This is a genomic window from Mycobacterium sp. NGS50, from assembly GCF_059812545.1.
In genome coordinates, this window is record NZ_JCALCW010000043.1 from 1 (window position 1) to 43,151 (window position 43,151).

General features: G+C 67.4%; 42 protein-coding genes. 22 read left to right on the forward strand and 20 right to left on the reverse strand.

What is annotated here, in order from left to right; all coding sequences use genetic code 11:
- Positions 1-54: 54 nt before the first annotated feature.
- From katG to AC5Y36_RS22840, 6 genes are read right to left on the reverse strand one after another with little or no spacing between them, the layout of a single operon-like run.
- Positions 55-2,232 carry a catalase/peroxidase HPI gene (katG, locus tag AC5Y36_RS22815; RefSeq protein WP_500043244.1) on the reverse strand — a complete coding sequence of 726 codons (2,178 nt, stop codon included), beginning with the start codon at positions 2,230-2,232 and terminating at the stop codon, positions 55-57.
- A gap of 41 nt (positions 2,233-2,273) precedes the next feature.
- A complete protein-coding gene (locus tag AC5Y36_RS22820) occupies positions 2,274-2,711 on the reverse strand; it encodes a Fur family transcriptional regulator (RefSeq protein WP_500043245.1) in 438 nt (145 codons plus the stop codon).
- Between the two features lie 19 nt (positions 2,712-2,730).
- Complete coding sequence (locus AC5Y36_RS22825) at positions 2,731-3,747, reverse strand: GlxA family transcriptional regulator (protein WP_500043246.1); 1,017 nt, start codon at positions 3,745-3,747, stop codon at positions 2,731-2,733.
- 9 nt (positions 3,748-3,756) lie between these two features.
- The gene (locus AC5Y36_RS22830) at positions 3,757-5,343 is read right to left on the reverse strand and encodes a UbiD family decarboxylase (protein ID WP_500043247.1); all 1,587 of its coding nucleotides are present in this window, start codon (positions 5,341-5,343) and stop codon (positions 3,757-3,759) included.
- Between the two features lie 22 nt (positions 5,344-5,365).
- Positions 5,366-6,031 (reverse strand): UbiX family flavin prenyltransferase, encoded by a 666-nt coding sequence (locus AC5Y36_RS22835; RefSeq protein ID WP_500043248.1) that lies wholly within the window; start codon positions 6,029-6,031, stop codon positions 5,366-5,368.
- A 30-nt stretch (positions 6,032-6,061) separates the two neighbouring features.
- Positions 6,062-6,562 carry a Dps family protein gene (locus AC5Y36_RS22840; RefSeq protein WP_500043249.1) on the reverse strand — a complete coding sequence of 167 codons (501 nt, stop codon included), beginning with the start codon at positions 6,560-6,562 and terminating at the stop codon, positions 6,062-6,064.
- Positions 6,563-6,845: 283 nt separating this feature from the next.
- On the opposite strand from AC5Y36_RS22840, the gene AC5Y36_RS22845 reads away from it, so the two are divergent.
- Positions 6,846-7,496, forward strand: a complete 651-nt coding sequence (locus AC5Y36_RS22845) for an HD domain-containing protein (protein ID WP_500043250.1) — start codon at positions 6,846-6,848, stop codon at positions 7,494-7,496.
- A gap of 13 nt (positions 7,497-7,509) precedes the next feature.
- On the opposite strand, the gene aceA is transcribed toward AC5Y36_RS22845, so the two are convergent.
- Positions 7,510-9,780, reverse strand: a complete 2,271-nt coding sequence (aceA, locus tag AC5Y36_RS22850) for an isocitrate lyase ICL2 (protein WP_500043251.1) — start codon at positions 9,778-9,780, stop codon at positions 7,510-7,512.
- 155 nt (positions 9,781-9,935) lie between these two features.
- Between aceA and AC5Y36_RS22855 the strand changes: the two genes are divergently transcribed.
- The gene (locus AC5Y36_RS22855; protein ID WP_500043252.1) at positions 9,936-11,105 is read left to right on the forward strand and encodes an LLM class flavin-dependent oxidoreductase; all 1,170 of its coding nucleotides are present in this window, start codon (positions 9,936-9,938) and stop codon (positions 11,103-11,105) included.
- Between the two features lie 56 nt (positions 11,106-11,161).
- Positions 11,162-11,527 (forward strand): hypothetical protein, encoded by a 366-nt coding sequence (locus AC5Y36_RS22860; RefSeq protein ID WP_500043253.1) that lies wholly within the window; start codon positions 11,162-11,164, stop codon positions 11,525-11,527.
- A gap of 118 nt (positions 11,528-11,645) precedes the next feature.
- Here AC5Y36_RS22860 and AC5Y36_RS22865 read toward each other — a convergent pair whose 3' ends face one another.
- Positions 11,646-12,482 (reverse strand): glycoside hydrolase family 16 protein, encoded by an 837-nt coding sequence (locus AC5Y36_RS22865; RefSeq protein WP_500043254.1) that lies wholly within the window; start codon positions 12,480-12,482, stop codon positions 11,646-11,648.
- Between the two features lie 99 nt (positions 12,483-12,581).
- On the opposite strand from AC5Y36_RS22865, the gene AC5Y36_RS22870 reads away from it, so the two are divergent.
- The 3 genes from AC5Y36_RS22870 to tpx are packed head-to-tail and all read left to right on the forward strand — an operon-like array spanning position 12,582 to position 16,000.
- Positions 12,582-13,595 carry an NADP-dependent oxidoreductase gene (locus tag AC5Y36_RS22870; protein WP_500043255.1) on the forward strand — a complete coding sequence of 338 codons (1,014 nt, stop codon included), beginning with the start codon at positions 12,582-12,584 and terminating at the stop codon, positions 13,593-13,595.
- A 23-nt stretch (positions 13,596-13,618) separates the two neighbouring features.
- Entirely contained in the window at positions 13,619-15,448 is a 1,830-nt protein-coding gene (locus AC5Y36_RS22875; protein ID WP_500043256.1) for a fatty acyl-AMP ligase, read from the forward strand.
- 57 nt (positions 15,449-15,505) lie between these two features.
- A complete protein-coding gene (tpx, locus tag AC5Y36_RS22880; RefSeq protein WP_500043257.1) occupies positions 15,506-16,000 on the forward strand; it encodes a thiol peroxidase in 495 nt (164 codons plus the stop codon).
- Positions 16,001-16,152: 152 nt separating this feature from the next.
- On the opposite strand, the gene AC5Y36_RS22885 is transcribed toward tpx, so the two are convergent.
- On the reverse strand, positions 16,153-16,926 hold the full coding sequence (locus AC5Y36_RS22885) for an enoyl-CoA hydratase/isomerase family protein (protein WP_500043258.1): 774 nt from the start codon (positions 16,924-16,926) through the stop codon (positions 16,153-16,155).
- Positions 16,927-16,949: 23 nt separating this feature from the next.
- Between AC5Y36_RS22885 and AC5Y36_RS22890 the strand changes: the two genes are divergently transcribed.
- The 5 genes from AC5Y36_RS22890 (at position 16,950) to AC5Y36_RS22910 (ending at position 22,392) form a co-directional block, all read left to right on the forward strand.
- Positions 16,950-17,333, forward strand: coding sequence for an NYN domain-containing protein (locus AC5Y36_RS22890; RefSeq protein WP_500043259.1), 384 nt, complete (start codon positions 16,950-16,952; stop codon positions 17,331-17,333).
- Between the two features lie 2 nt (positions 17,334-17,335).
- Positions 17,336-18,154, forward strand: coding sequence for a helix-turn-helix domain-containing protein (locus AC5Y36_RS22895; protein WP_500043284.1), 819 nt, complete (start codon positions 17,336-17,338; stop codon positions 18,152-18,154).
- 64 nt (positions 18,155-18,218) lie between these two features.
- Entirely contained in the window at positions 18,219-19,034 is an 816-nt protein-coding gene (locus tag AC5Y36_RS22900) for a class I SAM-dependent methyltransferase (protein WP_500043260.1), read from the forward strand.
- Positions 19,035-19,163: 129 nt separating this feature from the next.
- A complete protein-coding gene (locus tag AC5Y36_RS22905; protein ID WP_500043261.1) occupies positions 19,164-21,401 on the forward strand; it encodes an NADP-dependent isocitrate dehydrogenase in 2,238 nt (745 codons plus the stop codon).
- Between the two features lie 19 nt (positions 21,402-21,420).
- Positions 21,421-22,392: an NAD(P)-dependent alcohol dehydrogenase gene (locus AC5Y36_RS22910; protein WP_500043262.1), complete on the forward strand. Its 972-nt coding sequence runs from the start codon at positions 21,421-21,423 to the stop codon at positions 22,390-22,392.
- Between the two features lie 82 nt (positions 22,393-22,474).
- On the opposite strand, the gene AC5Y36_RS22915 is transcribed toward AC5Y36_RS22910, so the two are convergent.
- Genes AC5Y36_RS22915 through AC5Y36_RS22925 form a run of 3 tightly spaced genes read right to left on the reverse strand, consistent with a single transcriptional unit; the run spans position 22,475 to position 25,458 of the window.
- Positions 22,475-23,488, reverse strand: coding sequence for an NADP-dependent oxidoreductase (locus AC5Y36_RS22915; RefSeq protein ID WP_500043263.1), 1,014 nt, complete (start codon positions 23,486-23,488; stop codon positions 22,475-22,477).
- A gap of 43 nt (positions 23,489-23,531) precedes the next feature.
- A complete protein-coding gene (locus tag AC5Y36_RS22920) occupies positions 23,532-24,221 on the reverse strand; it encodes a phosphorylase family protein (protein WP_500043264.1) in 690 nt (229 codons plus the stop codon).
- A gap of 58 nt (positions 24,222-24,279) precedes the next feature.
- Positions 24,280-25,458 carry a PucR family transcriptional regulator gene (locus AC5Y36_RS22925; protein WP_500043265.1) on the reverse strand — a complete coding sequence of 393 codons (1,179 nt, stop codon included), beginning with the start codon at positions 25,456-25,458 and terminating at the stop codon, positions 24,280-24,282.
- Positions 25,459-25,639: 181 nt separating this feature from the next.
- Here AC5Y36_RS22925 and AC5Y36_RS22930 point away from each other — a divergent pair, with 181 nt between their 5' ends.
- The gene (locus AC5Y36_RS22930; RefSeq protein ID WP_500043266.1) at positions 25,640-26,851 is read left to right on the forward strand and encodes an acyl-CoA dehydrogenase family protein; all 1,212 of its coding nucleotides are present in this window, start codon (positions 25,640-25,642) and stop codon (positions 26,849-26,851) included.
- A gap of 7 nt (positions 26,852-26,858) precedes the next feature.
- Here AC5Y36_RS22930 and AC5Y36_RS22935 read toward each other — a convergent pair whose 3' ends face one another.
- Complete coding sequence (locus AC5Y36_RS22935) at positions 26,859-27,086, reverse strand: hypothetical protein (protein WP_500043267.1); 228 nt, start codon at positions 27,084-27,086, stop codon at positions 26,859-26,861.
- Positions 27,087-27,169: 83 nt separating this feature from the next.
- Here AC5Y36_RS22935 and AC5Y36_RS22940 point away from each other — a divergent pair, with 83 nt between their 5' ends.
- Positions 27,170-27,766: a class I SAM-dependent methyltransferase gene (locus AC5Y36_RS22940; protein ID WP_500043268.1), complete on the forward strand. Its 597-nt coding sequence runs from the start codon at positions 27,170-27,172 to the stop codon at positions 27,764-27,766.
- 2 nt (positions 27,767-27,768) lie between these two features.
- On the opposite strand, the gene AC5Y36_RS22945 is transcribed toward AC5Y36_RS22940, so the two are convergent.
- Positions 27,769-28,419, reverse strand: a complete 651-nt coding sequence (locus AC5Y36_RS22945) for a maleylpyruvate isomerase family mycothiol-dependent enzyme (RefSeq protein WP_500043269.1) — start codon at positions 28,417-28,419, stop codon at positions 27,769-27,771.
- Between the two features lie 75 nt (positions 28,420-28,494).
- Here AC5Y36_RS22945 and AC5Y36_RS22950 point away from each other — a divergent pair, with 75 nt between their 5' ends.
- A complete protein-coding gene (locus AC5Y36_RS22950; protein WP_500043270.1) occupies positions 28,495-28,884 on the forward strand; it encodes a TA system antitoxin ParD family protein in 390 nt (129 codons plus the stop codon).
- Positions 28,885-28,899: 15 nt separating this feature from the next.
- Positions 28,900-29,478, forward strand: coding sequence for an ATPase (locus tag AC5Y36_RS22955; RefSeq protein ID WP_500043271.1), 579 nt, complete (start codon positions 28,900-28,902; stop codon positions 29,476-29,478).
- 3 nt (positions 29,479-29,481) lie between these two features.
- Here AC5Y36_RS22955 and AC5Y36_RS22960 read toward each other — a convergent pair whose 3' ends face one another.
- The 3 genes from AC5Y36_RS22960 to AC5Y36_RS22970 form a co-directional block, all read right to left on the reverse strand.
- Entirely contained in the window at positions 29,482-30,174 is a 693-nt protein-coding gene (locus AC5Y36_RS22960; RefSeq protein WP_500043272.1) for a cutinase family protein, read from the reverse strand.
- A gap of 85 nt (positions 30,175-30,259) precedes the next feature.
- Positions 30,260-32,698: a PGRS repeat-containing protein gene (locus tag AC5Y36_RS22965; RefSeq protein ID WP_500043273.1), complete on the reverse strand. Its 2,439-nt coding sequence runs from the start codon at positions 32,696-32,698 to the stop codon at positions 30,260-30,262.
- A gap of 297 nt (positions 32,699-32,995) precedes the next feature.
- Positions 32,996-33,592, reverse strand: coding sequence for a cadmium resistance transporter (locus AC5Y36_RS22970; protein WP_500043274.1), 597 nt, complete (start codon positions 33,590-33,592; stop codon positions 32,996-32,998).
- A gap of 143 nt (positions 33,593-33,735) precedes the next feature.
- Between AC5Y36_RS22970 and AC5Y36_RS22975 the strand changes: the two genes are divergently transcribed.
- From AC5Y36_RS22975 to AC5Y36_RS22985, 3 genes are all read left to right on the forward strand, one after another.
- On the forward strand, positions 33,736-34,356 hold the full coding sequence (locus AC5Y36_RS22975) for a dihydrofolate reductase family protein (protein ID WP_500043275.1): 621 nt from the start codon (positions 33,736-33,738) through the stop codon (positions 34,354-34,356).
- 213 nt (positions 34,357-34,569) lie between these two features.
- The gene (locus tag AC5Y36_RS22980; RefSeq protein WP_500043276.1) at positions 34,570-35,331 is read left to right on the forward strand and encodes a dienelactone hydrolase family protein; all 762 of its coding nucleotides are present in this window, start codon (positions 34,570-34,572) and stop codon (positions 35,329-35,331) included.
- A 29-nt stretch (positions 35,332-35,360) separates the two neighbouring features.
- Positions 35,361-36,377, forward strand: a complete 1,017-nt coding sequence (locus AC5Y36_RS22985; RefSeq protein ID WP_500043277.1) for a TIGR03617 family F420-dependent LLM class oxidoreductase — start codon at positions 35,361-35,363, stop codon at positions 36,375-36,377.
- A 10-nt stretch (positions 36,378-36,387) separates the two neighbouring features.
- Here AC5Y36_RS22985 and AC5Y36_RS22990 read toward each other — a convergent pair whose 3' ends face one another.
- Positions 36,388-37,233 carry a DUF6498-containing protein gene (locus AC5Y36_RS22990; protein ID WP_500043278.1) on the reverse strand — a complete coding sequence of 282 codons (846 nt, stop codon included), beginning with the start codon at positions 37,231-37,233 and terminating at the stop codon, positions 36,388-36,390.
- 113 nt (positions 37,234-37,346) lie between these two features.
- The gene (locus AC5Y36_RS22995) at positions 37,347-38,270 is read right to left on the reverse strand and encodes an NAD(P)H-dependent flavin oxidoreductase (protein ID WP_500043279.1); all 924 of its coding nucleotides are present in this window, start codon (positions 38,268-38,270) and stop codon (positions 37,347-37,349) included.
- Between the two features lie 123 nt (positions 38,271-38,393).
- Here AC5Y36_RS22995 and AC5Y36_RS23000 point away from each other — a divergent pair, with 123 nt between their 5' ends.
- The 4 genes from AC5Y36_RS23000 to AC5Y36_RS23015 all read left to right on the forward strand — a co-directional run bounded on the left by AC5Y36_RS23000 (position 38,394) and on the right by AC5Y36_RS23015 (position 41,604).
- Positions 38,394-39,155, forward strand: coding sequence for an alpha/beta fold hydrolase (locus tag AC5Y36_RS23000; protein WP_500043280.1), 762 nt, complete (start codon positions 38,394-38,396; stop codon positions 39,153-39,155).
- A gap of 9 nt (positions 39,156-39,164) precedes the next feature.
- Positions 39,165-39,617 (forward strand): MarR family winged helix-turn-helix transcriptional regulator, encoded by a 453-nt coding sequence (locus tag AC5Y36_RS23005; protein ID WP_500043281.1) that lies wholly within the window; start codon positions 39,165-39,167, stop codon positions 39,615-39,617.
- Between the two features lie 112 nt (positions 39,618-39,729).
- The gene (locus tag AC5Y36_RS23010) at positions 39,730-40,164 is read left to right on the forward strand and encodes a cellulose-binding domain-containing protein (protein ID WP_500043282.1); all 435 of its coding nucleotides are present in this window, start codon (positions 39,730-39,732) and stop codon (positions 40,162-40,164) included.
- 198 nt (positions 40,165-40,362) lie between these two features.
- On the forward strand, positions 40,363-41,604 hold the full coding sequence (locus AC5Y36_RS23015) for an IS256 family transposase (RefSeq protein ID WP_500043285.1): 1,242 nt from the start codon (positions 40,363-40,365) through the stop codon (positions 41,602-41,604).
- 60 nt (positions 41,605-41,664) lie between these two features.
- Here the strand turns inward: AC5Y36_RS23015 and AC5Y36_RS23020 are convergent, their stop codons facing one another.
- A complete protein-coding gene (locus AC5Y36_RS23020; protein WP_500043283.1) occupies positions 41,665-42,918 on the reverse strand; it encodes an HNH endonuclease signature motif containing protein in 1,254 nt (417 codons plus the stop codon).
- Between the last annotated feature and the right edge of the window lie 233 nt (positions 42,919-43,151).

Genomic DNA, 43,151 nt, shown 5'->3' on the forward strand with positions numbered 1-43,151 from the left:
CTCGGCCTTTGAGTGCCTGGATGCAATCTCGCGCGCAAGGTAGCAGCCTAGACCTCAGCTCAGGTCGAACCGGTCCAGGTTCATCACCTTGGTCCACGCCGCGACGAAGTCCGTGACGAACTTCTGCTGCGCGTCCGCGCTGCCGTAGACCTCCGCCAGCGCGCGCAGCTGCGAGTTCGAGCCGAACGTCAGGTCGACTGCGGTCGCGGTCCATTTGAGACCGCCATCGGCGCGGTCGCGCACCTCGTAGACGTTCTCATCGGACTGCGATGCCTTCCACTCGTAGGCCATGTCGAGCACGTTGACGAAGAAGTCGTTCGTCAGCGCGCCGGGGCGATCGGTGAACACGCCGTGCTGGGTTCCGCCGAAATTGGTTCCCAGCGCCCGCATTCCACCAACCAGCACCGCCATCTCGGGAGCGGTCAGGTTCAGCATGAACGCCCGGTCGACCAGCAGCATTTCCGGTGACACCTTTTCCCCGGGCGACAGATAGTTGCGGAACCCGTCGGCACGGGGTTCGAGCACCGCGAACGACTCCACATCGGTGTCGTCCTGGGAGGCGTCGGTACGGCCGGCTGCGAACGGCACGGTGACGTCGTGCCCGGCGCTGCGGGCCGCCTCCTCGACGGCCGCGCACCCGCCCAGCACGATCACGTCGGCCAGCGAGACCCGTTTGCCGCCGGACTGCGCGGCGTTGAAGTCCTGCTGGATTTTCTCCAGGACAGGCAGCACCTTGGCCAGCTCAGCGGGATTGTTGACGTCCCAATCCTTCTGCGGGGCGAGGCGAATCCGCGCACCGTTGGCCCCGCCGCGTTTGTCGGTGCCACGGAAGCTGGCCGCCGATGCCCACGCGGTGGACGCCAGCTGCGAAACCGACAGCCCCGAGCCCAGGATGGTGCTCTTGAGCGCAGCGGCGTCACCATCGTCGATCAGCGCGTGGTCGACGTCGGGAACCGGGTCCTGCCACAGCTGCGGCTCGGCGACCCACGGACCCAGGTAACGAGTCAGCGGCCCCATGTCGCGGTGCAGCAGCTTGTACCAGGCCTTGGCGTACTCCAGCGCGAATTCTTCGGGGTGATCGAGCCAGCGGCGGGTGATCGGCCCGTAGATGGGGTCCATCCGCAGCGACAGGTCGGTGGTCAGCATCGTGGGCAGACGCTTGACGGAGCTGTCGAACGGGTCCGGGATGACCGGCTCGGCATCCTTGGCGGTCCACTGGTAGGCGCCGGCGGGGCTCTTGGTCAGCTCCCATTCGTAGCCGTAGAGGATCTCCAGGAAGCTGTTGTCCCACTTGGTCGGTGTCGGCGTCCACACCACTTCGAGACCGCTTCCGATCGCGTCGCGGCCCTTGCCCGAGCCGTAGGCGCTCTTCCATCCCAGGCCTTGCTGTTCGAGCGGAGCAGCCTCGGGTTCGGGTCCGACGAGGTCGGCATCGCCGGCGCCGTGGGTCTTGCCGAAGGTGTGCCCGCCCGCGATCAACGCGGCCGTCTCGACATCGTTCATCGCCATCCGGCCGAACGTCTCTCGGATGTCGATGGCGGCGGCCAGCGGATCCGGATTACCGTTGGGGCCTTCGGGGTTCACGTAGATCAACCCCATCTGGGTGGCGCCGTGCGGGTTGGAGAGTTCGCGTTTGCCGCTGTAGCGCTCGTCTCCGAGCCAGGTGTCCTCGGGGCCCCAGTAGATCTCGTCGGGCTCCCAGATGTCCTCGCGCCCGAAACCGAACCCGAACGTCTTGAAGCCCATCGCGTCCATCGCTTCGTTACCGGCGAAGACGAGCAAATCCGCCCAGGAGATCTTCTGGCCGTACTTCTGCTTGACCGGCCACAACAGCCGGCGCGCCTTGTCCAGGATCACGTTGTCGGGCCAACTGTTGAGCGGGGCGAACCGCTGCGCACCTTCACCACCGCCGCCGCGACCGTCGTGGATGCGGTAGGTGCCGGCGGCGTGCCAGCTCATCCGGATGAACATCGGCCCGTAGTTGCCGTAGTCCGCAGGCCACCAGTCCTGTGACGTCGTCATCACCTCGCGAACATCACGCCGGAGGGCATCCAGGTCGAGAGTTGCGAACTGCGCGGCATAGTCGAAGTCCTTGCCCAGCGGGTTGGTGGTCGCGGAATGTTTGCGCAGCACACCCAAGTCGGGCTGGTTCGGCCACCAGTCCCGGTTTGTCATCGGCCGGTGCGCCTCGGGGGTCGGGGAGGGGATCGCCGGGGCTTCACTCTCGGACATTGTGTGCTTCCTTTCGGGGTCGGGTGAAACAGGGCTGTCGATCAGGGTTGTGCTGCCGAACAGTTGGGGCACGAGCCCCAATAGATGACTTCGGCTTCATCGAGACTGAAGCCATTGTCATCGGATGGAGTCAGGCACGGAGCGGCGCCGACCGCGCAGTCGACGTCGGCGATGGCTCCGCAGGAACGGCAGACGATGTGGTGATGGTTGTCGCCGACCCGCGCCTCATAGCGTGCGACCGAGCCGCGGGGCTGGATCCGTTGCACCAGCCGGGCTTCGGTCAACGCGGACAGCACGTCGTACACCGCCTGACGGGATACCTCGGGCAGCGTGGCGCGCACCGCGGTGAAGATCGTCTCGGTGTCGGCGTGCGGATGGGCGTGGACCGCCTCGAGCACCGCGACCCGAGGGCGGGTCACGCGGAGATCCGCGCTACGCAGTCGCGCGGCGCCGTCGGCCGCAGAGGACACACCGACCATCTGACGCCTTTTTCTGGAATCAGTCAAGACTTGTCGGAGAAGACGGTGACGGAACGCCGGTCGATTCACGCGCTGCGGTCCGGAATCTGTCCCGGTAGCCCTTGGGGGACACGCCCAGCTGATTGACGAAGATCCGCCTCAGTGTCTCGGCACTGCCGAAACCCGCCAGCCGAGCGGTGTCGCCCACACTGCGCCCCGCGTCGAGTGCGGCGCGCGCGACGTCGATTCGTATCGATTCGACGTAGCGCGCGGGGGAGATGCCCAGTTCGGATCGAAACAGCCGTGTCAGTTGTCTGGTACTCACCGATGCCTGCGCGGCAAGCGTTTTCACGCTGTGATCAGCGCTGGGGTCGGCTGCGATCGCATCAAGGACGGTCCGCAGCGCGGATCCGGGTGGGGCATCGGCCTCAACCAGAACCGAGAACTGCGACTGGCCGCCGGCCCGCTTCAGATAGACCACCAGGGCGCGCGCCACTTCGCGGGCCACCGCGCTGCCGTAGTCCTGTTCGACCATGGACAGCGCCAGGTCGATGCCAGAGGAGACCCCTGCCGAGGTGAACACATCGCCGTCGCGGACAAAGATCGCATCCGGTTGGACGTCGATGTCGGGGAACGCGCGCGCCAGGCGGCGGGTGTGCCGCCAGTGGGTGGTCGCGCGTCGACCGCTGAGGAGCCCGGCTTGCGCCAGGATGAACGACCCGGTGCACACCGAGGCGAGGCGTCGGGTTCGGGTCGACACCGATTTCAGGGCGTCCACCAGGGCGGGATCGATGGGCCGTCCGATCAGGTTGTCGCCGCCGGCCACCATCACGGTATCCGCGGACTCAAGCGACGAGATGCGGTCGGTGGCCGCGAACGGGAGTCCGAGCGAGGTGCGCACCGCATTGCCGTCGACCGATGCGACCCGAAGCTGGTAGTGCGCGCCGAACCGATTGGCTTCGGCGAACACCTCGGCCGGGCCGGCGGCATCCAGCAGCTTCACCCCGTCGAACACGACGATGGCCACCACCCGCGGCGCGCCACGCATTTGTCTCATCACACCGCTCTACACCTGGGGAAACCGGGTGCCCAGCTGTTGCATGGTGAGCAGCTCGCGCTGCTGGTCGTCGAGGTAGGGGATGCCGATCCCGTACTCCTTCCACCGGGCGGCGATGCGGGATTCCAGCTCGGGCGCCAGCCGATCGGTGGGCGGAAAGCGGCGTCCGCCCCACTCCGGCCTCGGTGCGACCTCCCAGCTTCGGGTGGCGTCGATGAGCACCCGGGTCCACTGGCCGGCGCCGTAGCTGTTGGTGTCGTTTTGCTCCGGGGGAGTAGACGGGTCCAGGGATGAGCCCAGACCCGGCCCGAAGAAGGCGATGTCGCCGCGGCCGGCGTTGACCCGGTATGACATCGCCCAGTCCAGCGCCACCGGGTCGTGGATATCGATGTCCTCCTCGACGACCATGACGTTCTTGTGGAACCACATCGACCCACCGGTTCCCCACAGCGCCGCGGCGATCTGCTGGGCCTGGCCTCGGTAGCGCTTTTGAATCTGCACCAGGGTGTTCTGGCCGTTGGTGACCTCCGTCATCCACACGTCGGTGATGCCGCCGATGCCGAGATCGTCGAGCACGTTCCAGGTGATCGCCGAGCGGGCGAAGTTGACGATGCTGTCTTCGTTGAATGCTCCCGGCCGAATCCCTTCCAGGGTGCCGCGTAGCACCGGGTCATGACGATGGGTGATGCGAGTGACCCGCAGGACCGGGGCCGGCGCGGCGTCGCCCATGAATCCGGGGTACTCCGCGAACGGGCCCTCCATGGCGAATGTCGCGGGGTCGGGATCGATAAACCCTTCGACGACGATCTCCGCGGTCGCCGGCACGTGCAGCGGCACCGATTCGCAGGCCACCAGGTCGACGGGGCGACCGAGCAGGGCGCCCATCATGTCCCATTCGCAGACGTTCTTCGGGAACGGGCTGCCGGCGCAGAACGGCAGCACATCGTGCCATCCGTAGACGACGGCGACCGGCATCGGCTCCGGCTTGTATTCGGCCATGTGCCCGCCCCAACCTTGGCTGGGCACCAGAAGTTTGGCGATCTTGTCGCGGTCGACGATCATCCCTCGGTAGAGACCGATGTTGTCGCGCCCGGTCACCGCGTCCCGGGTGACGACACCGCAGAAGGTGTCGAGGTAGCGACCGCCGTCGCCGCCATGCCATTTTGGGACGGGCAACTCCCAGAGGTTGATGGCGTCGCCCTCGATGACGTGCTCTTGGACCGGGCCGGTCTCGACGACTTGCGGCGGAACGGGGTTCTTGAAGGCAGTTCGAAGGTGCCGCACCGTGGCCGAGTCGTCGGTGCCCTCGGGCAACCCCAGCATCAGCTGCACCTGCCGTCTGCTCCCGATCGCTGAGGTCAAAAGCTTCCTGCACCAGGTGTTCTCGTGCCCGACGACGTTCTCGAACAGCAGCGCCGGTCCGCCCAGGCACAGGTTTGCGCGGGTGATGGCGCCGATCTCCTCGTCCCAGTCGACGGCCGCGGTGATGCGGCGCAATTGGCCGGCGGCCTCAAGGGTGGCCAGCCAGCTGCGCTGATCCGGGCCGGTGTCCTGAGCGCTGCCTGCAGCCCCGGTCGGGCTTGTCGCCATGGTCATTTCGTTCTCCTCATAGGTCGGGTCATCGCCCGTTCGGCGTCACCGCGAGTCGGGTTGCCCAGTCGTCGGCGTCGGACTGCGCCCGGTCATCGTCGATGGGTCGTTGGGCTTCCTTCCAGCGATCGATGAGCGAGTGCTGGATCCCGAGTTGATCGATGACACGGCCGACGACGTAGTCCGTCACGTCATCGACGGAGTTGGGCCGCGAATAGTAGGCAATCGTCGGAGGAAATATCACCGCACCGGCACGCGCCAGATAGTGCATGTTCTCCAGATGTATCTCGCTCAGCGGGGCCTCCCGCGCGACCAGCACCAGCCTGCGGCGTTCCTTGAGCGTGACGTCGGCCGCGCGGGTGATCAGATTGTCGCTGTAGCCGATCCGAATGGCAGCCAACGTCTTCATGCTGCACGGGCACACGACCATGCCGTCGGTTTGGAACGAGCCACTGGAGATGGCTGCGGCCAGATCACGAGCACTGTAAGCGTGCGTGGCCAGCGCCCTGACGTCCGTGACGCTGACGTCGGTCTCGAGCTTGATCGTGGCACGTGCCCAGTCGCTGAGAACCAGGTGCGTCTCAACTCCCAACCGGCCGAGTACCTGCAGCAGACGCACGCCCAGGGCGGCGCCGGTCGCTCCGGTCATGGCGACCACCACGCGCATCGCGTTCCTCCGTTCGTGCCGATTCACGGTCAATCCGGCCAAGCCGGGTGAAAGTGACTACGCCGTCCCGTTTTCCGACTTGAGCAGCCACGCCGCTTTCTCCAGGTCGTCGATGATGGCGTGCAGCAGATCGGCGGTCGCGGGATCGGCTGCGTCAACGTCATCGTGCACCGTGCGGATGGTGTGGACGACGGCGTAGATCCGGGTGGCTACCGTGTCCACCGCCTCGCCGGCCCCGAGCAGGCCCGGCGGAATCGCGGGAACGCTGGTTGTCGCGGCCACCGTGTCGGAGCGTCCGTCGGGTACCGCGTCCAGGGCGCGCATCCGTTCGGCGATGATGTCGCTGGCGTCCCGCGCGACGTCGACGATGCTGTCTAGCTGCAGGTGCAGGTCACGGAAGTTCGTGCCGACCACATTCCAGTGCGCTTGCTTGGCCTGTAGGTGCAGCTCGATCAGATCGACGAGAACGATCTGCAGGTCGTCGAACAAGCTGGCTGGGGCATGAAACGACCGGATCTCGTCGACAACACGACGGTTGGCGGACAGTGCAGTTGTCATCCTGGACTCCTCTTGGTCAGTGATCGGCGATCGCCGTGGATGTCGGCTAGTGGTCGGCGATCGGTTCAGTGTCTCGTTGGAAGCCGGCCCGAGTGGCGGTGTCGATGCGACACCTTTCCCACAACTTGGGACATCAGCGGCGCGTCCACGGAGGATCGGTGTTGCGTGTCGCATTCTGTGCGGAATGCGGCGCATCAGCCACCCCCCGGGTTATCCGTTGCCCGAGGAAACTGGCTGTCACGGGTTCTCGACGGCGGGAGCCGGTACGAAAGGAGCCAGATCCGTGACCGCAGTGCTCGACACGATTGCCGGGGTCGCCATTCCCGACACCGCGCTGGTGCGCGACGCCACCGAGTTCATCCGTGAGGCCGAAGACGACCTGCTGTTCCATCACTCCCGCCGGGTGTTCCTGTTCGGCGCGCTGCAGGGCCGCCGCCGCGGGTTGGCACCGGACCTGGAGCTCCTCTATGTCGGGGCGATGTTCCACGATCTGGGCTTGACCGAACGCTATCGCAGCTCCTCCAGCCTGCGATTCGAGGTCGACGGCGCGAATGCGGCCCGCGACTTTCTGCTTGCGCGCGGCGTCGAGCAAGCCGACGCCCGCAAGGTCTGGTTGGGGATCGCGCTGCACACCACACCCGGGGTCCCGGAATTCCTGGATCCCGAAGTGGCGTTGGTGACCGCGGGGGTTGAGACCGACGTGCTCGGCATCGGCCGCGACGACCTGCCCGCCGACGTGCTGACCGCCGTCACCGCCGCACACCCGCGCCCTGATTTCAAGCGCCGCATCCTGCACGCATTCGGCGAAGGCGTTAAACACCGTCCGCGCAGCACTTTCGGCACCGTCAACGCCGACGTGCTCGCGCACACCGACCCGGCGTTCACCCGCGAGGATTTCGTCGAGGTCATCCTGGCCAACAGCTGGCCGGAATAGCGGACCGGCCTGGCTAGTCCTCTTTGCGGATCAGCCGGCCCAGGGCGGCACGGTCGGGCTCCAGCAGTTCCTGGATACGCGATGCGTTCACGTCGGCGACGATGACCTCGCCCACCTCCTGGCTGACGTTGCTGAAGATGCCTTGCGACTTCATCTTTTCGGTCTGGTACTTGTTGTCCTCGGTCGGCGAGACGTAATAGACCGCCTCGGCCTTGAAGCGGTGCACCAGCCACAGGTGCAGCAGGGTGATCAGTCGCTTCTGCCGGAACTCCTCGGCGAACGTGTTCTGGTCGCGCACCGTCAGGATGCTGCGGCCGTGCCGGTCTTTGATCGGGTCGACGACGACGTTGGCCAGTTCCTCTTCGCCGCCGGGGCGCTCGCCGAAGATGCCGAGTTCCAACACCTCCCCGCCGGCCCGCCGCGGTCGCAGCTGCACCCGCAGCTTCTCGCCGATCTGGTAGTGGTCGGCCCACATCGCCAGCCATTCTTCGAGCAGCTTCTTGGGAACTTCGGTCTGCACCAGATGCTGGTGTTGGGTGGAGCCGGCCCCCATGGCCTTGGTGGTGGCCGTCCGGCCCGAGGAGGCGGCCAGCGCCGCGTCGCTGCGCGGCCCGCCGACCAGGGTTTGCGGTGTGCGGTAGGGGGATTCGACCAGCCGCATCTTGCGCTGCAGACGAGCCAGCGCCAGCATGCCGTCCTGCTGCAGGGCGGTCGCGAATTCCTCGGAGGCCACGCCGTCGACCTGGTGGCCGCCGTAGGTGATGAAGTTGAAGACGAAGCCCATTTTGCCCAGTTCAGCCGGGAAAGCCCGCATTTCGTCATCCGTCATACCGGTGGTGTCCCAGTTGAACGACGGGGAGAGGTTGTAGGCCAGCATCTGGTCGGGATATACGGCGTGGACGGCTTCGGCGAATTCCCGGGCGTCGGCCAGGTCGGCGGTCTTGGTTTCCATCCACAAGATGTCGGCGAACGGTGCCGCGGCCAGCGACTTGGCGATCGCGTACGGGATGCCGCCACGCACCTGGAAGTAGCCCTCCGAGGTCTTGGCCCGCTCGCAGTCCCAACCCGGGTCGGCGCCCAACGCGGCGGCCTTCTCCCGAGCGGTGAACAGTGGGGCACGCTCGGCGAAGCTGCGCCATTCGGCCGCGGTCATATCGCGCGATTCGCCCTCCCGCTCGGCGAACTCGAGCATTTCGGCAACGGCTTCGCAGTAGGTCATCAGCCCGGCGTCGTCCTGCCAGGCAGTGACGAACTTCGACTCGACCTCGTCGAAGATGGCGTCGATCGACCGTCTTTCGCCGCTTTGCCGGCCTTTGGCGGCGTCGGCAACCAGCGCGGCGATGCCCTGCTGCTCCAGCCAGGTGTCGGCGGCGGCGTACTCGGCGTCGGGCAGGGCGTACAGCAGGTGCCCGTTGAGTTCGCTGAACCCGGCGTTGTAGAAGGTGCGCATCAGCGCCAGGAAACACGACTTGTACGACGGGATTCTCAGGTTGGTGGTGCCGAGGATGAACGGCTGGTCGCGTTCGTCGCTGCGGCTCTCGATCAGGTTGGCCGCCTCGGCGTCGGTGCGTGCCACGATGATGCCGGGCACCCCCATGATGTCGAGCTGGAAGCGGGCGGTGTTGAGCCGCTTGATCTGCTCGTCGGAGGGCACCAGCACCTTGCCGCCCTGATGCCCGCACTTCTTGGTGCCCGGACGCTGATCCTCGATGTGATAGCCGGGAACACCGGCTTCGACGAACCGGCGGATCAGGTTACGTACGTGCGGATCGCCGCCGTGCCCGGTGTCCGCGTCGGCGATGATGAACGGCCGGTAGTCGACTGCCGGTGTGGCCTCGCGCTGCGCCTCGGTCATCTGCAGTCGCAGATACTGCTGGTTGCGGTCGGCGGTGAGCAGCGCGCGCACCAACCCGGAGGCCTCCTCGGGCACCTGGCTCAGCGGGTAGCTGGCGAGGTCGGGGCCGGGGTCCTCGGTGATGGAGCCTTTCGCCGAGGTTGCCCAGCCGCCCAGGTAGATGCCTTCGATGCCGGTCCGCTTCATCGTCACGGCCATTCCCGGCGAGTAGGGGCCGAATGTGGTGATGCTCTTGCCCTGGGAGAACAGTTCACGCAGTCGGGGGTAGAACGCCTTCGCGGCCTCGCGCGCCACAATGTAGTCCGCCGGAATCGTGCCGCGCTGCTCAACGACCTGACGCGCCGTGTACAGCCGGATGATCCCCTCGAAACGCGGGCTGTCGAAGTACTCCTGCGTGGCGGCGACATCCTGCTCGACGTTGCTGGCCATGTTCTGCTCCTGTTCAGCGTAGCTTCCCCCCGGACGGTGCCCAGTGTTCCACCGCGCCGGGCTTCGCGTGGCCGAATCCGGGCGGTGAGCCGACGCTGCCACGCTGATCACCGCGTTCGCCCCCTCGGGCCCGCCGGCCGGTCTAGGGTTCGGGCATGGCCAAACTGCGATTCGGCTACTTCATCGCGCCGTTCCACCGTGCCGGCACCAACCCGACGCTGGCGTTGCAGCGGGATCTGGAGTTCGTCGAACATCTTGACGCGCTCGGCTTCGATGAGGCGTGGATCGGGGAGCACCACTCGGCGGGCAGCGAGATCATCAGCTCCCCGGAGGTTTTCATCGCCGCAGCCGCCCAACGCGCGCACCGAATCCGGTTCGGCACCGGGGTGATCTCACTGTCGTACCACAATCCGCTGTGGGTGGCCGACCGCCTGATGCTGCTCGATCATCTGACCCATGGCCGGATCATCGGCGGCGTCGGCCCGGGTTCGTTGCCCACCGATTCGGCGATGATCGGGCTGACGCCCACCGACACCCGCGAACTGCTCGAGACCAACCTCGACATCGTGGTGCGGCTGCTGGCCGGTGAGACGGTGTCCGCCAAGACCGCCACCCACCAGCTGTTCGACGCCCGGCTGCAGCTGGCGCCCTACGCGGAGCGGATTCCGCTGGCGGTGGCGGCGGTGGCGTCACCGACCGGGGCGAGGCTGGCGGGCAAGCACGGCATCGGTCTGCTCTCGATCGGTGCGACGTTGACGGTTGAGGGCTTCGACGCACTGGCCTATCACTGGGGCATCGTCGAGGAGCGGGCCGCGGCGTTCGGCACGCAGGTCGACCGCAGCAATTGGAGCCTGGTCTGTCCGATGCATATCGCCGAGACCGAGGCGCAGGCCCGCGCCGACGTCAAATTCGGCTTGGAGCCGTGGTTCCGGTACTTCCAGAAGGTCGCGGCGTTCCCCCAGATGACGATGCCGGGGGATCAGCTCGACGAGATGATCGATGTGATCAACAACGCCGGCGCCGGCATCATCGGGACACCGGAGCGAGCCCGTGAGCAGGTGCAGCGCATGTGGGATCAGTCCGGCGGATTCGGCTGCATGCTGCAGATGGGGCACGAGTGGGCCAACCCGGCGGCCACCAAACGCTCCGCGGAGCTGTTCGCCGCCGAGGTGATCCCGCACTTTCAGGGCCAGGCGCAACCGACGCTGGATGCCGCTGCGCGCGCCAGCGACGTGCGCGACGGCCTGGCCCAGACGCAGCTGCAGGCCATCGAGCACATGGCGAAGAAGTACCAGGACGAGGTCGACGAGACCGCGAGCCGCTAGCGCCAAACGTTCAACTCCCACACCCGAGTTGCGGCTGACCTCTAGACTCTTTGGCTATGGCGGCGCCGTCAAACTTGTGGGACGGCGGTTTTGGATCACCCACAGCAGAGCAGGCTCTCGGCAGGCGCCGCGCGCGGCGCCTGAGTCGACGCTTCTCCCGGGTCGGTGTCGACATCTCGCCGGCGCGCCTGCGTGCGATCAGCGCAGGCACCGACGCCACGTCCGACGAGTTGGCCGAGGTGCGGTTCGCGGTGTTCGTCACGGCGACGCGCCTGCAGCAGCGCCGCGCCAAAATCAGCCGGGTCAAGCGTCACGCCGTTCAGGCGTTGGTGGTGGCCGCGCTGGTACTCACCGCGCTGAACCTGCTGGCCTCGTCGGTCTACATCATGTTGAGCCTGCTGCTGCACGAGTCACCCTTTTAGTGCCCGCAGCGAGTCAGGCGGGCAGCGGTTTCCGGACGCGGACACCGGCTCAGGGTGTCGGGATTCATCGACCGCGATACCGAAATCGACGTGCCGCTTGCGGTGCAGCGCGCCGCCGTCAGAAGACGCGTACCCAGTCGATGAGCATCTCGGCCGGGTAGCTGCCCGACGCAGGGTCACCACCGCCGGAACCCCCGACGGCCAGGTTCAACACCGGGAACACCGTGTAGTCCGGGTCGCTGAACGGCCATTTGCGCACCGGCTCTTCGAGGTCCTCGATGCCGACCGCGGGAACGGTGAAATACGGTTCCTTGCCGGTGACGTAGTCCTGCCAGAAGTACATGCCGTTCTGGTCCCAGGTGACCCGCCAGGTGTGCCAGCCTCCGTCGACCGCGATCGGCTGGGTTTCGAAAGCGGTGCCGAACGGGTCGGCGTGCACGGTGGTTCCCGACGGCCACTCGCCGTTGCCGTACCACTCCATCAGGTCGATCTCACCCTCACGGCCCGGGTCGTCGTTGGACAACCACCAGGCCGGCCAGCAACCACCGGTCTGGCAATTCAGCTTGATCCGGGCTTCCCAGGTGGTCCCCAAACCACCGCGCCAGTTGCCGTGCACCAGCCCGCCGAAGTACGCGTCGCCGTCGTGGGTCGCCCGGATCACCAGGTTCGAGTTGCCGTCGACGAAGACGTTCTGACGGCTGTCGCGGTACTGCCCGAAGAACTCCGGCCGGTCAAAACCCACCGGATTCTTGATCGGGGTCCGGTGGTTGGAGATCGACCATCGGGAGGGATCCGGCGCAGAGCCGGCGGGGCCGTCGAACTCGTCGTGGAAGAGAAAGCCGCCGGACCCGGCATTGCCGGACGGCGCCGCCTGCACCCTGGGCAGCGGGGCCGCCGCGGCGGCCGCACCAAGGCCCATCATCAACATGACACTGCGGCGATTCAATTCAGCCATCCCTGCACGATAGCGGCTACCGATGGCTGCGGCTCAACACGGGACGCGATCGGGCCTTAATCACCCACAGCGGCCTGGGCTTTCGGTATTTTCGGCGTCGTGACCCAGACGAATCTGCAGGTCGTGCTGCGACAACGGCCGAATGGACTGGTCAAAGCCGGCGACACCGAACTGGTGACCTCACCCATGCCGGAGCCCGCCGAGGGGGAGGCGCTGCTGCGCACCACCTACGTCGGAATCGATGCCGCCGCCCGGACCTGGCTCGATGACCAGCCCAGTTATCTGCCGCCCGTGCAGCTCGGCGAGGTGATCCGGGCGGCCGGAATAGGCGAGGTGGTGGCCTCGCGGTGTGACGCGTATGCGGTGGGCGACGTGGTCACCACACTGACCGGGTTTCAGGAGTATGTGCTCATCCGCGATGACCTGTTCAGCACGCCGATCCCCGGTGAGACCGATCAACTGGCGATCATGTCGGTGTACGGCCCGACCGGGGCGACCGCGTATTTCGGCATGACCGGCATCGGCCAACCCCAGCCCGGCGAAACGGTGGTGGTGTCGGCGGCCGCGGGTGCCACCGGTTCGGTGGCCGGGCAGATCGCCAAGATCGCCGGCGCGCGGGTGGTGGGGATCGCCGGCGGCCCGGACAAGTGCCGCGCGGTGGTCGAGGACTTCGGATTCGATGCCTGCATCGACTACCGAGCCGGCGACCTGAACGCGGCGCTCAAGCAGCACTGCCCGCGTGGCGTCAACGTCTACTTCGACAACGTGGGTGGACCGATTCTGGACGCGGTGCTGGGCCGGCTGGCGCAGCGGGCCCGCGTGGTGCTGTGCGGGGTGATCTCCAGCTATCTGACCGGGGAGCATCCGGGCCCGCACAACTATGTGAACCTGCTGTCCAAGACGGCGCTCATGCAGGGATTCAACGCGCTCGATCAGTGGGGTCGCTTTGATGAAGCCTTCGCCGCACTTCGCGCGTGGGAGCAGGAGGGCCGGTTGGTTCACCGCGAAACCGTCTGGGAGGGAATCGAATCCTGCGTGGACGCCCTCAACGGGCTGTTCAGCGGCTCCAATATCGGCAAGATGCTGGTCAAGATCAGCGAGCCGAGCACCTGACGTCGGACCTTAGGCTCGCAACCATGAGCAGTCAGGCGCCCGAGGGCTTGTTTCGGATCGAAGACTGCCTGGACGCCCGCGGCGGCATCGTGGTGCCGCCCGGTGTCACGTTGATCTCGCTGATCGACCGCAACATCGCCCACGTCGGCGACATGGTGGCCTACCGCTACCTGGACTACACCGGGTCGGACCAGCCGCAGGTGGACCAACTGACCTGGGCTCAGCTCGGCGTCCAGCTCCGTGCCATCGGCGCGCAACTGCAGCGCTGCACCGACCCGGGCGACCGCGTGGCGATCCTTGCCCCACCCGGCCTGGATTACATCGCCGGATTCTTCGCCGCCGTCAAGGCCGGCACGATCGCGGTGCCACTGTTCGCCCCGGAACTGCCGGGTCACGCCGAGCGGCTGTCCACCGCGCTCGGCGACGCGACACCGGCCGCGGTGCTGACCACCACCGCGGGACGGCAGGCTGTCGAGGCGTTCCTGACCATGCACCCACCGCCGCGGCGGCCGCAGGTCATCATCATCGATGACGTCGCGGACGCGGCGGGGGAGACGTTCGCGCCGGTGGAACTCGACGTCAACGCCGTCTCGCACCTGCAGTACACCTCGGGGTCGACCCGGCCCCCGGTGGGCGTCGAAGTCACCCACCGTGCGGTCGGCACGAACCTGCTGCAGATGATCCTGTCCATCGACCTGCTGGACCGGAATACCCACGGGGTCAGCTGGTTACCGCTGTACCACGACATGGGTCTGTCCATGATCGGATTCCCGGCGGTCTATGGCGGTCATTCCACCCTGATGTCGCCGACCGCGTTCATCCGCCGGCCACAGCGCTGGATTCAGGCGCTGTCGGAGACATCGCGCACAGGGCGCGCGGTCACCGCGGCTCCCAACTTCGCCTACGAATGGACCGCGCAGCGCGGAGTACCGGCTGCAGGCGCCGATGTCGACCTGGCCAACGTGGTGATGATCATCGGCTCCGAACCGGTCAGCATCGAGGCGATCAGAACCTTCACCGACGTGTTCGCGGGCTTCGGGCTGCCACGCACCGCCTTCAAGCCGTCCTACGGCATCGCCGAAGCGACCCTGTTCGTCGCGACCATCGCACCCGACGCCGAACCGGCCGTGGTGTACCTCGATCGTGCGGAGCTGGCCGTCGGCCGGGCGGTCGGTGTCGACGCCGAATCCCCGAGCGCAGTGGCCCACGTGGGCTGCGGTCAGGTGGCGCGCAGCCTATGGGCAGTGATCGTGGACGCCGACGGCGCCGAACTGCCCGACGGCCGGGTCGGTGAAATCTGGTTACAGGGCAACAACGTTGGCCGCGGTTATTGGGGGCGGGCGCAGGACAGCCGTACGGTGTTTCAGGCGCGCCTGCGCGCGACCCTGGAAACGGGCGGTCACGCCGGTGGGTCCTCGCTCGACGGCACCTGGCTGCGGACCGGTGACCTGGGCTGCTATCTCGACGGCGAGCTCTTCGTCACCGGGCGCATCGCGGATCTGATCACCATCGACGGGCGCGCCCACTACCCGCAGGACGTGGAGGCCACCGTTGCCGCGGCCACCTCGACGGTGCGGCGCGGATATGTGGCCGCGTTCACCGTCCCGGCGGCCGATCGACCCGGCGACGGGGAACGGCTTGTGGTTGTCGCCGAACGCGCGGCCGGCACCAGCCGCACCGATCCGGGGCCGGCGCTGGAGGCGATCCGCTCGGCGGTGCAGCGCCGGCACGGCGTGTCTGTCGCTGACGTGCTGCTGCTACCGGCCGGTAGCATCCCGCGCACCACCAGCGGGAAACTCGCCCGGCTGGCCTGCCGCGACGACTACCTCGACGGCACCCTGCGGATGCGGTAGCGCCACAACGGGACACCTGCCTCGGTGGCCGCCGAGCGGGCTTGGCAGACTAGGTGCATGGCACAGATTACGTTGCGTGGAAATGCGATCAATACGGTTGGTGACCTGCCCGCGGTGGGGGCTTCGGCTCCCGCGTTTACGTTGACCGGCACCGACCTCGGCGCTGTCAGCAGCGGGCAGTTCGACGGCAAGGCGATGCTGCTCAACATCTTCCCGTCCATCGACACCCCGGTGTGCGCGACCAGCGTGCGTACCTTCAACGAGCGCGCCGCGGCCAGCGGGGCCACCGTGCTGTGCGTGTCGAACGACCTGCCGTTCGCACAGAGCCGGTTCTGCGGCGCCGAAGGAATCGAGAACGTCAAGGCCGCCTCGGCGTTCCGGGACAGCTTCGGCGGCGACTACGGCGTCACCATCGCCGACGGTCCGATGGCCGGGCTGCTGGCGCGGGCGGTCGTGGTGATCGGGGCTGACGGCAAGGTCGCCTACACCGAGCTGGTGCCCGAAATCGCCCAGGAGCCCAACTACGACGCGGCACTGGCAGCACTGGGCTAGGTCGTTCGCCGCGCGTCTCGCACGCCGGCGAGAATCGCCCGGATCAGCCGGTCGCGACGCCGGCCACCCGCCACGCCGCGAGAATGCATCGTGGGACGAAAAGTCCGAGTGGTGGCGTACCTGGCTGCAATCTCGGCGGGATCAGGCGCGGGTCAGCGACCCCGCCAGTCCGGCCGGCGCTTGTCCTGCCAGGCGCGCAGTCCCTCGCTGACGTCCTCGGTCGCTCCGGCTACCTTGCGCATGGTCTCCCCGAACCGCACCGATTCGGTCCAACCCATATCGGCACTGCGCCACGCGACCTCCTTGGTTGCCCGCTGCGCCAGCGGAGCGGCCTGTGTCAGGGTGTGGGCCCACTGCCGGGCGGTCGACTGCAACTCATCGGGCTCGACAAGCTTCCACACCAGGCCGACCTCCTTGGCCCGTTGCGCACTCATCGGCTGTCCGGTCAACAGCAACTCCATGGCGTTGGCCCACCCCAGCCGCTGCGGCAACCGGATGGCTCCGACGATGGTGGGAACCCCGATCGTCACCTCCGGGTAGCAGAACACCGCGTCGGTGCTGGCAATCACGAAGTCGCAGAACAACACCCCGGTCAGCCCGTAGCCCACACACGGCCCGTGCACCGCGGCGATGGTCGGCTTGAACAGCTCCATGCCGGACTCGAAGGAGTTGACCGTCGGCTTTTCCCAGAACGTGCCGCCGAACGTCCCGACCGAACCCTCGCCGTCCTTGAGGTCGGCGCCCGCGCAGTAGACATCGCCATTGGCGGTCAGGATCCCGACCCAGGCATCGACATCGTCGCGGAACCGGTCCCAGGCGGCGTTGAGGTCGGTGCGCAATGCGCCGTTGATGGCGTTGCGCGCGTCGGGGCGGTTGAGGGTGATGGTCGCGACGTGGTCGTTCAGCTCATAGGTGACCAGGCTCATTTCTGCACCGTACCGTCGGAGGCGTGCGGTGGATCGTTGACGCGATGAACGTGATCGGTGCGCGCCCGGACGGCTGGTGGCGGGACCGTCGCGGGGCGATGGACCGGTTGGTCGCACAGCTCGAACGCTGGGCACTGGCCGAGGGACGGCAGGTCACGGTGGTGTTCGAGCACCCGATGTCCCCGCCGATCCGATCCGCGGTGGTGCAGATCGGTGAGGCGCCCCGCGCCGGGCCCAACTCGGCCGACGACGAGATCGTGCGCCTGATCGGTATCGATGACCGACCGGCCGAGATCACCGTCGTCACCTCGGACAGCACGCTGGCCGGGCGGGTTCGCGCTGCCGGCGCGTCGACCCATCCGGCGACCAGCTTCCGTAACCTGATCGAGCCACCCGGGGACCGATGAGCGTGCCGAGCCCGAGACGGTATCGGCCCTGTGCACCGCTGGCCGACCACATCGACTTCTTCGGGTACTGGGACCGCGGCGGGGGCGGCACCCACCGCAGCCGAGCGCTGCCGCGCGGCGCGGCGACCATCATCATCGATGTCAGCGGCCGGCCGGACGTGGATTTCTTCGATGTGGACGGTCACACCCGGCTGAGCGTGCCGCCCGCGTTCATAGCCGGCGCCGGCACCGCGTCCTACGTGACCGGCATCGACTCCGCGCAGACGGTCATGACGATTCACTTTCGGCCGGGTGGTGCTTTGCCCTTCGTGGGAATGCCGCTGGGAGAGTTGACCGATTCCTGCGTCGGCCTCGCCGAGTTGTGGGGCCGCGAGGCGACGATCCTGCGCGACGGATTGACACACGCCCCGACGGCTGCCGCCCGGGTCCGCCTGCTCGAGGCGTTCCTGCTGAACCGCATGCGGCCTGACGCTTTTCCGCCGCATCCCGATGTGTCCGCGGTGATGGAAGGTGTCGAGCGCACCCCGTCGATGCGCGTCGCTGACGCCGTCGAGCTTACCGGACTGTCGCCCAAGCGGCTGATCGCCCTGTTCCGCGCACAGGTCGGGCTGACCCCCAAGGCCTACGTGCGGGTTCGCCGCCTGCAGGCTGCGTTGAGGCGCCTGGACACCGCCGAGACAGGTGGTGCTGAGATCGCGGCGGAGCTCGGGTACTTCGATCAGGCGCACTTCGTGCGCGAGTTTCGGTCCTTCACGGCGACCACCCCGACCCAATACCTGCGGCGACGCTCGTGGCTGCCCGGCCACGTCGATCTCATGTGAGGGCCCGGGGTGAGCGGCAAAAATATCCAAGCCGACCGCGCACCTCGTCCCACATGATGGCGTCATGTACCGCACCCGCGAAGCGGTGGCCGGCACCGCCATCCTGGTAGCCGCGATCCGCGCCAAGGAATCGGCCCGCGACGACGCCTTGTTCAGCGACCCGTTCGCGGACCGATTGGCGGGGGAGCAGGGCCAGCGGATGCTGGCCGCGGCGGTGGCCGGGGCCGGGGAACAATCCACCTGGCAAATCGTGGTCCGCACCCGCTTCTGGGATGAGGCCCTGCTGCGCGCGGGGATCACGCAGGTCGTCATCCTGGCCGCCGGCATGGATGCCCGGGCCTACCGGCTGTCCTGGCCCCAGCACACCACCGTCTACGAGGTGGACCAACCGGCGGTGATCCAAGCCAAAGCGGATCTGCTGGCCGATCACCAGCCACGCTGTCGGCGGGTGCCGATCGGCATCGACCTCGCCGACGACTGGCCCGGCGCACTGCTGGCGGGGGGCTTCGACGCGAGGACACCGAGCGTCTGGCTTGTCGAAGGCCTGCTGCAATACCTCGACGAAGACGCCGTGCGCACGCTGTTTCGACGCGTCGACGCGCTCTCGGCGCCCGGCTCGGTGCTGCTGTACGACGTCGTCGGCAAGACACTGCTGGACGCGGCCTTTATGGCCCCGCTGCTGCAATCCATGGCCCGCCAGGGCTCACCATGGCTGTTCGGCTCGGACACACCGGGGGCATTGGCAGAAGACCTCGGCTGGTCGGCCGTGGTGACCGACGTGGCCGAACCGGGTACCCGGTGGAACCGGTGGTTTGCGCCGGTGGCGCGGGCAGACGAGCCGGACGCGCCGCGGGGATACTTCGTCGAGGCGACCAGGTAAGCCCGTTCAGCCCGAAAATAGACAACCCCGGCGCGTGTGTCGCAGCGCGTCACGCGATACTGGTAGCCGCCGTGACAACGCGGATCGCCGCAAACATCGTGATCGACAGTGACGCCGGGAGAGCAAAGCATGAGCGCCGAGCAGCCGACCATCATCTACACGCTGACCGACGAGGCGCCGCTGCTGGCGACTTACGCGTTCCTGCCCGTTGTGCGAACGTTCGCCGAACCGGCCGGCATCGACGTCAAGGCCAGTGACATCTCGGTGGCGGCGCGCATCCTGGCCGAGTTCCCCGATCAGCTCACCGAGGACCAGCGGGTGCCGAACAACCTCGCCGAGCTCGGCAAGCTGACCCAGCAGCCGGACACCAACATCATCAAGCTGCCCAACGTGAGCGCTTCGGTACCGCAACTGGTGGCCGCGATCCGCGAGCTGCAGGGCAAGGGCTACCAGGTGCCGGATTTCCCGGAGAATCCCAAAACCGAGGAAGAAGAGGAGATCCGCAAGCGCTACTCGAGCGTGCTCGGTAGTGCGGTGAACCCGGTTCTGCGGGAAGGGAACTCAGACCGCCGGGCGCCCAAGGCGGTCAAGGAGTACGCGCGTAAGCACCCGCACAGCATGAGTGAGTGGTCGATGGCGTCGCGCACCCACGTGGCCACCATGAAGCACGGCGACTTCTACCACGGTGAGCAGTCGATGACCGTGGACCGCGCCCGCGGCGTCAAGATGGAACTGGTCGCCGACAGCGGCAAGACGACCGTGCTCAAGCCGCAGGTCTCACTGCTGGACGGCGACATCATCGACAGCATGTACATGAGCGTGAAGGCGCTGCGCGAGTTCTACGAGGAGCAGATGGAGGACGCGCGCAAGACCGGCGTGATGTTCTCGCTGCACGTCAAGGCCACGATGATGAAGGTCAGCCACCCCATCGTGTTCGGGCACGCGGTGAAGGTCTTCTACAAGGACGCCTTCGCCAAGCACCAGCAGCTCTTCGACGAGTTGGGCGTCAACGTCAACAACGGGCTGGTCGATCTCTACGACAAGATCGAGTCGCTGCCCGCCTCGCAGCGTGAGGAGATCATCGAGGACCTGCACGCCTGCCACGAGCACCGTCCCGAGTTGGCGATGGTCGACTCGGCCAACGGCATCTCGAACTTCCACTCGCCCTCGGACGTGATCGTGGACGCGTCGATGCCGGCGATGATCCGGGCCGGCGGCAAGATGTACGGCGCCGACGGACGGCAGAAGGACACCAAGGCCGTCAACCCGGAGTCCACCTTCGCCCGCATCTACCAGGAGATCATCAACTTCTGCAAGACCAACGGCGCCTTCGACCCGGCGACCATGGGCACCGTTCCCAACGTCGGCCTGATGGCCCAGAAGGCCGAGGAGTACGGCAGCCACGACAAGACGTTCGAGATCCCCGAGGACGGTGTGGCCAACATCGTCGACCTGACCACCGGCGAGGTGTTGCTGAGCCAGCGGGTCGAAGCCGGCGACATCTGGCGGATGCCGATCGTGCGGGACGCGCCGATCCGCGACTGGGTCAAACTCGCCGTCACCCGGGCGCGGCTGTCCGGGATGCCGGTGGTGTTCTGGCTGGACCCGTACCGGCCGCACGAGAACGAGCTGATCAAGAAGGTCCAGACCTACCTCAAGGATCACGACACCGAGGGTCTGGACATCCAGATCATGTCGCAGGTGCGGGCCATGCGCTACACCTGCGAGCGGCTGATCCGCGGCCTGGACACCATCGCCGCCACCGGCAACATCCTGCGCGACTACCTCACCGACCTGTTCCCGATCCTGGAATTGGGCACCAGCGCCAAGATGCTGTCCATCGTGCCGCTGATGGCCGGCGGCGGGCTGTATGAGACCGGGGCCGGCGGTTCGGCGCCCAAGCACGTCAAGCAGCTGGTGGAGGAGAACCACCTGCGCTGGGATTCGCTGGGCGAGTTCCTGGCCTTGGGCGCCAGCCTGGACGACCTGGGCCGCAAGGCCGACAACCCGCAGGCCACGATTCTGGCCAAGACGCTGGACGGGGCGATCGGTAAACTGCTGGACAACAACAAGAGCCCGTCGCGCAAGACCGGTGAGCTCGACAACCGGGGCAGCCAGTTCTACCTCGCCATGTACTGGGCGCAGGAGCTGGCCGCCCAGACCGAGGACGAAGCGCTGGCCAAACACTTTGCCGCGCTGGCGGACTCACTGGCCGCCAACGAGGAGGCCATCATCACCGAGCTGGGCGCGGTGCAGGGTGCGCCGGCCGATATCGGTGGCTACTACAAGCCGGACGCCGAGCTGACCGCCGCGGTGATGCGGCCCAGCAAGACGTTCAACGCCGCACTGGCCGCCGCCGCAGACTGACCGACCTAGGCTGAGCTGCATGAAAGCCATGGCGCAGCGAAGCTGGACGGTAGGGGAGCGGCTGGAACTGCTGGAGTTGCCCACGCCCGTGCCGGGGCGCGGCGAAGTCGTGGTGTCGGTTCAGACCATCGGGGTCAACCCGGTGGACTGGAAGATGCGCAGCTCCGGTCCGCTACGACTGGCGGCGCGCCTGCTGGGGCCCAAACCGCCGGTGGTGGTCGGCGTCGACTTCGCCGGCGTCGTCGACGCCATCGGCCCCGGGGTGACCCGCGTCGGGCCCGGTGACCGCGTGGTGGGCGGCACGAATTTCGCGCGCGGACAGCGGGGTTCGTATGCCGACACCGTGCTGGTGCGCGAAGACCAGCTCTGCCGGCTTCCGGATTCGGTAGACATCGCCGTCGCCGGCGCCCTGCCCATTCCCGGTGTCACCGCGTGGATGTCGGTGGTGGAGCTGGGCCGGATCCGCGCCGCACAGCCCGATGAGCGACGGGTCCTGGTGCTGGGGGCCTCCGGTGGGGTCGGCCAGCTCGCCGTGCAGATCGCCAAGCTGGAGGGCGCCTTCGTGGCCGGGGTCTGCTCGACGGACAACGTCACGATCGTGGAGGATCTGGGGGCCGATGTGGTGCTGGACTACCGCCACGCCGACCCGCTGGAGCAGGCGCGAGAGCACGGCCCGTTTCATGTCATCGTCGACTGTGTGGGCAGCTATTCGGGTTTCGGCTGCCGGGCCCTGCTGTCGCGGCGCGGCCGGCACATCATGGTGGCCGGCGACGAACCCGGCGCCGCCGCGCAGGTTCTGCTGCCCCCGTTCAAGTCCAAGAGTCTGCTGGGCAGACCGACCGGCGCGCGCCTGGAGCCGCTGGTGGACGCGATCGCCGCCGGCACGCTGCGGGTGGCGATCGCGCAGAGGCTGCCGCTGACCAGCGCCGAGGAGGCCCACCAGCTCAGCCAGACCGGCCGGATGACCGGGAAGCTGGTGCTCGAACCCTAAGTGCCGAGATTGCAGCCAGGGACGTTGCCACTCGAACTTTGGCTACCTGTATGCAATTTCGCCGCTGGGTGGCGGCGAAGCGTCAGTCGGACACCTTCACGACGAGCTTGCCGACGTTCTTGCCGTCGAACAGCATGTTGATCGCGGTCGGCAGCTGCTCGAAGCCGTCCACCACCGTCTCCAGCGGCGTCAGCTTGCCCGCGGCGATCAACCCGGCGATCTCGGTGGTCGCCTCGGGGGCCTTGTCGAAGTGGTCGAGGATGATGAAGCCCTGCACCGTCGCCCGCTGCACCAGCAGGTTCGCGAATGCTTTGGGGCCGGGCGGCGGGTCGGCGTCGTTGTAGCCGGAGATCAAGCCGCACAACGCGACCCGGGCACGGATGTTCAGGCGCGCGAAGATGGCGTCCATGATGTCGCCGCCGACGTTCTCGAAATCGACGTCGATGCCGTTGGGTGTCGCCGCGGCCAGCTGATCGGCCCAATCCTCGGCCCGATGGTCCACGGCGGCGTCGAAGCCGAGTTGCTCGGTGAGCAGGGCGCACTTCTCCGGTCCGCCGGCGATACCGACGACGCGCGCACCGGACGCTTTGGCGAGTTGGCCGGCCACCGACCCGACCGCCCCGGCCGCTGCGGAGATGACAACCGTCTCACCGGGCTGCGGTTTGCCGATCTCGCGGATGCCGACCCAGCCGGTGACCCCGGTCATCCCGAGCGCACCGAGGTAGGCGCTGGGGGAGACGCCGTCGGCGATCTCGATCGGCATCAGCATGGTGTTCTCGGAGATGACGACGTATTCCTGCCAGCCGACGAAACCCGAGACCGTCTGGCCGACCGGGAAGGCCGGGTTGTTCGACGCGATCACCACACCGAGGCCACCGGCGCGCATCACCTCGCCGATACCGACCGGTGGCAGGTAACTGGGCATGTCGTTGATCCAGGCCCGGTTGGTGGGATCGAGCGAGATCCACTGGACACGCACCAGCGCCTCGCCGTCGCCGATCTCGGGGATCGCCGCTTCGGTGAGGGAGAAGGTGTCGGGGCCGATGCGCCCGCTGGGGCGCTCGCTCAGCAGGAATTGGCGATTGCGATCTGGCATGACCGCACGCTACCTTGACCGGATTCGTGGCGAGTGGCCAGCGTCACCCACGCTGTTGGTCGACGGCCTTCACGGCCGCCGCGGCGGCCCGGTTGGCCGCCAGCGTGCTTCCGTGTGCCAGCCGGATCAGCCGGGGGAGGGCGCCGGGATGCCGGAGCAGATAGCGGATCGCCGCAGGAATATCGGCCCTGCCGTCGGGCCGGCCGAGCCCGGCGATCTGCGCATCGACACTGCCGTCGCCGGCGCGGTCACTGATCGCACGCACCACCGACCAAGGCACACAGCGGGTTTCGCAGATGCCTGCGATCGCGGCGGTCTCCATGTCGAGCGCGACGACGCCACGGGCCCGCAGGTCGGCATGTGCGGCGGGGTCGAGGACCAACTCGTCGGTGGTCCATATCGTCCCGTGTGCCTCAACGGGATCGAGTGGGCCGGGCCGGTACACCGAGCCGTCAGCGCTGTCCAGAACCAGTTCCGGTATGACCAGTGTGCCGATCGGGGTGGCGTTCTCGATAGCGCCGGCGATGCCCACGACGATCACCCGCTCGATGTCGACCGCGTCAAAGAGCCGGGCCGTGGCCGTCCGCGCGCGTGCCGTGCCGATCCCGGTGACGATGGCGATCACCGCGCGCTCGCCGATACGGCCGGCGTACCCCAGATCGGTCCGACGAAGTCTGAGGTGGCGGCGCAGTGGCCGCAGCTCCATCGCCATGGCGCAGACGAAGGCGATCACGCTGCCCCCGTGTCGATGTCGCGCGATGCCATGACGGCAATCCTAGGCAGAGATTGCATCACGCCAGGGCGATCACCAGATCCAGGACGCGATCGGGATCGTTCAGGTCCTCACCGAGGATCTCGCGGATCCGGTCCATCCGATAGCGCACCGTCTGGGTGTGCAGCAACAGGTGCTGAGCGACGCTCTCGCGGCGGCCCTGGTGCAACAGCCAGGCGCGCAGCGTTTCCTCGTAGCGTTGCCGGGTGCCGCTTCGCAGGTGGTCGAATGGCGCCAGCGCGGCGGCGCGTTGCCGCTCCCGGGTCTGGGCGTCGGCGTGAATCACCAATGCCCCCAGCGATTGCTCGGTGTCGATGGGCCACGACTCCGACGCGCAGTGCTTCCACGCGCGAATAGCCAGCGCCGCGGAGTACTTGACGTCTTGCCACGGCTGTTCGGGGCCTACCGCCGCATGGACACCGGCGAGGCGACGCAGCAGAACGGTCCGCGGTGCCGCGGCCGTGACCGGCGTCAAGAGCGTAGTTAAACCGGAACGTTCGGGGCCGGGCAGCAGGTCGTCGCCCGCACGCAACGTGCGGTCGTCGAGCAACGGGACGACATTGTGGCTATCGGCGCGGAGAAGGACGATCGCCAGCATGGTGTCCGGCGCCGGCCAGCCCGCCAGCCGGGCACTTTCGACGATCTCCTCGCGGCCGGCGCCCAGCAGCAGCTGCTCGGCGAGCTGTTCGCGCTGGCGCTGGCGTCGCCAGCTCGCGGTGGCCAGTTCGTCGGCGTGGCCGCTGACGCATGCGTCGGCCAGATCGTCCAGGTAGTCGAAATGCAACTCGGCGAAGCGCACGATATCCGCGGTGTTCATGTCGTGGTCCTGCACGATGGTGCTCCAATGCCGCCAGGCGACACGGGCTCCGAGCCGGAACGCGGCGTTGAGCGAGTCGATGGGCCGCCCGATGTGCGCCTCGTATTGGCCCAGGTTGAAGGCCGCTTGCTGCACTGCCGCAAGGTCGACGGTTTGCCGGTCCGGCCCGGGCCCGCAAGCCGTACCGAGGAAACCGCCCAACATGGTGTTGATGGCGGCCTGGGCGCGGGTGCCCAGTTCACCGTGCAGGACTTCGGCGTAGATCGGCAGCTGGGTGGCCACGGCATCCACGATGTCGGTGGTGGCGGTGTGCAGTATGCGGTAGAGCGCGGCTGCGGTACCGGGCGGGACCAGCGGCGAACGCGCCGCATCAATACTCATTCCGTCAGTATGAATTACTGGCAGAATTCACCCCGCGCGGCCAAGCGATTGTGCTCCCGGTGCGGTGAGACTGGAACCGGCGATGCCACTCGTCGGCGCCTGCGCGGGCTGTGCACCGGCCGGGTGGGGCCGCCCGAACACCGCATGACCTGCAAACGAAGACATATCAGGGGGAGCAACAATGTCGTTCTCAGTACAGCCCAGCGACGACGTGATCGAGGTGCGCGATTGGGTGCACCAGTTCGCCGCCGAGGTCGTCCGCCCGGCCGCCGCCGAATGGGACGAGCGCGAGGAGACGCCGTGGCCCGTCATCCAGCAGGCCGCCAAGATCGGTCTGTACTCGCCCGACCTGTTCATCGCCCAGGCCGCCGAACCCTCCGGGCTGGGCATCCTGACGGTGTTCGAGGAGCTGTTCTGGGGTGATGCGGGCATCGCGCTGTCGATCCTGGGCACCGGCCTGGCCGCGGCGGCCCTGGCGGGCAACGGAACTCCCGAACAGTTGGGCCAGTGGCTCCCGGAGATGTTCGGCACCGCCGAGGAACCCAAGCTCGGCGCCTTCTGTTCCTCCGAACCCGACGCCGGCTCCGACGTCGGCGCCATCCGGACGCGGGCCCACTACGACGAGGCGACCCGTGAATGGGTGCTCAACGGCACCAAGACCTGGGCCACCAATGGCGGTATCGCCAACGTGCACATCGTGGTCGCGTCGGTGTATCCGGAGCTGGGCTCGCGCGGACAAGCCACGTTCATCCTCCCGCCCGACACTCCCGGGCTGGCCCAGGGACAGAAGTTCAAGAAGCACGGCATCCGCGCCTCACACACCGCCGAGATCGTCCTCGATAACGTCCGCCTGCCCGAGGATCTGATCCTCGGTGGCCGGGAGAAGTTCGAAGAACGCGTCGCGCGTGTCAAGTCCGGATCGTCCGCGGGGGGACAGGCCGCGATGAAGACCTTCGAACGCACACGCCCGACGGTCGGGGCGATGGCGGTGGGGGTGGCGCGCGCCGCCTACGAGTATGCCCTCGAATACGCCTGCCAGCGTGAGCAGTTCGGCCGCAAGATCGGCGAGTTCCAGGCCGTCGCATTCAAACTGGCCGATATGAAAAGCCGTATCGATGCGGCCCGGCTGCTGGTCTGGCGGGCGGGCTGGATGGCGCGCAACGGGATGGCCTTCGACAACGCGGAAGGCTCGATGGCCAAACTGTTCGCCAGCGAGACCGCCGTATACGTCACCGACGAGGCCATCCAGATCCTCGGCGGCAACGGCTACACCCGCGACTACCCGGTCGAACGGATGCACCGCGACGCCAAGATCTTCACCATCTTCGAAGGCACCAGCGAGATTCAGCGGCTGGTCATCTCACGGGCACTGACCGGCCTGGCGATCCGCTGAGCGATCGTCAGCGGAACGTCTCGTCGAACAGGTCGAGCATCGCCCGCCAGGACCGCTGCGTGGACAGCGCATCAAAGCGCAGCCCGGGGACCTCGATGACGTCGACGTGGGGGTGACCGGGGCCCTCGTGCGCGATGAGAACTGCGGGGCATGGGCCCTGGCCGGCCGGCACGGCAACACGGCCGATCATCGTTTTGCCGTCTGCCTGGTACTCGATGTCGGTGGCGGTGGTCATGGATGCGTGTGTATCACCAGCGCCATCGGCGGACCCGGGTGTTCACCGCGAGCGAAGGCCGCGACAGCCCCTACAGTTGGGTGATGCGCAAACCTCAACGGCCGCGCTGGAATCACAACATCCACTATCACCAGATCGTGCTTGACGCGGTCCCCGCGCGGGCGCGCTCGGCGCTGGATGTCGGTACCGGAAACGGCTTGTTGGCGGCCGATCTCCGCCGACGCCTCCCCGATGTCGTGGGGATCGATGTCGACGACTGCGTCTTGGATTCGACGCGCCGTGAGCGGGGCGATATCGAGTGGATTCTCGGCGACGTCATGACCTACGGCTTCGACCGGCGATTCGACGTTGTGGCGTCGGTCGCGGCCCTGCATCACCTGCCCGATCTGCCTGCCGCGCTGCAACGTTTGGCTGACCTCACGGCCCCGGGCGGTGTCCTGGTGGTGATCGGCCTGGCGCGATCCAGCCGGCCCAAAGACTTTGCCCTCAACGTACTGGGCGCGATTCAGCACCGGTGGCTGTCGTGGCGGCGCGGCTACTGGGAGCACAGCGCCCCGACAGTGTGGCCACCTGCGCACACCTACGCGCAGGTTCGGCGCTGTGCCGGGGTGCTACCCGGCGCGCGCTGGCAACAGCTGCCGATGTTCCGGTACGCGCTGATCTGGAATCGACCGGTCTGACGTCACACGTGGCCCCCGAAGGCGCCGAGCGCCTGCACATGAGCGTCCTCACCGCTGACTGTGACGTCGGTGCGCGCTCGTCGTCCCGACAGCCATCGCACCAGGTCCGCGCAGGTGCCGGCCAGCGTCACCGTGGGCCCCGACGCGGGGCCGACGGACCACTGGGAGTCCCCCTCGGCGGGGATGACCGTCACCCGGATTCCGGTGGGCAGCTTCTTGAGTTGATAACGCAGCAGCAGCGGAAGCGCGTGCACAAGTGTGGCCGGCGCCGGATGGGCGAAACCGTGGTGGCCGATGAGGTCGTCGTGATGCGTCCAGTACTCGAACAGCGACAACGGCGCGACTCGAGGCCGCAGCAGCAGCCCCGGAATGGGGCGACGCAGCCGGTCGACGAGTTCGGCGAAGCCGCGACCGCGTTCGATGCGGATGGCGTTCTCGACCATTTTCGGCGTACCCCTTACCGCAACGCCACGCGCCACCAGGGATCTGGCGATGAAAGTCGTTGCGCCCCCGATACGTTCTTCCCCGACGAGGTGGGCCGCCAGCTCCAGCGCCGTCCACTCACCGCACGCGGTGCGACCCGCTGCACCGGCCTGGGTCAACGACTCGGCGAGCGCGGCACGCTCGGCCCTGACGTCGTGGCTGATCGTCATGAGCATCAGTGTGCACGGGCGTGTAGCATTTTGCTATAGGTCGTTACAATATGCTACGAGACGGGATGATTGTTGATGCCTGAGACTGCGGATCGTGTCACCAGGTTCGCCGCGGACCTGGTGGACAGTGCGGCCGCCGAGGGCGCCCGCCAAAGCAGGTCGGCCAAACAGCAGCTCGACCACTGGGTGCGGGTCGGCCGTGCGGTGTCGGCCCTGCAGACCGCGGCGCGCAGCAGAGTCGAGGCGGCCTTGGCCGGCGAACTGGACACCGGCGAGTTGACCGTCGAGGAAGGCGTGGTTTTCAACGCGGAGATCTCGGCGTCCATTGAGGAGAGCCTGGCGCGGACCAACTACGGTGACGTGCTGGCCGCCCGCGGCGTCACCACCGTGGCCCTCGACGACCAGGGCCGACTTGTCGAGTACCGGCCGGATGGCAGCTCGACGGTCATCGAGACTTCCCGCTGACACCGACGGGCAACCATGAGACGGCTCGATCTGGTCGTCGGCCCCAACGGCGCGGGCAAGTCGACCTTCGTGGCGCTGACGTTGGCGCCGTTGCTGCCGGGTGCGGTGTTCGTGAACGCCGACGAGATCGCCAAGCGGCGCTGGCCCGACGCCATCGCCGTCCACGCGTACGACGCCGCCAAGGCGGCCGCGCAGACCTGGGCCAAGCTCATCGAACAGCGACGCTCGTTCATCGCCGAGACGGTGTTTTCCCACCAGTCCAAGCTCGACGTGATCCGCACCGCCCGCGACCACGACTACACCGTGATGCTGCACGCGGTCCTGATCCCCGAAGAGCTCGCCGTAGCGCGGGTGCGTTACCGGGTGGCCGCCGGTGGTCACGACGTGCCCGAAGACAAGATCCGTGAGCGCTACCACCGGCTGTGGCCGTTGGTCGCCAAAGCCATCGGAATGGTCGATGTCGCCACGGTGTACGACAACTCCCGCACCGCCGGGCCCAGGATTGTGGCCCAGTTCGCGGGAGGCGCGCCGATCGGCGATCTGGCCTGGCCGTCCTGGGCGCCGGAGAACCTGACCGGACGACGCAATAGTTAAGTGCTACAGGTGACTCGCGACGAAAGTCGCGGCCTGACCGGGCATCGGGGATTGCAGATAGGAAAGGTGTGCCGGGGAGACCATCTCGTCCGGTGTCGGGGGCGCCAGCGCACCGCCGGGCGTGCAGATCGGATCGCCGGGTGCACACAAGTCGATGGCCTTGGCCCCGTACCAGGGGCTGACCGCGTCGATCGGCGCCCCCAGATACCTGTCCGAAGGATTGCCGAAGACAGCTAGGGCGGCAACGTGATCCGCAACATCAGCCGATAGCGAGGCAGGGACGAACCCGGCAACGGGTGCTTGGGCGATGGTGATCAGATCGATCACCATCGCGCCTTGGGAGTATCCGCCCAACACCAGCTTGGTGTTGGGGCAGCTCGCCGCCATGGACTCGACGTGGGCGCTCGCATCGGTGGCGCCGGCGGATGCCGATGGGGCCCAGTCGTCTGTGGCGGGGTAGTTGACCGGATACACCGCAACGGCCTTTCCTCCGGTTTGGGAGCGCAGTGAATCGACAAACGCCTGTCCGACTCCGCCGATACCGGGCGGTTCGGAGGTGGCGCGCGCGAACGTCACCTCGACGTCGGGACAAGGCGCACCGGATGCCGGGGCGATATCGATCGATGCGCCGAGCAGCGCCGCCCCGCTGGTCACCACCGCAGCGCCCAGAGATCGGGCGATGTGCCGTCGGTTCACCCGTCAATGCTGACACATTCCGGCGGCAAAGGGATCCCCTCCGCTGCGGTACCGCCGGATGCGATGCCCGCGGGGTGAGGAACGGTTACCCAGTGGCGCCGGAGGTTCCGGCTGCGCCCGGGGTGCCCGGTGTGCCATCGGCGCCGCCGGGTCCGCCATCGCCGCCCGGCTGGCCGGGGGTGGAGATGCTGCCGTCGCCACCACGCCCGCCGGCTCCGCCGCTGCCGTCACCTTCCGGACCGACCTGGCCGCCGGCCCCGCCGTCGCCACCGGCGGCTCCGCGGGCTCCGTTTCCGCCGTCGCCGCCGGCCCCACCGTTGCCGCCTGACGTGGTGTTGCTGCCGGATCCGCCGTCGCCGCCGTTGCCGCCGGTGCTGAGGACAGCGTCGCCGGAAGCCGGGGTGGCGCCATCGCCGCCGTTGCCACCCCCACCACCGACGCCACCTGTCCCACCGTCGCCGGCTCCGCCGGTGCCACCGTTGCCGCCATTGCCACCGAGGAAGCCGGTGCCGGCTGAGTTGCCGTCGGGACCGATCGCGAAGTTGCCGTGGCCACCGTCGCCGCCGGTGCCACCGGTCCCGCCGATGCCGCCGTTGGCCGCCCCGCCGGTGCCTCCGGTTCCACCCTGACCGCCGGCCAGGCCGGCGGGGATGGTGGTGTTGAACACCGGCGTATTACCGAGGCCGCTGCCGCCATTGCCGCCGGCGCCGCCGTCGCCACCGTCGCCACCGGTGCCGGCACCACCACCGCCGCCGCCACCGCCACCGGCAGCGCCGAATCCCGCGGAGACGTCGCCCGCACCACCGGCGCCACCGTGGCCGCCGGTGCCGCCGTCGCTGGAACCGCCGTTGCCGCCGGCGCCGCCGTGACCGCTGGTGCCGCTGCCGACACCGCTGCCGCCGCCGGCGCCACCCGCACCGCCGTGGCTGGCGGCACCACCGTCGATGCCGTCGCCACCGTTACCGCCGATGCCGCCGTCGCCGCCGGCGTGCCCGCCGAAGACGGCGCTCAGGGCGCCGCTGCCGCCGGTGCCGCCTGCGCCCGCGGTGCTCCCGACGCCGCTGGCGGTGCCGCCCTGCCCGCCGGCCCCGCCGTCGCCGCCGTCCTGGCCGCTGAAGGCGCCGCCGATCCCGCCGGCCCCGCCGGTGCCGCCGTCGCCCGCGCTGCTCCCCGCTCCGGTGGCCATGCCGCCGTCACCGCCCGCACCGCCGGTATTGCCGGAGCCACCGCCCATCGAGCTACCGATTCCGCCGGTACCGCCGGCACCGCCGTCGCCTGCGCTGCTGTCGGCTCCGTTGACCGTGCCGCCGTCGCCGCCCGAACCGCCTACGCCGCCAACGGCGCTGCCGAACGCGGAGCCGATCCCGCCGGCGCCGCCCGTGCCGCCGACCCCGCCGGTGACGCTGTCGCCGGTGGCTGCGCCACCCTCGCCACCGTTGCCACCGATCCCGCCGCCGCGGCTATCGGAGAAACTGCCCACACCGCCGGCGCCGCCGGAGCCGCCAGCCCCTCCGGTCGCACCGTCGCCGGAGGCCGTACCTCCCTCGCCACCGTTGCCGCCGGCACCGCCGATACCGCCGACGGTGAATCCGCTGCCCCGGTGGAGGGCCGTGCCGCCGGTCCCGCCATCGCCGCCCGCGCCGCCGGTGCCGCCGTCACCGGTCGCCGTGCCCCCGTGACCACCGTTTCCGCCGGCGCCGCTGTCGCTGTACAGGTATCCGCCGAAGCCGCCGGCCCCGCCATTGCCGCCGGTGCCACCGTCGCTCCCGTCGGCCCCGGCCCCGCCGTCGCCGCCGTCGCCGCCGTTGCCCATGAAGTGGCCGCCGGCACCACCGGACCCACCGTCGGCGCCCACACCGCCGTCACCGCCGTCGCCGCCGTTGCCCAGCCATCCGCCGTTGCCGCCGGCCCCACCAACGACCCCGGCCTCGGTGCTGCTCCAGCCGCTCCCGCCGTCACCGAACAGCCACCCGCCGTTGCCGCCGGTCGGGTCGGCCTCGGTGCCGGCGCTGCCGTCGCAGATCAGGCCGCACGCGCCGTTGAAGGCGAACAACGGATTGATCGTGGCGTCGAACTGTTGCCCGGCCGTGCTGTTCAGCCACGTTTCCAGGGACTCGTGCAACGGCAGGTAGAAGTCTTGTTGGAAGGCCTCGGCGAGGGTGTTGGGGTCACCGAACATACCGGTAGCCTCGGTGGCGCCGGCGAGGCCGCCGGTGTCAGCCAATTGGTCACCGCCGCCGAACAACGCCGCGAAATCCACCGTCGAATACGCGCCGAGGGCCTCGGTCGCCCCGGGCAGCCCGGCATCTATCGCACCCCAGCTGCCGGGATCCAGCAGGCCGGCCCACGCGGTGGGGTCGAACAGATTCACGATCAGGTCGTCAAGGTCGGCGTGCACCACCGGGGCGCCGGCCAGCGAGCTGATTCCGAACGTCAGGACGGCGGCCGCCGAGGTGCCGAAGGCAACCATCCGGCGCCGCGAGCCGGTTTTCGGCGGTTCGATGCTTTCACGACGATGTGACATAGCGGGGTAACTCCAACCTGATTTTCAGACGGGCGAGCCCGTGGCAACGGCGACACGCTATCACCCGCACGGTCGGGAAAGAGCGCTGATCGGCAGATGAAATCGGGCAAGTTTTTCGGCCGTTCGCCGCATTCGGTAAAGCTGGCAGGAGGCTGACGGGTTGGTGCAAAACCCCTGCGCGCGAACGGCGTCCCGGATGCCGAGTTGTGCCCTTACGCCCAGCGGAGCGCGGGGGATCTATGAAAGCAACGAAAAGTGCCGTGCGGTGTTCGCTGACGCGCGGTCACGGCAACGCCGCTAGTACCCGGTGGTGATGAACCGCAGCGTTCCGGTGGTGATCAGGACGAGCGCCCCGATGACGACAAAGACGACCGGTACCACCCAGTGACTGATCCGCCCGAGGGTGGCCACGACAGCGCGGTGTGTGCCCAGCAGCGCGCCGAGAGCGCACCATACGCCCACCAGGACAAGGAATCCCGCGCCGGTGGTGATGGCGACCGGTACGTGCATGCTGCGGAAAAGTGGAGTGAACACACCGATGTTGTCGGCGCCGTTGGCGAACGTGACGGTTGCGATGCTGATGGTGCCGGCCGCCAGCTGCGGGGGATCCTGGCCGGGCCGGCGTAGGTGCCAGAGTCCGCGCACACCGAAGGCGATCGGCACCAACCCGAGCAGCCCCACCCAATGATCGGGGACCGTGCGCAGTCCGGCGGCGGCGGCCAGCGATATGCCGATCACGGCAACGAATCCGATGTATTGGCCGGCGACAATGACCGCGGCGCGGGGGAGGCCGGTGGCCCTGTTCGTGGTGAACAACGCCGTCACGATGATCAGATCATCGATGGTGGTAGCGACGAAGGCGATCAGCGCTGCCACGAGCAGGGACGACGACACGACCACCGACCCTAATGGGACGGGAGACGCGCCGCGGACCGCGACGCCCGCACCAAACTGGGTGCCGGTGCGGCGATGAGTCTGTCGTCGCCCGCCGGTCTACCCCATGACGGAGATAACCAACCAACGCATCGGAGTACGCCATGGGGCTCATCCACATCGCGCTGTTCGCAACCCTCGACCTGGTCGCGCAGGCGCCCGGCGGTCCCGACGAGGACCCGCTGGGCTTTGCGTTCGGCGGCTGGCAGGCCCCGATCATCGACCCGGTCGCCGAGGCTCAGGTTGCCGGCGCCTACGAGGGCACCGACGCCCTGCTGTTAGGCCGACGCACCTACGACATCTTCGCGGGGTACTGGCCGGACCAGGACGACGAGTTCGGCGCACTGTTCAACAGTGTCCCGAAGTATGTGGCCTCCCGCGGCAGACCGGACCTGTCCTGGTCCGGCACCAGTCAGCTCGGCCCGAACCTGGCCGGTGCGGTACGCGAGATCCGTGACCGACACCAGCACGTGAAAGTTGTCGGGAGCCTGAACCTGCTGCAAACCCTGTTGCGGGACAAGCTGTTCGACCGACTCGACCTATGGGTGCATCCGATCGTGCTCGGGGAGGGCAAGAAAGTGTTCGACGGCGGCGCGGTCCCCACCAACCTCACGCTCCTGGAACCGCCGGTGGCCGGTCCGAGCGGGGTGGTGTACCTGCGTTATGGCCGCGCCGAGGGCATCCCGGCCACCGGCGACATGGGCGCCCGCGACGCCGGTAGCTGACACGGGGAATCCGGGCGGCGATGGTCAAGAAGAAAATGAGTTGAGGGGATCGGGTTCGGGTTGATAGCGTGCGCGAGACCGCGACAGAACGCAAGGAGGTGAGACCCATGAACGCAACAACCCGGTGGGTGCTCCCACTCGTGTTCACGGTCGAGCGACAGACGTAGGTGTCGCCGGGAGCGCCCGAACAAGGCAATCCCGAAAGGCAGCGCCATGCAATTCACCTCTGAGACATCGTCGAACGGTGTCATCGAACGTCAATTCATCCTGGGTCAGATCACCGGTGTGCTCTGGTCGCCCACGTCCGGAAGCGCCGGGGCACCACTGCTGCTCGCAGGGCACTCCGGGGGCATGCATAAGAAGGCACCGGGCCTGATATCCAGCGCCCTCCACTGTGTGACCAGCTATGGGTTCACCGTCGCCGCCATCGACGCGCCCGGACACGGTGATCGGCCGCGCAATCGTGAGGATCAGCAGTGGGTCGATGCGATCCATCGGGCGCGGGCGGCCGGTGAGCCTATCGCCACGATCGCCAGCGACTACTGCATGTCGCTGGCGGACCGCGCGATACCGGAATGGCGGGCGACGCTGGACGCACTTCAGACGCTGCCGCAGATCGGGGTGGAGGCACCGATCGGCTACGCCGGCGTGACGTTGGGTGTGGTGACCGGACTGAGGTTGGCGGCGGTCGAATCCCGGATCGCCGCGGTGAGCTTCGGTGGGGTTCTCGTCACCGACTCCCTGATCGAAGCCGCGGCACGGATCACCATCCCGGTCGATTATCGGATTCCCTGGGATGACCGCGAATTCGACCACACCTCCGCGGTCGAGTTGTTCGACGCCTTCGCCTCGAAGGAGAAGACATTGCACGCCCACTCGGGCCTGCATCACCAGGTGCCCGACTACGAGCGCGACAACGCGGCGCGGTTCTTCGCCCGCCACCTCCGGCGGCGTACCGGGGCCGCTCGGGAGTGACGGGGGGCCTACGCGCGTAGGCTTTGAACGTGCACGTCGACGTGATGACCCTGCCACAGCATTTGGGCAAGATCGGCGAGTTGGCCCGGCGCACTCAGGCCGCGGGCTTTTCCGGCCTGCTGTTCACCGAATCCGGTCGGACCGCGTATCTGAATGCCGCCGTCGCATCTCAGGCCGCACCCGGTCTCGAACTCTCGACCGGCGTCGCGGTTGCGTTCCCGCGCAGCCCGTTCGTCACGGCGGCCACGGCGTGGGAACTGCAGGAGGCGACCGGCGGAAAGTTCCGCCTCGGCATCGGCACGCAAGTCCGTACCCATGTGGTGCGGCGTTACAGCACCGCATTCGATCATCCCGGACCCCGTCTGCGCGACTACGTCCTGGCCGTGAAGGCGTGCTTTGCCGCCTTCCGATCGGGGAAGTTGGATCATCACGGGGAGTTCTACGACCTCGACTTCATCACTCCGCAGTGGAGCCCGGGGCCGATTGATGCGCCGGACCCCAAAGTCGATATCGCGGCGGTGAATCCGTGGATGCTGCGGATGGCCGGCGAAGTGGCCGACGGGGTGCATGTCCATCCGCTCGGCGAGCCCGGCTATCTGACACGTCACGTCGTGCCCAAGGTCGCTCAGGGGGCTGAGAAGGCCGGCCGCGCACCGTCTGACGTTGCCGTCATCGTTCCCGCCATGACCATCGTGGGTGACAGCGACCAGGAGCGCCACAAGGAACGGGAGTTCGTGCGCGCCAGCATGAGCTTCTACGGCAGCACCCCGAACTATGCCTTCATCTGGGATGAGGCCGGATTCGAGGGCACCACCGCCCGTATCCGCGAGAAGCAGAAGGCCGGTGACTTCGCGGGCATGGCTTCGCAGATCACCGACGATCACCTTGCCGCTTTTGCGACCGAGTCGACGTGGGATGACTTGGCAGACAAGCTAAACGACAAGTACCTGGGAGTGGCGACTCGTCTGGTGTTGTACAACGCTCTCGGTGACCAGGAGCGCTTTGAGCGATATGGCGAGATCGCGCGCCGGATTTCGAGCGGATAGCCCCGGATGGTCAGCGCACCGCGCCAGGGCCGGTGGGTCCGGGATCCGGCAGGGCGGTAGCGATCGGCCACGGCTGTTCGTTGCGCCGCTGTCTGTCTCGCTCGCGGGCTTGATCCTGGACCCAGAAATCCTCGAAGCGCTCACCTGGATGCACGTTCGGAATTCGGTTCATCAGGTTGCTGAGCCAGCGGGGCGGGCGATCCGGCTCCCATTGCGGAACTACGGCGCTGAGCGCGGCCAGCGACTTGAGTACGACGAACACCCCGAACAGCGTGCTGGGCGCATCGGTAGCAGCGATCCCGGCGAATCCCAGCAGCAACGTCAGATGCACGACCATGATCCGGCCCAGTCCGATGTTCGCAGTCTGCTCGAGGTCCCGGAACGACCATCGGCGCAGATCGACCAGATCGAGCAGGAAATCCAGTGTCAGGAACAGCGATACGCACAGGCACCCCCAGCCGACGCTGCGCCAGTCGAGATCGATGAGCTGCAGGTCAGGCGCCCGGTTGTGCGCTAGGAGCCCAAGGATGGCTCCCAGGAAGATCCCGTGGGCAGCGCAGAAGGCCAGGCCGATGAGGGCGAAGCCGCCCAGGAATGACTGGTTCGCCGGGCCGTCGGCTTGCGCCGCGCGATAGCGGAAGTGGCCGTATTTGGGTGCCCAGCGCCGGTGCACGGCGATGCGGGCGATCACGAACAGGCACATCGCGACATTCTCGAACCAGTACACCAGCAGGGTGGTGGCGCCGGACCAATGTTGGGCGAACCAGCCGAGGACGGGGATGGCGGTCACGCCGAGCACCGTGAACAGGTGCAGTCGTGAGGTCGCGCCGTTGCGCCGCGCAGCGGGTTGGGTCACGATCCGCTCATCCGACTCTGGCGATCCATCGCATCATCATGGGCCCCCGGGTTCATCGACGGGGGGAGTTCGGTGACCCGGTGGCACCAGCGGTCAGGCGGTGCCGATGAGGCTCACAAGCTTCCGGTCCGCGATCGGGCCTCGTCCAATGCGGCTTCGATTTCGTCCCAGGTTCGGCGAATGATCTCCGAGACCGGCGGGAGGTCGACAATCCGCGACGACACCTGGCCGGTGTTGGCGACGCTGGCTTCCATGTCGCCGTCGAAGTACAGCTGGGTGACCTTGCCCAGCAGTTGGGCCGCCGGGTCATGTTCGGCGACGCGGGCCGCCAGGCCGGTCCGCAGTACCCGCATGGTCGGATTGCCCGGAAGGTCGAGAAGCACTGTGCCTGCGTCGTTTGCGGCCACGATCGCTTCCTTGAAGTTCGCGTGCACCGCGGCTTCCTGGCTGGCCAGCATCCGCGTCCCCATCTGCACCCCTTCGGCGCCCAACACCAGTGACGCCGCCGCCGACCTTGCGTCGCACATGCCGCCCGCGGCGATCAGCGGCAGGTTCACGTTTTCGGCGACCAGGGGGAACAGCACCATCGTCGAGGCACCGAGCAGTGATTTGAATCCGCCGCCCTCGACGCCCTCCACGACCAGCGCATCGACACCGGCGTCGGCCGCCTTGTGTGCGCCCTTGAGTGATCCGACAACGTGCACGACCGTCATACCGGCGTCGTGCAGCCGCGCGGTGAACAGCGCCGGGTCACCGGCGGAGGTGAAAACGTGGCGCACGCCGGCTTCGGCCAAAGTGTCGACGATGGAAGGGTCCTTTTTCCATCCCTGGATCATCAGGTTCGCCGCCACCGGCTTGTCGGTGAGCTCACGCACCCTCAGCAGGTCGGCACGTCCGTCGGGAGTGAGGGTTTCGATCATTCCGAGTCCACCGGCCTCGGATACCGCGGCAGCGAGTTCGGCGCGGGCGATGTAGGTCATCGGCGCCTGGACGACGGGGTAGTCGACCCCGAGCAGCGACTGGATGCGGTTGGCCACGGCCTATTCAAACACTCTGGCTCACCGCGGAGATCCCGGACGGTGGCGCGGCACCCATTGACGATCTATGACACAACATATATGTTGTGTCATACACTATCGAACACACGACAAGGACCTGACATGCCCACCACCGGACCCACCATCGTGACCATTCCGTGCTTCTCGGGAGCCCCCTGGGAGGATCGTCAACTCGAGCCGTTTGCGGGACGCGAGGTCCGAACGATGCGGCTTCCGGAAGGACTCACCAATGTCGATGCCTACGCCGATTTCGTTGCCGAGAAGGTCGCCGGCCTGGACTCCTATGTGTTGGTGGGGGATTCCTTCGGCGCGGTGATCGCCGTGACACTGGCCACCCGTCGGCCTGCGGGACTGGTCGCGCTGGTGTTGTCCGGCGGCTTTGCCGCCAACCCGCTGCCGCGGTGGAAGCGAATCGCTTCGCGGGCGTCACGCTTTGCCGGAGGCCCGCTCTACCGGCAGGGCACCCTGCGGTTCCACGCCTACCAGCTGGCGTCGAAGTTCGATGCCAACGCCGAAATACCGTTGACTCAGAACGACTATCGGCAGCTGTTCGTCGAGAACACCTCGCAATCCAGCTACACCGCGCGGGTGACCTCCGTCATCGACTTCGACGTTCGCGACCGGCTGGACCGGGTCAACGTCCCGACGCTGATCGTCACACCACAAGACGACAAGTTGGTGGGTGACGACGCCGCCAAAGTGATGCTCGCCGGCATTCCCGATGCGCGCGAGGTGGTCCTGCCGGGCACCGGGCACATGTTCCGTTTCACCCATCCCGACCTGTACGGGCACACCGTCGTGGACTTCATCGACGACACGATCATGGCCATGTCGGTTGACCGCCGCGGGGACGACGGTCGATAAGCTGGGGGAGTGAGACCGGGCGAGCACCTGCGCTATTTGGTTCTGGCTGCCCAGCGCGAAGGCAATCGGATATTCGCTGCGGCGCTCAAACCTCTCGGGCTGACCCCAGCATGGGCCGAGGCGATCAGCGTGCTCGATGAACGCGAACCGTTGACCATCCGGGAACTGGGACTGCTGATGGTGTGCGAAGGGGAGCACCCCAGCCGTCTGGTCACCCGGATGGTGTCGGCCGGCCTGCTGAGCACCGAGCCGTCACCCGATGATGACCGCGCCCGATGGGTCAGAATCACACCCGCTGCTCGGGCCCTGCTTCCCGGGCTCCGCGAGATTGAAGACCAGCTGCACACCGCGATTGAGGACAGGGTCAATTCGGCCAGCCTCGAGACCTGTCGAACTGTCCTGGGGGGCTTCATCGACGGGTTGCCTGCCGGAGAAGCACTGCAGCGGCGGGCCGGTTCGTAGCTGCGCCTCGGCCACCAAACGGTTCCAAGACGGTTTCAGTTGCGCAAAGGTACTGCAGCCACCCCGCGATGCGCAGGCCGATATGGCCTACTGGGCTTTAGGGTGGGCGGCTATGGCTGGCCTGGGCAATCGCGTGAAGCGTTCGCGTACAGCGCTTCGCGTAACCGTGTCGGCGTTGATGATCGCCATCCTCGGACTTCCTGTCGCCCCCGTAGCTCATGCGGTGGCGGCGGTGGCCACGTTGTCGGTGACGTCGACCTGGCAGACCGGTTTCATCGCCCACTTCACCATCACCAACTCGAGCACGGTGCCGCTCACCGATTGGAAGCTCGAATTCGACTTGCCGATGGGAGAATCCGTCCGGCACACGTGGAACAGCACCCTCACCCAATATGGCACGCACTATGTTGTCAGCCCGGCGAACTGGAATCGCATCATCGCCCCCGGTGGCTCAGCCACCGGGGGTCTACGAGGCGTGCTGAGCGGTACCTACTCGCCGCCATCGAACTGTCGGCTCAACGGGCAATATCTCTGCGTCCTGAGGTGAGGGCGCGCCACGTCAACTGGCTCTGAGACGTGGGCGATTTGGTGGTATGCGGCACGCATCTTTGTCTGCCGTTTCCGGATCTCCGTGCCGCAGAGCGAAACTCGGGACTGTCGGAACAACGGTGGATCTGGACTTGGTCTGATACGCCGAGCGTGAGCTTGGCGGGAAGGACTGATGATGTCCGAAACACTCGAATCCATGGCGATCGATGTGGATCAACGCCAGCTCGCTGAACAGCTGCTGGCGCAAGCGAAGGAACAGGGAATCGAGCTGGTCGGTCCGAACGGCCTGCTCAACCAGTTGTCCAAGAACGTCCTCGAGACCGCGCTGGACGCGGAGATGGCCGAGCACCTGGGCTACGACAAGCACGACCCGGCCGGCCGCGGCAGCGGCAACTCCCGCAACGGCAGCCGGGCCAAGACGGTGTTCACCGAAATCGGCCCGGTCGAGATCGAGGTCCCGCGAGATACCAACAGCACCTTCGACCCGGTGATCGTAAAGAAGCGTCAGCGCCGGCTGACCGGGGTCGATGAGATCGTGTTGTCGCTGACCGCCAAAGGACTGACCACCGGGGAGATCGCGGCGCATTTCGACGACGTCTACGGCGCCACCGTCTCCAAGGACACCATCTCCAAGATCACCGACAAAGTGATTGAGGAGATGACTGAGTGGTGCAACCGGCCGCTGGAGTCGGTGTATCCGGTGGTGTTCATCGACGCGATCTTCGTCAAGGTCCGCGACGGCCAAGTCAGCAACCGGCCCATCTACGTGGCCATCGGGGTCACCTGCGCCGGGGAACGCGACATCCTCGGCCTGTGGGCCGGCGACGGCGGTGAAGGGGCGAAGTTCTGGCTGTCGGTGCTTACCGAGATCAAGAACCGCGGCACCGGCGATGCGTGCATCGTGGTTTGCGACGGCCTCAAAGGACTACCGGATGCGATCAACACCGTGTGGCCGCGGGCGGTGGTGCAGACGTGCGTGATCCATCTGTTGCGCAACACGTTTCGCTATGCATCCCGCAAGTACTGGGATCAGATCGCCAAAGATATCCGGCCGGTCTACACCGCCGCGACCGAGGCCGCGGCCAAGGAACGGTTCACCGAGTTCACCGCCAAATGGGGTGCCCAGTACCCGGCGATCACCCAGTTGTGGGAGAACGCGTGGAGCGAGTTCGTGCCGTTCCTGGACTACGACGTCGAGATCCGCCGCGTCATCTGCAGCACGAATGCGGTGGAGTCATTGAATGCCCGCTACCGGCGGGCGATTCGGGCCCGCGGGCACTTCCCGACCGAACAGGCCGCGATGAAGTGTCTCTACCTGGTAACCCGATCCCTAGACCCCACCGGCCGCGGTAAGGCACGATGGGCAATGAGGTGGAAGCCCGCGCTCAATGCGTTCGCGATCACCTTCAACGGCCGGATCACTCCGACTGGCGACTAACCAATGCCAAGCCAGATCCACCGTTTATCTGACACTCCCCGAAACTCGGCAGGCTCCGACCTAGTTGGTCGATGGTGGGCCTTGTGGTTGGAAAGGCGTGTACCACCACCATTGGGCGCGTTCGCCGGTCGGTCCGGGGTAGGGCGGCACGCTAGGGGGTGGGCTGGTGGGTGGGCGGGCCAGTGATCCGGGGTGCAGGTGGTGGCCGTCGCGGTCGGTGACGACGAGGTGGTCGGCGTCTCCGGTGATCGTCAAGATGCCGCGGTGGTGCAGGCGGTGGTGATACGGGCAGACCAGCACCAGGTTGTTCAGGTCGGTGGCCCCGCCGTCTTCCCAGTGCCGGATGTGATGGGCGTGCAGACCACGGGTGGCTCCGCAGCCCGGAACCGCGCAGGTGGGATGGCGATGCTCCAGGGCGCGGCGCAGTCGACGGTTGATGGTGCGGGTGGAGCGACCACAGCCGATCAGCTGACCGTCGCGTTCGAACCACACCTCGCAGGTGGCATCACAGGTCAGATACTGGCGTTCGGCATCTGAGAGCAGCGGGCCCAGATGCAGGGCGGCCATCTGCTCCTTGAGATCGAGATGAACCACCACGGTGGTGCGTTGTCCGTGGGGTCGACGCTGTACCTCGGTGTCCCAGCCGGTCTCGACCAGCCGCATGAACGCATCGACAGCGGACGGTAGCGGGGGATGCCGGTCAGCCGTGCCCCCGGCATCGTCGCGGTCGCGCCTCCACTGGGCCATCAGCGCGTCACGATGGGACTGCAGCGCGGCTTCCAATGTCGCCGATTCCGCGTGCGGCAAGGTGATGCGCCAGACATCGACGTCGGCGTCGCGGGAGGTCTTGGTGATCGCCGGCGGCGGGGCAGGCTGCGGATCCCGCTCCGGCCGCGGCGCCAACTTGATCGCGGTACGCAACTGCGAAACCGTGGCCGAATCAGCCAGCTCCGCGTAATGCTCATCCGAGCCTTCGGCGGCCCGCTGCGCGATCACCCCTACCTGATCCAGCGACAAACGGCCCTCCCGCAACCCCTGGACGCAGGTGGGAAACGACTCGAGCCGGTGCGCCACCGCCGCGATGGTGTGGGCATTAGCCAGTGACGACCCCGTCTTCCACGCCACCAGCGCGGCCACCGACCGCACCCCCGTGGCACCCCACAACTCGTCATGGTCGATCTCAGAAATAATGTCCACGATGCGGCCATCGATGGCATTACGCTGACCCATCAACCCCGACAACTCCTCAAACAGCACCTCAAGCCGCGCAGCAGGACTCACATCGGTGCTGGATAAGGCCACGGGCGAGGTCATGCCATAAGGATCGCACTCGGGTCTGACAAGTCAGGGATGTCTTGCGATGGGTACCCGACGACCACACGAACCGCGCGACCGGATGTGCCCATGTTCAATGGGGTGGGGTCGGATCCGTGTGCACACACGTCGCGGCGGCTCGCGGGGCAAAATTGGCACGTGCGCATTTTTCAGGTCGATTGCTTCGCCGACCGCCCCTTTGCGGGCAACCCGAATGCAGTAGTCCTGTTGAA

Excerpts from the sequence above, each read along its gene's own strand:
- tpx (WP_500043257.1), top strand. The coding sequence starts at position 15,506 with ATGGCACAGATTACGTTGCGTGGAAATGCGATCAATACGGTTGGTGAC.
- AC5Y36_RS22905 (WP_500043261.1), top strand. The coding sequence starts at position 19,164 with ATGAGCGCCGAGCAGCCGACCATCATCTACACGCTGACCGACGAGGCG.
- AC5Y36_RS23020 (WP_500043283.1), bottom strand. The coding sequence starts at position 42,918 with ATGACCTCGCCCGTGGCCTTATCCAGCACCGATGTGAGTCCTGCTGCG.
- AC5Y36_RS22935 (WP_500043267.1), bottom strand. The coding sequence starts at position 27,086 with ATGACCACCGCCACCGACATCGAGTACCAGGCAGACGGCAAAACGATG.
- AC5Y36_RS22885 (WP_500043258.1), bottom strand. The coding sequence starts at position 16,926 with ATGAGCCTGGTCACCTATGAGCTGAACGACCACGTCGCGACCATCACC.
- AC5Y36_RS22955 (WP_500043271.1), top strand. The coding sequence starts at position 28,900 with ATGAGACGGCTCGATCTGGTCGTCGGCCCCAACGGCGCGGGCAAGTCG.
- AC5Y36_RS22915 (WP_500043263.1), bottom strand. The coding sequence starts at position 23,488 with ATGCCAGATCGCAATCGCCAATTCCTGCTGAGCGAGCGCCCCAGCGGG.
- AC5Y36_RS22975 (WP_500043275.1), top strand. The coding sequence starts at position 33,736 with ATGGGGCTCATCCACATCGCGCTGTTCGCAACCCTCGACCTGGTCGCG.
- AC5Y36_RS23010 (WP_500043282.1), top strand. The coding sequence starts at position 39,730 with ATGGCTGGCCTGGGCAATCGCGTGAAGCGTTCGCGTACAGCGCTTCGC.
- AC5Y36_RS22980 (WP_500043276.1), top strand. The coding sequence starts at position 34,570 with ATGCAATTCACCTCTGAGACATCGTCGAACGGTGTCATCGAACGTCAA.
- AC5Y36_RS22860 (WP_500043253.1), top strand. The coding sequence starts at position 11,162 with ATGGCGGCGCCGTCAAACTTGTGGGACGGCGGTTTTGGATCACCCACA.
- AC5Y36_RS22855 (WP_500043252.1), top strand. The coding sequence starts at position 9,936 with ATGGCCAAACTGCGATTCGGCTACTTCATCGCGCCGTTCCACCGTGCC.
- katG (WP_500043244.1), bottom strand. The coding sequence starts at position 2,232 with ATGTCCGAGAGTGAAGCCCCGGCGATCCCCTCCCCGACCCCCGAGGCG.
- AC5Y36_RS22825 (WP_500043246.1), bottom strand. The coding sequence starts at position 3,747 with ATGAGACAAATGCGTGGCGCGCCGCGGGTGGTGGCCATCGTCGTGTTC.
- AC5Y36_RS22940 (WP_500043268.1), top strand. The coding sequence starts at position 27,170 with ATGCGCAAACCTCAACGGCCGCGCTGGAATCACAACATCCACTATCAC.
- AC5Y36_RS22865 (WP_500043254.1), bottom strand. The coding sequence starts at position 12,482 with ATGGCTGAATTGAATCGCCGCAGTGTCATGTTGATGATGGGCCTTGGT.
- AC5Y36_RS22830 (WP_500043247.1), bottom strand. The coding sequence starts at position 5,343 with ATGACCATGGCGACAAGCCCGACCGGGGCTGCAGGCAGCGCTCAGGAC.
- AC5Y36_RS22820 (WP_500043245.1), bottom strand. The coding sequence starts at position 2,711 with ATGGTCGGTGTGTCCTCTGCGGCCGACGGCGCCGCGCGACTGCGTAGC.
- AC5Y36_RS22875 (WP_500043256.1), top strand. The coding sequence starts at position 13,619 with ATGAGCAGTCAGGCGCCCGAGGGCTTGTTTCGGATCGAAGACTGCCTG.
- AC5Y36_RS22840 (WP_500043249.1), bottom strand. The coding sequence starts at position 6,562 with ATGACAACTGCACTGTCCGCCAACCGTCGTGTTGTCGACGAGATCCGG.
- AC5Y36_RS22950 (WP_500043270.1), top strand. The coding sequence starts at position 28,495 with ATGCCTGAGACTGCGGATCGTGTCACCAGGTTCGCCGCGGACCTGGTG.
- AC5Y36_RS23000 (WP_500043280.1), top strand. The coding sequence starts at position 38,394 with ATGCCCACCACCGGACCCACCATCGTGACCATTCCGTGCTTCTCGGGA.
- AC5Y36_RS23015 (WP_500043285.1), top strand. The coding sequence starts at position 40,363 with ATGGCGATCGATGTGGATCAACGCCAGCTCGCTGAACAGCTGCTGGCG.
- AC5Y36_RS22925 (WP_500043265.1), bottom strand. The coding sequence starts at position 25,458 with ATGAGTATTGATGCGGCGCGTTCGCCGCTGGTCCCGCCCGGTACCGCA.
- aceA (WP_500043251.1), bottom strand. The coding sequence starts at position 9,780 with ATGGCCAGCAACGTCGAGCAGGATGTCGCCGCCACGCAGGAGTACTTC.
- AC5Y36_RS22930 (WP_500043266.1), top strand. The coding sequence starts at position 25,640 with ATGTCGTTCTCAGTACAGCCCAGCGACGACGTGATCGAGGTGCGCGAT.
- AC5Y36_RS22900 (WP_500043260.1), top strand. The coding sequence starts at position 18,219 with ATGTACCGCACCCGCGAAGCGGTGGCCGGCACCGCCATCCTGGTAGCC.
- AC5Y36_RS22910 (WP_500043262.1), top strand. The coding sequence starts at position 21,421 with ATGAAAGCCATGGCGCAGCGAAGCTGGACGGTAGGGGAGCGGCTGGAA.
- AC5Y36_RS22945 (WP_500043269.1), bottom strand. The coding sequence starts at position 28,419 with ATGACGATCAGCCACGACGTCAGGGCCGAGCGTGCCGCGCTCGCCGAG.
- AC5Y36_RS22965 (WP_500043273.1), bottom strand. The coding sequence starts at position 32,698 with ATGTCACATCGTCGTGAAAGCATCGAACCGCCGAAAACCGGCTCGCGG.